Source organism: Actinomycetospora aeridis (assembly GCF_037400275.1).
GTDB classification, from domain to species: domain Bacteria; phylum Actinomycetota; class Actinomycetes; order Mycobacteriales; family Pseudonocardiaceae; genus Actinomycetospora; species Actinomycetospora aeridis.
Genome location: NZ_JBBEGL010000001.1, coordinates 169,105 through 223,351, shown reverse-complemented (window position 1 = coordinate 223,351; position 54,247 = coordinate 169,105). Strand labels below are relative to the sequence as shown.

At 74.0% G+C, this 54,247-nt stretch carries 61 protein-coding genes (2 of these 61 running past the window's edge); 30 read left to right on the top strand and 31 right to left on the bottom strand.

The annotated features are described in order from the left end of the window. The 4 genes in view from WCD41_RS01130 to WCD41_RS01115 are tightly spaced (each overlapping or abutting the next) and all read left to right on the top strand, a layout consistent with a single transcriptional unit that may run on beyond the window. Positions 1-194, top strand: the final stretch of a protein-coding gene (locus WCD41_RS01130) for an LLM class flavin-dependent oxidoreductase (RefSeq protein WP_337711532.1). 910 nt of this gene lie to the left of the window's left edge; only the last 194 of its 1,104 coding nucleotides appear in the window; its start codon lies off the left edge, out of view; it ends in the stop codon at positions 192-194. Continuing rightward, positions 191-565 (top strand): nuclear transport factor 2 family protein, encoded by a 375-nt coding sequence (locus WCD41_RS01125; RefSeq protein ID WP_337711531.1) that lies wholly within the window; start codon positions 191-193, stop codon positions 563-565. The genes WCD41_RS01130 and WCD41_RS01125 overlap by 4 nt, the downstream gene beginning before the upstream one ends. After that, complete coding sequence (locus WCD41_RS01120) at positions 562-1,560, top strand: LLM class flavin-dependent oxidoreductase (RefSeq protein ID WP_337711530.1); 999 nt, start codon at positions 562-564, stop codon at positions 1,558-1,560. The genes WCD41_RS01125 and WCD41_RS01120 overlap by 4 nt, the downstream gene beginning before the upstream one ends. Further along, entirely contained in the window at positions 1,557-2,099 is a 543-nt protein-coding gene (locus WCD41_RS01115) for a VOC family protein (protein ID WP_337711529.1), read from the top strand. Before WCD41_RS01120 ends, WCD41_RS01115 begins: the two co-directional genes overlap by 4 nt. Here WCD41_RS01115 and WCD41_RS01110 read toward each other — a convergent pair whose 3' ends face one another. After that, positions 2,100-2,297 (bottom strand): Lsr2 family DNA-binding protein, encoded by a 198-nt coding sequence (locus WCD41_RS01110; protein ID WP_337711528.1) that lies wholly within the window; start codon positions 2,295-2,297, stop codon positions 2,100-2,102. It lies immediately after the preceding gene. A gap of 137 nt (positions 2,298-2,434) precedes the next feature. On the opposite strand from WCD41_RS01110, the gene WCD41_RS01105 reads away from it, so the two are divergent. Next, complete coding sequence (locus WCD41_RS01105; protein WP_337711527.1) at positions 2,435-3,733, top strand: hemolysin family protein; 1,299 nt, start codon at positions 2,435-2,437, stop codon at positions 3,731-3,733. Here the strand turns inward: WCD41_RS01105 and WCD41_RS01100 are convergent. Together WCD41_RS01100 and WCD41_RS01095 are read right to left on the bottom strand one after the other, a co-directional pair. Then, the gene (locus WCD41_RS01100; RefSeq protein WP_337711526.1) at positions 3,730-4,428 is read right to left on the bottom strand and encodes an SDR family oxidoreductase; all 699 of its coding nucleotides are present in this window, start codon (positions 4,426-4,428) and stop codon (positions 3,730-3,732) included. The genes WCD41_RS01105 and WCD41_RS01100 overlap by 4 nt on opposite strands. Continuing rightward, positions 4,425-5,636 (bottom strand): thiolase family protein, encoded by a 1,212-nt coding sequence (locus tag WCD41_RS01095; RefSeq protein WP_337711525.1) that lies wholly within the window; start codon positions 5,634-5,636, stop codon positions 4,425-4,427. Before WCD41_RS01095 ends, WCD41_RS01100 begins: the two co-directional genes overlap by 4 nt. Before the next feature lie 128 nt (positions 5,637-5,764). Here WCD41_RS01095 and WCD41_RS01090 point away from each other — a divergent pair, with 128 nt between their 5' ends. Further along, positions 5,765-6,127, top strand: coding sequence for a GNAT family N-acetyltransferase (locus tag WCD41_RS01090; RefSeq protein WP_337711524.1), 363 nt, complete (start codon positions 5,765-5,767; stop codon positions 6,125-6,127). Then, on the top strand, positions 6,124-6,465 hold the full coding sequence (locus WCD41_RS01085; RefSeq protein WP_337711523.1) for a UBP-type zinc finger domain-containing protein: 342 nt from the start codon (positions 6,124-6,126) through the stop codon (positions 6,463-6,465). Before WCD41_RS01090 ends, WCD41_RS01085 begins: the two co-directional genes overlap by 4 nt. A gap of 17 nt (positions 6,466-6,482) precedes the next feature. On the opposite strand, the gene WCD41_RS01080 is transcribed toward WCD41_RS01085, so the two are convergent. Both WCD41_RS01080 and WCD41_RS01075 read right to left on the bottom strand, forming a co-directional pair. Continuing rightward, complete coding sequence (locus tag WCD41_RS01080) at positions 6,483-7,232, bottom strand: FAD-binding oxidoreductase (RefSeq protein ID WP_337711522.1); 750 nt, start codon at positions 7,230-7,232, stop codon at positions 6,483-6,485. Continuing rightward, complete coding sequence (locus WCD41_RS01075; protein WP_337712313.1) at positions 7,207-7,815, bottom strand: sulfite oxidase-like oxidoreductase; 609 nt, start codon at positions 7,813-7,815, stop codon at positions 7,207-7,209. The genes WCD41_RS01080 and WCD41_RS01075 overlap by 26 nt, the downstream gene beginning before the upstream one ends. Positions 7,816-8,009: 194 nt before the next feature. Between WCD41_RS01075 and WCD41_RS01070 the strand changes: the two genes are divergently transcribed. The 3 genes from WCD41_RS01070 to WCD41_RS01060 all read left to right on the top strand — a co-directional run bounded on the left by WCD41_RS01070 (position 8,010) and on the right by WCD41_RS01060 (position 11,214). Next, positions 8,010-8,420 carry a GlcG/HbpS family heme-binding protein gene (locus WCD41_RS01070; RefSeq protein ID WP_337711521.1) on the top strand — a complete coding sequence of 137 codons (411 nt, stop codon included), beginning with the start codon at positions 8,010-8,012 and terminating at the stop codon, positions 8,418-8,420. A gap of 62 nt (positions 8,421-8,482) precedes the next feature. Further along, complete coding sequence (locus tag WCD41_RS01065) at positions 8,483-9,529, top strand: LLM class flavin-dependent oxidoreductase (protein WP_337711520.1); 1,047 nt, start codon at positions 8,483-8,485, stop codon at positions 9,527-9,529. Beyond that, positions 9,526-11,214: a class I adenylate-forming enzyme family protein gene (locus WCD41_RS01060; protein ID WP_337711519.1), complete on the top strand. Its 1,689-nt coding sequence runs from the start codon at positions 9,526-9,528 to the stop codon at positions 11,212-11,214. The genes WCD41_RS01065 and WCD41_RS01060 overlap by 4 nt, the downstream gene beginning before the upstream one ends. Here the strand turns inward: WCD41_RS01060 and WCD41_RS01055 are convergent. The 9 genes from WCD41_RS01055 to WCD41_RS01015 all read right to left on the bottom strand — a co-directional run bounded on the left by WCD41_RS01055 (position 11,202) and on the right by WCD41_RS01015 (position 19,384). Continuing rightward, positions 11,202-12,338 (bottom strand): acyl-CoA dehydrogenase family protein, encoded by a 1,137-nt coding sequence (locus tag WCD41_RS01055; RefSeq protein WP_337711518.1) that lies wholly within the window; start codon positions 12,336-12,338, stop codon positions 11,202-11,204. The two genes, WCD41_RS01060 and WCD41_RS01055, sit on opposite strands and share 13 nt — an antisense overlap. A gap of 11 nt (positions 12,339-12,349) precedes the next feature. After that, on the bottom strand, positions 12,350-13,045 hold the full coding sequence (locus WCD41_RS01050; protein ID WP_337711517.1) for a GntR family transcriptional regulator: 696 nt from the start codon (positions 13,043-13,045) through the stop codon (positions 12,350-12,352). A gap of 126 nt (positions 13,046-13,171) precedes the next feature. Then, positions 13,172-14,473, bottom strand: coding sequence for an MFS transporter (locus tag WCD41_RS01045; RefSeq protein ID WP_337711516.1), 1,302 nt, complete (start codon positions 14,471-14,473; stop codon positions 13,172-13,174). 15 nt (positions 14,474-14,488) lie between these two features. Further along, on the bottom strand, positions 14,489-15,292 hold the full coding sequence (locus WCD41_RS01040; RefSeq protein WP_337711515.1) for an IclR family transcriptional regulator: 804 nt from the start codon (positions 15,290-15,292) through the stop codon (positions 14,489-14,491). A 160-nt stretch (positions 15,293-15,452) separates the two neighbouring features. Further along, the gene (locus WCD41_RS01035) at positions 15,453-16,628 is read right to left on the bottom strand and encodes a cytochrome P450 (RefSeq protein ID WP_337711514.1); all 1,176 of its coding nucleotides are present in this window, start codon (positions 16,626-16,628) and stop codon (positions 15,453-15,455) included. A 7-nt stretch (positions 16,629-16,635) separates the two neighbouring features. After that, complete coding sequence (locus WCD41_RS01030) at positions 16,636-17,838, bottom strand: PucR family transcriptional regulator (RefSeq protein WP_337711513.1); 1,203 nt, start codon at positions 17,836-17,838, stop codon at positions 16,636-16,638. A gap of 38 nt (positions 17,839-17,876) precedes the next feature. After that, positions 17,877-18,248 (bottom strand): hypothetical protein, encoded by a 372-nt coding sequence (locus tag WCD41_RS01025; protein ID WP_337711512.1) that lies wholly within the window; start codon positions 18,246-18,248, stop codon positions 17,877-17,879. Positions 18,249-18,264: 16 nt separating this feature from the next. Further along, positions 18,265-18,876, bottom strand: a complete 612-nt coding sequence (locus tag WCD41_RS01020; protein ID WP_337711511.1) for a hypothetical protein — start codon at positions 18,874-18,876, stop codon at positions 18,265-18,267. Position 18,877: 1 nt separating this feature from the next. After that, positions 18,878-19,384 (bottom strand): hypothetical protein, encoded by a 507-nt coding sequence (locus WCD41_RS01015; protein WP_337711510.1) that lies wholly within the window; start codon positions 19,382-19,384, stop codon positions 18,878-18,880. 160 nt (positions 19,385-19,544) lie between these two features. On the opposite strand from WCD41_RS01015, the gene WCD41_RS01010 reads away from it, so the two are divergent. Further along, positions 19,545-19,829, top strand: a complete 285-nt coding sequence (locus tag WCD41_RS01010; RefSeq protein ID WP_337711509.1) for a hypothetical protein — start codon at positions 19,545-19,547, stop codon at positions 19,827-19,829. A 3-nt stretch (positions 19,830-19,832) separates the two neighbouring features. Here the strand turns inward: WCD41_RS01010 and WCD41_RS01005 are convergent, their stop codons facing one another. The 5 genes from WCD41_RS01005 to WCD41_RS00985 all read right to left on the bottom strand — a co-directional run bounded on the left by WCD41_RS01005 (position 19,833) and on the right by WCD41_RS00985 (position 24,653). After that, positions 19,833-20,894, bottom strand: coding sequence for a 5-methyltetrahydropteroyltriglutamate--homocysteine methyltransferase (locus tag WCD41_RS01005; RefSeq protein ID WP_337711508.1), 1,062 nt, complete (start codon positions 20,892-20,894; stop codon positions 19,833-19,835). Then, on the bottom strand, positions 20,891-21,781 hold the full coding sequence (locus tag WCD41_RS01000) for a dioxygenase family protein (RefSeq protein WP_337711507.1): 891 nt from the start codon (positions 21,779-21,781) through the stop codon (positions 20,891-20,893). Before WCD41_RS01000 ends, WCD41_RS01005 begins: the two co-directional genes overlap by 4 nt. Positions 21,782-21,798: 17 nt before the next feature. Beyond that, on the bottom strand, positions 21,799-22,611 hold the full coding sequence (locus WCD41_RS00995) for a citryl-CoA lyase (RefSeq protein ID WP_337711506.1): 813 nt from the start codon (positions 22,609-22,611) through the stop codon (positions 21,799-21,801). Beyond that, positions 22,604-23,767, bottom strand: coding sequence for a CaiB/BaiF CoA transferase family protein (locus tag WCD41_RS00990; protein WP_337711505.1), 1,164 nt, complete (start codon positions 23,765-23,767; stop codon positions 22,604-22,606). Before WCD41_RS00990 ends, WCD41_RS00995 begins: the two co-directional genes overlap by 8 nt. A gap of 79 nt (positions 23,768-23,846) precedes the next feature. Continuing rightward, positions 23,847-24,653, bottom strand: coding sequence for an IclR family transcriptional regulator domain-containing protein (locus WCD41_RS00985; protein ID WP_337711504.1), 807 nt, complete (start codon positions 24,651-24,653; stop codon positions 23,847-23,849). A gap of 224 nt (positions 24,654-24,877) precedes the next feature. Here WCD41_RS00985 and WCD41_RS00980 point away from each other — a divergent pair, with 224 nt between their 5' ends. After that, complete coding sequence (locus WCD41_RS00980; protein WP_337711503.1) at positions 24,878-26,296, top strand: amidohydrolase family protein; 1,419 nt, start codon at positions 24,878-24,880, stop codon at positions 26,294-26,296. Positions 26,297-26,364: 68 nt separating this feature from the next. On the opposite strand, the gene WCD41_RS00975 is transcribed toward WCD41_RS00980, so the two are convergent. Then, positions 26,365-27,540, bottom strand: a complete 1,176-nt coding sequence (locus WCD41_RS00975; protein WP_337711502.1) for an FAD-dependent monooxygenase — start codon at positions 27,538-27,540, stop codon at positions 26,365-26,367. Positions 27,541-27,633: 93 nt separating this feature from the next. Beyond that, positions 27,634-29,601: an HNH endonuclease signature motif containing protein gene (locus tag WCD41_RS00970; protein WP_337711501.1), complete on the bottom strand. Its 1,968-nt coding sequence runs from the start codon at positions 29,599-29,601 to the stop codon at positions 27,634-27,636. 154 nt (positions 29,602-29,755) lie between these two features. Here WCD41_RS00970 and WCD41_RS00965 point away from each other — a divergent pair, with 154 nt between their 5' ends. Together WCD41_RS00965 and WCD41_RS00960 are read left to right on the top strand one after the other, a co-directional pair. Next, positions 29,756-30,613, top strand: a complete 858-nt coding sequence (locus tag WCD41_RS00965) for an EamA family transporter (RefSeq protein ID WP_337711500.1) — start codon at positions 29,756-29,758, stop codon at positions 30,611-30,613. A 130-nt stretch (positions 30,614-30,743) separates the two neighbouring features. After that, complete coding sequence (locus WCD41_RS00960; protein WP_337711499.1) at positions 30,744-32,036, top strand: MSMEG_0569 family flavin-dependent oxidoreductase; 1,293 nt, start codon at positions 30,744-30,746, stop codon at positions 32,034-32,036. 63 nt (positions 32,037-32,099) lie between these two features. On the opposite strand, the gene WCD41_RS00955 is transcribed toward WCD41_RS00960, so the two are convergent. Then, on the bottom strand, positions 32,100-33,326 hold the full coding sequence (locus tag WCD41_RS00955) for a fatty acid desaturase family protein (protein WP_337711498.1): 1,227 nt from the start codon (positions 33,324-33,326) through the stop codon (positions 32,100-32,102). A gap of 35 nt (positions 33,327-33,361) precedes the next feature. Further along, a complete protein-coding gene (locus tag WCD41_RS00950) occupies positions 33,362-34,480 on the bottom strand; it encodes a ferredoxin reductase (protein ID WP_337711497.1) in 1,119 nt (372 codons plus the stop codon). Between the two features lie 167 nt (positions 34,481-34,647). Here WCD41_RS00950 and WCD41_RS00945 point away from each other — a divergent pair, with 167 nt between their 5' ends. Genes WCD41_RS00945 through WCD41_RS00935 form a run of 3 tightly spaced genes read left to right on the top strand, consistent with a single transcriptional unit; the run spans position 34,648 to position 37,279 of the window. Beyond that, the gene (locus tag WCD41_RS00945) at positions 34,648-35,442 is read left to right on the top strand and encodes a MerR family transcriptional regulator (protein ID WP_337711496.1); all 795 of its coding nucleotides are present in this window, start codon (positions 34,648-34,650) and stop codon (positions 35,440-35,442) included. Then, entirely contained in the window at positions 35,439-36,461 is a 1,023-nt protein-coding gene (locus tag WCD41_RS00940; RefSeq protein WP_337711495.1) for a sigma-70 family RNA polymerase sigma factor, read from the top strand. The genes WCD41_RS00945 and WCD41_RS00940 overlap by 4 nt, the downstream gene beginning before the upstream one ends. Then, positions 36,458-37,279: a class I SAM-dependent methyltransferase gene (locus WCD41_RS00935; RefSeq protein WP_337711494.1), complete on the top strand. Its 822-nt coding sequence runs from the start codon at positions 36,458-36,460 to the stop codon at positions 37,277-37,279. The genes WCD41_RS00940 and WCD41_RS00935 overlap by 4 nt, the downstream gene beginning before the upstream one ends. 1 nt (position 37,280) lies before the next feature. Here the strand turns inward: WCD41_RS00935 and WCD41_RS00930 are convergent, their stop codons facing one another. Beyond that, positions 37,281-37,985 (bottom strand): mycothiol-dependent nitroreductase Rv2466c family protein, encoded by a 705-nt coding sequence (locus WCD41_RS00930; protein WP_337711493.1) that lies wholly within the window; start codon positions 37,983-37,985, stop codon positions 37,281-37,283. Between the two features lie 38 nt (positions 37,986-38,023). Between WCD41_RS00930 and WCD41_RS00925 the strand changes: the two genes are divergently transcribed. Then, a complete protein-coding gene (locus WCD41_RS00925; protein ID WP_337711492.1) occupies positions 38,024-38,806 on the top strand; it encodes an N-acyl homoserine lactonase family protein in 783 nt (260 codons plus the stop codon). On the opposite strand, the gene WCD41_RS00920 is transcribed toward WCD41_RS00925, so the two are convergent. Then, complete coding sequence (locus WCD41_RS00920; RefSeq protein ID WP_337711491.1) at positions 38,787-39,602, bottom strand: SDR family NAD(P)-dependent oxidoreductase; 816 nt, start codon at positions 39,600-39,602, stop codon at positions 38,787-38,789. The genes WCD41_RS00925 and WCD41_RS00920 overlap by 20 nt on opposite strands. 109 nt (positions 39,603-39,711) lie before the next feature. Between WCD41_RS00920 and WCD41_RS00915 the strand changes: the two genes are divergently transcribed. Genes WCD41_RS00915 through WCD41_RS00895 form a run of 5 tightly spaced genes read left to right on the top strand, consistent with a single transcriptional unit; the run spans position 39,712 to position 42,966 of the window. Further along, on the top strand, positions 39,712-40,620 hold the full coding sequence (locus tag WCD41_RS00915) for a VOC family protein (protein ID WP_337711490.1): 909 nt from the start codon (positions 39,712-39,714) through the stop codon (positions 40,618-40,620). After that, entirely contained in the window at positions 40,617-41,081 is a 465-nt protein-coding gene (locus tag WCD41_RS00910; RefSeq protein WP_337711489.1) for an SRPBCC family protein, read from the top strand. The genes WCD41_RS00915 and WCD41_RS00910 overlap by 4 nt, the downstream gene beginning before the upstream one ends. Before the next feature lie 17 nt (positions 41,082-41,098). After that, complete coding sequence (locus WCD41_RS00905; protein WP_337711488.1) at positions 41,099-41,491, top strand: nuclear transport factor 2 family protein; 393 nt, start codon at positions 41,099-41,101, stop codon at positions 41,489-41,491. A gap of 12 nt (positions 41,492-41,503) precedes the next feature. Next, complete coding sequence (locus WCD41_RS00900; protein ID WP_337711487.1) at positions 41,504-42,160, top strand: class II aldolase/adducin family protein; 657 nt, start codon at positions 41,504-41,506, stop codon at positions 42,158-42,160. A gap of 35 nt (positions 42,161-42,195) precedes the next feature. Continuing rightward, on the top strand, positions 42,196-42,966 hold the full coding sequence (locus WCD41_RS00895; protein ID WP_337711486.1) for a GntR family transcriptional regulator: 771 nt from the start codon (positions 42,196-42,198) through the stop codon (positions 42,964-42,966). On the opposite strand, the gene WCD41_RS00890 is transcribed toward WCD41_RS00895, so the two are convergent. The 4 genes from WCD41_RS00890 to WCD41_RS00875 form a co-directional block, all read right to left on the bottom strand. Further along, positions 42,923-43,813, bottom strand: a complete 891-nt coding sequence (locus WCD41_RS00890; RefSeq protein WP_337711485.1) for a VOC family protein — start codon at positions 43,811-43,813, stop codon at positions 42,923-42,925. The genes WCD41_RS00895 and WCD41_RS00890 overlap by 44 nt on opposite strands. After that, on the bottom strand, positions 43,810-44,718 hold the full coding sequence (locus WCD41_RS00885; protein ID WP_337711484.1) for a fumarylacetoacetate hydrolase family protein: 909 nt from the start codon (positions 44,716-44,718) through the stop codon (positions 43,810-43,812). Before WCD41_RS00885 ends, WCD41_RS00890 begins: the two co-directional genes overlap by 4 nt. 26 nt (positions 44,719-44,744) lie before the next feature. Continuing rightward, complete coding sequence (locus WCD41_RS00880) at positions 44,745-45,896, bottom strand: quinone oxidoreductase family protein (protein ID WP_337711483.1); 1,152 nt, start codon at positions 45,894-45,896, stop codon at positions 44,745-44,747. A 63-nt stretch (positions 45,897-45,959) separates the two neighbouring features. Beyond that, entirely contained in the window at positions 45,960-46,556 is a 597-nt protein-coding gene (locus WCD41_RS00875) for a dihydrofolate reductase family protein (protein WP_337711482.1), read from the bottom strand. Between the two features lie 137 nt (positions 46,557-46,693). Between WCD41_RS00875 and WCD41_RS00870 the strand changes: the two genes are divergently transcribed. Beyond that, complete coding sequence (locus WCD41_RS00870; RefSeq protein ID WP_337711481.1) at positions 46,694-47,905, top strand: pyridoxal phosphate-dependent aminotransferase; 1,212 nt, start codon at positions 46,694-46,696, stop codon at positions 47,903-47,905. Positions 47,906-47,966: 61 nt separating this feature from the next. On the opposite strand, the gene WCD41_RS00865 is transcribed toward WCD41_RS00870, so the two are convergent. Together WCD41_RS00865 and WCD41_RS00860 are read right to left on the bottom strand one after the other, a co-directional pair. Next, positions 47,967-48,740 (bottom strand): ABC transporter permease, encoded by a 774-nt coding sequence (locus WCD41_RS00865; RefSeq protein WP_337711480.1) that lies wholly within the window; start codon positions 48,738-48,740, stop codon positions 47,967-47,969. Further along, positions 48,737-49,372, bottom strand: a complete 636-nt coding sequence (locus WCD41_RS00860) for an ATP-binding cassette domain-containing protein (protein WP_337711479.1) — start codon at positions 49,370-49,372, stop codon at positions 48,737-48,739. The genes WCD41_RS00865 and WCD41_RS00860 overlap by 4 nt, the downstream gene beginning before the upstream one ends. Positions 49,373-49,460: 88 nt before the next feature. Between WCD41_RS00860 and WCD41_RS00855 the strand changes: the two genes are divergently transcribed. From WCD41_RS00855 to WCD41_RS00830, 6 genes are all read left to right on the top strand, one after another. Further along, positions 49,461-49,634, top strand: coding sequence for a hypothetical protein (locus tag WCD41_RS00855; protein WP_337711478.1), 174 nt, complete (start codon positions 49,461-49,463; stop codon positions 49,632-49,634). A gap of 125 nt (positions 49,635-49,759) precedes the next feature. Further along, a complete protein-coding gene (locus tag WCD41_RS00850; RefSeq protein ID WP_337711477.1) occupies positions 49,760-50,422 on the top strand; it encodes an HAD family hydrolase in 663 nt (220 codons plus the stop codon). Between the two features lie 79 nt (positions 50,423-50,501). Next, on the top strand, positions 50,502-51,701 hold the full coding sequence (locus WCD41_RS00845) for a sedoheptulose 7-phosphate cyclase (RefSeq protein WP_337711476.1): 1,200 nt from the start codon (positions 50,502-50,504) through the stop codon (positions 51,699-51,701). Beyond that, positions 51,698-52,501 carry an O-methyltransferase gene (locus WCD41_RS00840; protein ID WP_337711475.1) on the top strand — a complete coding sequence of 268 codons (804 nt, stop codon included), beginning with the start codon at positions 51,698-51,700 and terminating at the stop codon, positions 52,499-52,501. Before WCD41_RS00845 ends, WCD41_RS00840 begins: the two co-directional genes overlap by 4 nt. A gap of 10 nt (positions 52,502-52,511) precedes the next feature. Then, the gene (locus WCD41_RS00835; protein WP_337711474.1) at positions 52,512-53,300 is read left to right on the top strand and encodes a TauD/TfdA dioxygenase family protein; all 789 of its coding nucleotides are present in this window, start codon (positions 52,512-52,514) and stop codon (positions 53,298-53,300) included. Then, positions 53,297-54,247 carry the 5' portion of an ATP-grasp domain-containing protein gene (locus WCD41_RS00830; protein ID WP_337711473.1) on the top strand. 357 nt of this gene lie beyond the right edge of the window, so the window shows 951 of its 1,308 coding nt (coding positions 1-951); the start codon lies at positions 53,297-53,299; the stop codon falls past the right edge of the window. The genes WCD41_RS00835 and WCD41_RS00830 overlap by 4 nt, the downstream gene beginning before the upstream one ends.

Genomic DNA, 54,247 nt, shown 5'->3' with positions numbered 1-54,247 from the left:
CCATCCCGCCCGCCGTGGTGCGCCACTACGCGTTCTGCGGCACCCCCGACGAGGTCGCCGAGCAGGTCGAGGAGTACGCGGCGCAGGGCCTGCGCCACCTCGTCATGTGGAACATCACCGCGTTCGGCGACCCGTCCCTCGCGCGCTGGTCGTTCGGGGCGATGTCGGAGCTGCGCACGAGGCTCGGCCGGTGACGCCCCCGGCCGTCGAGCGCTACTTCGCCGCCGTCAACGACGAGGACTGGGCGGCGATCCGCGAGGTCTTCGCCCCCGGCGCGGTGCTGAGGACGGTCGGCGCGCCCACCCGACACGGCCGCGACGAGATCGCCGCCCACTTCCCGAAGGTCCTCGCCGCGCTGCCCGTGCACCACGACGAGGTCACCCGGGTCGCCGTCGCGGGCACCGTCGTCACCGTCGAGATCCACTTCTCCGGGCGCACGAGCTCGGGGGCCCCCGTGGAGTTCGACGCCGTCGACGTCTTCGACCTCGACGGGACCGGCACGACGATCGAGAAGCTCTCCACCTGGTACGACACGGCGGCGGTGGCCCGCCAGGTACGACCGTGACCGTCCTGAGCGGCCTCGGCGTCACCCTCCCCGTCGACGAGGGCCTCTCGGCCGGCCAGTACCTCGACCTCGCGCGGCTCGCCGAGGACGCCGGGTGCACCGACGTCCTGGTCGGCGAGGTCGCCGGGGCCGAGGTCTTCGCGATGCTCGGCATGATCGCCGCCTCGACCCGCCGCATCCGCCTGGGCAGCGGCATCGTCGGCGTCTACCCGCGCACCGCGGTGCTCACGGCGATGGGCTTCACGACGCTGGCCTCGCTCGCGCCGGGTCGGGTGCTCGCCGGGCTCGGGGCGTCGAGCCCGATCATCGTCGAAGGGTGGCACGGCCTGCCGTTCGACGCCCCCCGCGCGCGCCTCGAGGAGTACGTGGCCGCCCTGCGCACGGTGTTCCGCGGCGAGCGCACCGACGTCGACGGCACCCACGTCCGCTCGCACGGCTTCCGCGCGGGGATGGCGCCCGTCGACGTCCCGATCCTCGTGGCGGCGATGAACCCGCGGATGCTGCGGGTCGCCGGGGCCGTCGCCGACGTCGCGTTCCTGACCTGGACCCCGCCCGACGAGTACGGGCCGAAGATCGCGCTGGTCCGCGAGGGCGCGCGGGCGGCAGGTCGCGACCCGGACGAGGTCGGGATCGCGGCCTCCTTCTGGGCCTACGCGGGCGACCGGATCGACGAGGCGCAGGAGCGCCTGCGGCGCTTCGTGCTGCAGTACGCGATGGTCCCGACCCACCGGCCGTCGTTCCGCGGCAGCTTCGCCCGCCTCGACGAGGCCGCCGGCGCCTGGGAGCAGGGCGACCGGAAGGCGGCCCTGTGTGCCGTCGACGACGCCGCCGTCGACGCCATGTGCGCGCTGGGGTCGGGCGAGGACGTGGCCCGCCGCGTCGCGGCACTCCGACGGGCCGGCGTCGACCTGCCGATCGCGCTCACGCCCGGGGCCGTGCCCGGCGACGCCGAGGGGCCGGCTGCGACGATCGAGCGCATGGCGGCCCACGCGTGATCCCCGCAGAGATCCCCACAGGCATCCCCGCCGACGCCGGCGTCCTGCGCCTCGACCACGTCGCCGTGGCCGTCCGCCACGTCGGCGCGGCTGCGGCCCTGTTCGGGGGCGCGATCGGCGGGCGTTTCCTGTTCGGCGGGGACAACGACCACCAGGGCATCCGCGTCGCCCAGTTCGCCCTGCCGGGCGGCATGAAGATCGAGCTGATCTCGCCGCTGCGCGACGACGCCCCGGTCGCGCGGTTCCTGGAGCGCCGCGGCGAGGGCGTGCACCACCTGACCCTGATCGTCGAGGACGTCGAGGTGGCGGTCGCGCGCCTCACCGGCCTCGGCTACGACGTCGTCGACGTGGACCTCACCAGCCCGCACTGGCGCGAGGCGTTCGTCCGCCCGCGGTCGGCGTTCGGCACGCTGCTCCAGCTCGCGGACTCCACGGCCCGCTGGGACACGCCCGCCGCCTCGGGGATCACGCTCGACGACGTGCTCGCCGGTCGCGTGGTGTTCACCGACGACGAGCGGGCGGTCCTGCGCCCGGGGTGACTACTCCCAGGTCTGCCGGCGCTTGTACTGCGCCATGATCTCGTGCGGGAGCGGGCCGGTGGACGGCACCGCCATGCCCTTCTGGCGGGCCCACATCCGGGCGGCCTCGACGAGTCCGGAGCGGTTGCCCGCCTTCACCGGCTCGTCGGCATCGTGCCGCTCGCGAGGAGCCGTGGGTTCGCGCTTGGCGTCGGTCATGGGAGGACCTCCGATCACAGCCCGACGGTCGTCGGACCGCTGTGACCCACGTTACTCCCCCGCCGCGCACGCCTCGCGCGGAGCCGTCGTGACCCTCGCCCACGGGCCCGGTACCTCCCGGCTGGGAGGATCACCGGGTGGACGTCGTGCTCGAGCTGGGGCTGGTACTGGTCTTCGTCCTGATCGGCGGCTTCTTCGCCGCCGCCGAGATCGCCCTCGTGTCGCTGCGCTCCGGACAGGTGGGCGCCCTCGCGGAGCGCGGCGCCCGCGGCCGGGCCGTCGCGCACCTGCGCGGCGACTCCAACCGGTTCCTCTCGGCCGTGCAGATCGGCGTCACGTTCACCGGGTTCTTCGCCTCGAGCTACGGCGGCGCGACGCTCGCGGGGCGCCTCGAGCCGGGGCTGGTCGGGATCGGGCTGCCGGTGGCGCTCGCCGCCACGGTCGCCCTCGTCCTGGTCACCGCGCTCGTGTCGTACCTGTCGCTCGTCGCCGGCGAGCTCGTGCCCAAGCGGCTGGCCCTGCAGAACCCGGAGGGGGTCTCGCTGACGACCGCCCCGGTGCTCGACCGCCTCGCCTCGCTGACCCGCCCGCTGATCTGGCTGCTCTCGGTCTCCACCAACGGCGTCGTGCGCCTGCTGGGCGTCGATCCCAAGCACACCGAGGACGAGGTCAGCGAGGACGAGCTGCGCGACATGGTGCGCACCACCAGCACGCTCACCGACGACGAGCGCCGCCTGCTCACCGACGCCTTCGAGGCGACCGACCGCGTGATCAGCGAGGTCATGGTGCCGCGCACCGAGGTCGACTTCCTCGACGCCGACCTCACCGCCGCCGAGGCCGTCGCGCACCTCTCCGACCGCCCGCACTCGCGCTACCCCGTGATCGGCGAGTCGGTCGACGACGTGCTGGGCTTCGTCCACGTCCGCGACGTGCTCACCGCCCACGTCAGGGCCGGGGACGACGCGCCGCGGCTGCGCGACATCGTCCGCACGATCACCGTCCTGCCCGGCAGCAAGCCCGTCATCGACACGCTGTCGGTGCTGCGGCGCGGCGGCGGGCACCTCGCCCTCGTCATCGACGAGTACGGCGGCACCGACGGGATCGTCACCGTCGAGGACCTCGTCGAGGAGATCGTCGGCGAGATCCGCGACGAGTACGACCCGAAGACCGTCGCGACCCGACCGACCGACGGCGCCTCCGAGGTCGACGGCCTGCTGCACCGCAGCGAGGTCGCCGAGCAGACGGGCGTCGAGCTGCCCGACGGCTCGTTCGACACCCTCGGCGGCTTCGTCCTCCAGCTGCTCGGCCGCACGCCCGAGGTGGGCGACGCGGTCGAGGACGCCGACCACCGGTTCGTCGTCGCCGCCGTGGACGGGCACCGCGTGTCGCGGGTGCGGATCACGCCGCGGGCCCGCGAGGAGACCACCGAGGGCTAGATCTCCAGCCCCTTCGGCGGGCCGGCCAGCGCCTCCTTGAGCACCCGGCTGGGCTCGTCGGCCAGCACCTCCTCCGCCCCGGACGCCACGGCGTCGACGATCGACCGGGCCACGACGGGCGCGGCGATCTTCGGGACGTCGAGGTGGGCCACCATGTCGGTGTCCATGAACCCGAGGTGCACCCCGACCACCTGCGTGCCCTGGTCGCGCAGCTCGGCCCGCGCGGTGTTGGTGAACGACCACGCCGCGGCCTTGGTGGCCGAGTAGGCCCCCGCGCCCGGCATCGCCGCCCACGACAGCGCCGACAGCACGGTGACGGCCGCGCCCCCGCCGCGCCGGGCGAGCACCGGCGCGAAGGCCCGCAGCACCGCGACCGGTCCCCAGAAGTTGGTCTCCATCTCCGCGCGGGCGCGCTCGGGGTCGGCGGTGAGAAGCGAGCCCGCGCCGCCCACGCCGGCGTTGTTGACCAGGATGTCGACGTCCCCGGCCTGCTCGGCGGCGGCGCGGACGGTCGCGAGGTCGGTGACGTCGAGGCGGACGGGCACGACGCGCGGGTCCTGGTGCACCACACCGCGGGGGTGGCGGGACGCGGCGTAGACCGTGCCGGCCCCGCGGGCGAGGAACTCCTCGACGAGCGCGGCACCGAGGCCGCGGTTCGCGCCGGTCACCAGCGCGTTCCTCCCCGAGACGATCATCGGTCGAGCCTCTCCACGATGGTGGCGTTGGCGGTGCCGCCGGCCTCGCACATGGTCTGCAGTCCGTAGCGCCCGCCGGTCTGCTCGAGGACGCCGAGCAGGGTCGTCGCGAGCCGGGCGCCGCTCGCGCCCAGCGGGTGGCCGATCGCGATCGCACCACCGTGGACGTTGACGCGGGACGGGTCGGCGCCGGTCCCGGCGAGCCAGGCCAGCACGACCGACGCGAAGGCCTCGTTGACCTCGAACGCGTCGATGTCGCCCAGGCCGAGCCCCGCGCGGGCCAGCACCTTCGCCGTGGCCGGGATGATGCCGGTGAGCATGAGGACCGGGTCGTCACCGGTCACCGTGGCGGTGTGCACCCGGGCCCGCGGCGTCCAGCCGTGCGCCGCGGCGACCTCGGGCGTCGTGACGAGCAGGGCCGCGGCGCCGTCGTTGACGGGGCTCGCGTTGCCGGCGGTGACCGTCCAGTCGATCGCACCGAACCGCTCGGTCCAGTGCTCGGCGGCGAAGGCGGGACGCAGGCCGGCGAGCGCGTCGGGCGTGGTGCCGGGCCGGACCGTCTCGTCGACCTCCAGCTGGCCGACCGTGCCGTCGGCGCGCGGCGCCTTCAGTGGCGCCACCTCGGCGGCGAAGCGGCCCTCGGCCCACGCCGTCGCGGCCTTCCGGTGGCTGGCCAGCGCGAACTCGTCCAGCTGGGCCCGCGAGAACCCCCAGCGCCGGGCGATCAGCTCGGCACTGACGCCCTGCGGGACGAGGCCGGGCGCGTAGCGGGCGCCCACCGATGGCCCGGCGACGTCCTGGCGCACGCCGTCGACCAGCGTCTGGCTGCCGATCGGGACGCGCGACATCGACTCCACGCCCGACGCGATCGCGATGTCGTAGGCCCCGGCGACGACGCCCTGCGCGGCGAACGACAGCGCCTGCTGGCTCGACCCGCACTGGCGGTCGACGGTCACGCCGGGCACCGACTCCGGGAAGCCCGCCGCGAGCGCGGCGAACCGCGTCGTGTTCCCGCTCTGCTCCCCCACCTGCTCGACCGCGCCGCCGACGACGTCATCGACCTCGGCCGGGTCGAGCCCCGTCCGGTCGACGAGCGCCCGCAGCACGTGCGCGTGCAGCTCCACCGGGTGCACCCCGGAGTACGCGCCGCCCGGCTTGCCCTTGGCGAGCGGGGTCCGCACCGCGTCCACGATGACCGCGTCCCTCATGGCTCCTCCTTCTGGACCGGACAGTCCCGGACCGATCGGTCCGAATAATTCGCCGCGCCGTCGTCGGCGTCAACGCCGGGTGCTCGACCTCACGGGCGCCGACGGCGCGGCGGGAGCAGGATGAGGTCATGGACGGGACCAGCGAGATCGACATCCGGGAGGACCCCGACCGCCGGGCGTTCGTGCTCCGGGTCGACGGCGTCGAGGCCGGACGGGTCGTGCACCACCGACGGCGGGGTGGCGGCGACGTCCCGCCGGCGATCGTCCTCGTCCACACCGAGGTCGACGACGCGTACGGCGGACGCGGGCTGGCGGGGCAGCTGGTGCGCGCGGTGTTCGAGGCCGCCCGGGCCGAGGGTGTCGCCGTCGTGCCCCGCTGCCCCTACGCGCAGCAGTGGCTGGGCAAGCACCCCGAGTACCTCGGCGACGTCCCCGCACGCGACCGCCGGGAGCTCGGACTGGACGAACCGCACCCGCAGGAGGCCTCATGACCAACGAGATCGACGCGCACGCCGAGCCGTCGGGCACCGGCTGCCTCGAGTGCGACGAGAACGGCGGCTGGTGGTTCCACCTGCGCCGCTGCGCGGCCTGCGGGCACATCGGCTGCTGCGACTCGTCGCCCGGCCAGCACGCGACGCGCCACGCCCGCGACCAGGGGCACCCGATCCTCACGAGCTTCGAGCCCGGCGAGGACTGGTTCTTCGACGACCGCGACGGCTCGGTCGGGCACGGCCCGGTGCTCGCCGGCGCGCAGAACCACCCGGAGGACCAGGGCGTCCCCGGCCCGACAGCGCGGGTCCCGAAGGACTGGCAGCGCCGGCTGCACTGAGCCCCTGGCCAGAACAGCTAGCCCGTCGGCCCGAACCGCTCCACGCGGATGGTCCTCGCGGGCTGCCCGGCGTCGACGAGCAGCCTCTCCATGGCCCCGGTGAAGCGCGCCGAGCCGCAGAGGTAGACGGTCGCGTCGGGGTCGACGAGCCCGGCGATCGTGGCCGGGTCGAGGCGCCCGCCCCCGGGCTCGCGGGTCAGGGCGATCCGGGCGCCGGCGGCCTCGAGCTCGTCGGCGTAGGGCAGGCGCGCCCGGGTCGTCGCGCTGACGGCCATCCGGAGCCGCTCGGGGTGCCCGAGGTCGACGGCGTGGCGCAGCATGCCGCGCAGCGGGGCGACACCGCTGCCGCCGCCGATCGCGATCGCGGGCGTGCGCCCGCTCCACACGAACCAGCGCCCGATGGGCCCGCGGACCTCGAGGTCGTCGCCGCTCTCGACGACGTCGGCGAGGAACCCCGACACCTCGCCGTCGGAGATGCGCTCGACGAACAGCTCGACGAGGTCGTCGGACGGCGCCGAGGCGACCGAGTACGACCGCTGGGCGGTGTAACCGTCCGGGGCACGCAGGCGCACGACGTAGTGCTGCCCCGGGTGGTGCTGGACGCGCTCGGGCACGGCGAGGCGCAGCACCACGGCGTCGGCCTCCGGGTGCGCGACCTCGACCACCCGGGCGTCGCGCCACTTCGCCGCGGCCCGGCGGTCGTTGGGGCCGCCGGCGCGGTCGTCGGGGACCGCGAAGTCGTCAGTCCCCGTCGAAGCGCTGCTCACGCCAGGGGTCGCCTCGCTCGTGATAGCCGTTCACCTCCCAGAACCCGGGCTCGTCGTGGTCGAGCAGCGTGATGCGCTCGATCCACTTGGCGGACTTCCAGAAGTACAGGTGCGGCACGAGCATCCGGACCGGCCCGCCGTGGTCGCGCGTCAGCGGCTTGCCCTCGTGCTCCCACACCAGCCAGGCCTTGCCGCCGCGGACGTCGTCGAGCGGGAGGTTGGTGGTGTAGCCGGTGGTGGAGGTCTCGACGATGTACTTCGCCCCCGACTGCACGCCGACGGCGTCGAGCAGCGTGTCGAGCGAGATGCCGGTGAAGTTGGTGTCGAGCTTCGACCAGGTCGTCACGCAGTGGATGTCGCCCGCGTAGACCGACGGCGGCAGCAGGCGCAGCTCGCGCAGCGTCCACGTCGTGGGCGTGTCGACGAGCCCGTCGACGGTGACGCTCCAGCGGTCGGCGTCGACGCGCGGCGTCGCCTCGGCGGTGAGCACTGGCCAGCCCGCCCCGACGTCGTACTGCCCGGGGGGCAGGCGCGGATCGCGCTCCCGCCGCCGCCCGAGGAACCCACGCGTGGTCGCCACGATGATCACTCCGTCCTCGCGTCACTCTTGGTCGACACTAGCGGCTCGCGGCGGCCGCGACGTCCCTCCAACGGACCAGTCCGCCGTGAGCCCGGTGACGGTGCGGGGCTCGACGGGTGCCCGGCGGCACGGCCACGATGGGCGGGGCGTCGACCCGTCCGGCGTGCGAACCGCCGTCGTCGGAGAGAGGACCGCCCATGCGCACGATCGAGACCGTCACCCTGGAGGACGCCCGCCGCGTCATCGCCGCGGGCGAGCAGGAGGCGACGAACCAGGGCCAGCCGATGAACATCGCCGTCGTCGACGCCGGGGGCGTCCTCGTCGCCCACGTCCGCCAGGACGGGGCGTGGATCGGCAGCGTCGACGTGGCGATCAACAAGGCGTTCAGCGCGCGGGCGTTCGACGTCTCCACCCAGGACCTCGCCGGGAACGCCCAGCCCGGCGGGCAGTTCTTCGGCATCCAGGACTCGAACCACGGACGCGTCATGATCTTCGCGGGCGGGGTGCCGCTGATGTCCGGCGACGCCGTCGTCGGGGCCGTCGGGGTCAGCGGCGGGACGGGCGAGCAGGACCAGGCCGTGGCGACCGCGGCCGCCGCCGCGCTCTAGGGAACACTCCCGCGGCGGCTGCCGTTGACCCGGTCACCGGACCCCCGGAGAGGAGCCCCGCCGTGCCCACGCCCGACGTCCCGCTCGAGAAGCTGGGATTCCTCACGCTCGGAACCTTCGACGGCGACGACCCCGGCCCCGGCATGGAGTCGACGCTGCAGGTCGCCGAGCTCGGCGAGCAGCTCGGGTTCGACAGCGTCTACCTGCGCCACCGGCACTTCCAGACCGGCATCTCCTCGCCGATCGCGATCATGGCCGCGCTCTCCCAGCGCACCTCGCGGATCGCCATGGGCACCGCGGTCACGCCGCTGGGCTGGGAGAACCCGCTGCGGATGGCGGAAGACCTCGCCACCGTCGACATCCTCTCCGGCGGGCGGCTCGAGCCCGGGTTCAGCGTCGGCCCGCCGATCCACTGGGACGACGTCAAGGCCGCGCTCTACCCCGACACCGCCGACCGCGAGGACCTGACCTACGAGCGCGTCGCCCGGCTCCTGCGGATGATCCGTGGTGAGGCCGTGAGCACGTTCGCGGGCACCGCGGGCTTCGAGGAGTTCTCGGCCCGGGTCGAGCCGCACTCCCCCGGCCTCGGCGACCGCATCTGGTACGGCGCGGGCAGCAAGCGCTCGACGCAGTGGGCCGCCGAGCAGGGGCTGAACCTGCTGACGAGCAACATCATCAAGCCCGAGGACGGCGACCTCGAGCAGGACGGCAAGTGGGACTTCGCCGCCATCCAGCAGCGCCAGATCGCCCTGTTCAAGTCCCACCACCCCGACGGCGACGGCGCCCGCGTCTCACAGGGCCTCGTGGTCATCCCCACCGACTCGGCCACGCCCGAGCAGCGGGCGAAGTACGAGGCCTACGTCGCGAAGCGCACGCCGCGCACGTCCGCACCGATGGGCCCGCCCGGACCGGGCCTGCTCGCGGCCCCCGACGTGCTGGGCACGTCCGACGAGGTCGCCGAGAAGCTGTACGCCGACGCCGCCTTCCGCGAGGTCCGCGAGGTCGTGTTCGCGCTGCCGTTCACGTTCGAGCACGAGGACTACGTGCAGATCCTCACCGACATGGCCACCAAGCTGGGCCCGGCGCTGGGGTGGAAGCCCTCCGCGTGACCGACCACGCCGACCGGGTCGGGCTCGGCCCGGTGCTGACGGAGCTCACCGCGCCGGGCGGGGAGTTCGCGATGGTCCCGGTGAGCGTCGACGGCGTGGCGATGCGCGTCCACGAGCGCGGGCCGCACACGCTGCGCGAGCTCTACCTGACCTCGCCGGCGCCGGACGACCGCACGGCCACGGTCTACGGGGACGAGCGCTGCCCGTGGGGCGAGCACCGGCGCCGGGTGCGCGCGCTCGCCCGCTGGCTGGTCGACGACCAGGGGCTGCGCCCGGGCGAGCGCTTCGCGATCGCCATGCGCAACGTGCCCGAGTGGACCGTCGCCTTCTGGGCGGGCGTGGTCGCCGGCCTCGTCGTCGTGCCGCTCAACGCCTGGTGGACCGGCGAGCAACTGGCCGGCGCGCTCCGGCACGCGGAGGCCCGGGTGGTCGTCGCGGACCCCGAGCGGGTCGCGGCGCTGGCCGGACAGGACGACCTCCCCCCGGTCGTGGCGGTCCGGGGCGATCCGCCGCCGGGCGTGCTCGCGTGGGGCGACGTCGTGGGGGCCGGCGACCACCCGCTGCCGGACGTCACGGTGACCCCCGACGACACGGCCACGATCATCTACACGTCCGGTACCACCGGCGCGCCCAAGGGCGTCGTCACCAGCCACCGCAGCCACGTGACCAACGCGCTCAACGTCGCCTGCCTGGGACGGGCCAACCAGCTGGCGGCCGCGCGGCGCGGCGAGCCCGCGCCCACGCCCGGGCGACCCGGGACGCTGCTGGCGTACCCGATGTTCCACATCGCCGGGCTCAACGGGCTCTACGGCGCCGCGCTCTCCGGCGCCACGCTCGCACTGCTGCACCACTGGGACCCGGACGAGGCGCTGCGCCTCATTGCGACCGAGCGGCTGACGAACGCCTCGGGCGTCCCCTCGGTGCTGCGCGACGTCGTGGAGCTGGCGATCGACCACCCGGCGGAGACCGCCTCGCTCACCCGGGTCGCGATGGGCGGCGCGCCGATCCCGCCCTCGCTGGTGCGCCGCGTCGCCACCGAGCTCGCCGGGCGCGCCTCGGCGGCCAACGGCTACGGCGCGACCGAGACGACGTCGGCGGTCTGCGCCAACACCGGCGCCGACTACGCCGCCCACCCCGACAGCGTCGGCCGTCCCGTCCCCGGGACCGAGCTGCGGATCGTCGACCCCTTGACCGGGGACGAGGTGCCCGACGGCGAGGTCGGCGAGCTGTGCTTCCGCGGACCCCAGATCATGCGCGGGTACTGGCACGACCCCGACGCCACCGCCGCCGTCCTGCGCGACGGCTGGCTGCACAGTGGCGACCTCGGGCTGCGTGGCGACGGCTGGGTCCACGTCGTCGATCGCGCCAAGGACGTCGTGGTGCGCGGCGGCGAGAACGTCTACTGCGGCGAGGTCGAGGCCGCGCTGCTCGCCCAGCCGGGCGTGCTCGAGGCCGCCGTCGTCGGCGTCCCCCACCCGCGGCTCGGCGAGGACGTGGCCGCCGTCCTCGTCGCCGACCCGGGAACGACCCCCGACACCGTGGCGCTGCAGGCCGCCCTGGCCGCGACGCTGCCCGCGTTCGCCGTGCCCGCGACCGTCATCTGGCGCGACGAGCCCTTGCCCCGGACGGCCACCGGCAAGATCGTCAAGGACACGCTGCGGCGGGAGCTGGGTCAGAGCCCGTAGGACTTGCCGATGATGTCGCGCTGGATCTCGCTGGTGCCGCCGTAGACGGTGCTCACGACGCTCTGACGCAGCAGCCGCTCCATGCCGTACTCGGTGGCGTAGCCGTAGCCACCGAGCATCTGCATGCCCTCGAGCGAGAGGTGCTTGGCGATCTCGGTGGCCTTGAGCTTGGCCATCGACGCCTCGCGCGGGAACAGGGCGCCCGGGTTGGCGTCGATCGTGCGCGCGGTGTCGTGGACGAGGAGCTTCGTGGCCGCGAGGTCGGTCGCGTTGTCGGCGATGCGGTGGCGCAGCGCCTGGAAGCTGCCGACCGGCCGGCCGAACTGGTGGCGCTCCTTGACGTAGGCGACGGTGTCGTCGAACGCGCGGCGGGCCAGGCCGAGCATCAGCCCGGCGAGGATCATGCGCTCGAGGTTCAGGCCGGCCATGAGCTGGCGCCAGCCCTGCCCCTCGGTGCCGACGACCGCGTCGGCGGGCAGGTGGCAGTCGGTGAAGTAGAGGTCGTTGACCTCCTTGCCGCCCATCGTCTCGATGCCGTGGATCTCGAGGCCCTCGACGTCGGTCGGGACCATGAACATCGTCAGGCCCTCGTGCTTGCCGCCCTCGGTGGAGGTGCGCGCGACCAGCAGGATGTGCTTCGAGATGTGGGCGTTGGAGCACCACGTCTTCTGGCCGTTGACCACCCAGCCGTTCTCGGACTTCTCGGCCTTGCAGGTCAGGCCGCCGACGTCGGACCCGGCGCCGGGCTCGGACATCGAGATCGCCAGCAGCTCGCCGTTCACCACGTCGCCGAGCAGCTGCTGCTTCTGTTCCTCGGACCCGCTGCGCTCGAGGGCCGCCGCGGTGATGATCGTGGTGCCGAAGCCGCCGATGGGGATCTGGTGGTACGAGGTCTCCTCGAGGAAGACGAGCAGGTCGGTCATCGACCCGCCGGACCCCCCGTACGCCTCCGGCAGCGCGATGCCGAGCCAGCCCTGCTCGGCCATCTTGCGGTAGACCTCCATCGAGTGCGGCCCCTCGGCGGTCAGCTCGTCGCGACGCGCCTTGTCCGGCACCTCGCGGCGGGCGAACTCGCCGATGGCGTTCGCGAGGTCCTGCTGCTCCTCGGTCAGGGTGACGGGCATGGTCGGGCTCCTCAGCTCTCGGTGTCCCAGAAGCCGACCGCCTCGAGGTGGGCGACCAGCAGGTCACGCCCGTCGAGGACGTGACCCTCCATCGCCGCCCGGGCGGTGTCGGCGTCGCCCGACGCGAGCGCGTCGAGCAGCGTGCGGTGCGCCGCGACGGTGGCGGCGCGCCACGCCTCGCGGTCGGTGTAGAAGCGCGGCGGCAGGTAGTGCGCGGCGCGCCCCACCAGCCACGCGAGTTTGCGCGCGCCCGCGGCGCGGTTGAGCGCGGCGTGGAAACGGCGCTCGGCCTCGGCGAGCTCCCCGGGCTCCCCGTCCTCGATCAGCGCGTCGACCCGCGCGGCGTGCGTCCGCAGCGTCGCGAGGCCCTCGGCGTCGAGCGCCCCGGCCGCGCGGGCCGCGAGCTCACCGGTGAGCCGGGCCTGCACCGCGAACAGGTCGACGACGTCGCCGCGCTCGAGCGGGGCGACGACGTAACCGCGGCGGGGCAGCGCGCGGACCATGTCGTCGGCGCGCAGCGCCTGCAGGGCCTCGCGCACCGGGGTGGGGCTGACGCCGAGCTCGACGGCGAGACGGTCGGGGCGCAGGAACGTGCCCGGGCGCAGCCCGCCGGACAGGATCTTCTCCCGCAACTGCAGCTCGACCTGCTCGGGCAGCGCCGGGGCTCCGGCGAGCTTGCCGAGCAGGGCCGTCTCGGACCCACTCACGACGCCGGACCATATCCTATGGGATTTGTCGCGGCCAGCCGTGCCGTGCATGATCAGCAGGTCGAAAAGCACCTCGAGGGGTGCCTGCGAGGTGCCTTTCGGCCTGGTGATCTCCGCGGGGTCGGGTCAGGCGACGGCCGGCTCCCGCGTCCCCGACCGGCGCACGATCCGGTCGGCGGCCAGGGCACCGAGGCCCGAGAGCAGGGTGATGAGGATCAGGTAGCCCGAGGCCCCGGCGATGCCGAGCGGCGAGGCGAGCAGCAGCGTCGTGAAGATCGGGGCGAGCGCGCCGCCGACGATCGAGCCGAGCTGGTAGCCGACCGACGCGCCGCTGTAGCGGATCTCGGTCGGGTAGCACTCCGCGGCGAGCGCGGCGGACGGTCCCCACATCGGCGCCGACGCCCAGCGTGCCGCGGCCACCGCCACCGCGATGAGCAGCAGCGACCCGGACGCGAGCAGGGGCAGGAAGACCGCGGCGACGACGGCGGTGGCGATGCTGCCGCCGACGATCGTGCGGGACAGGCCCCAGCGGTCCGCGCCGGCCGAGACCCACAGGATGAGCGGCACCTCGAGGACCGCGACGACCAGCACGATGGCGATCAGCGGTGCCCGCGGCAGGTCGAGGGCGTTCGTGCCGTACTGGATGGTGTACGTCGCGGCCATGTAGCCGATGCCCGTGATCCCGGTGAACATCGCGATGCCGCACAGCACCTGCGGGAAGCGGTGGCGCAGCACCGAGGCGAGCGGCAGCGTCATGGAGCCGGCCCGCCGCACGGCCACGAACTCCGAGCTCTCCTCGATCCGCAGCCGCACCCACAGCCCGACGAGCACGAGCACGGCGCTGAGCAGGAACGGGATGCGCCAGCCCCACGTCGCGAACGCCTCGGCGGGCATCGCGGCGGCGAGCACGAGGAAGATCGCGTTCGAGGCGATGAGCCCGATCGGCACCCCGAGCTGCGGGAAGCTGCCGTAGAAGGCGCGCCGCGACTCCGGCGCGTGCTCCACCGAGATCAGCACCGCGCCGCCCCACTCGCCGCCGACCGCGAAGCCCTGCACGAGGCGCAGCAGCACGAGCAGCACCGGGGCGAGCGCGCCGATGGCGGCGTAGGTGGGCAGCAGGCCGATCAGCGTCGTCGCGACACCCATCGTCACCAGGGTCGTGACGAGCGTGGCCTTGCGCCCGATCCGGTCGCCGAGGTGCCCGAACACGACGCCACCGATGGGTCGCGCCACGAACCCGACCGCGAACGTCGCGAACGCGGCGAGCGTGCCCGTCAGGGAGCTGACCTGGGGGAAGAACTGCGGCGCGAACACCGTCACGGCGGCGAGGCCGTAGATGTAGAAGTCGTACCACTCGATCGACGTGCCGACGAGGCTCGCGAGGGCGACCTTGCGGACCTCGCGGCCGGAGCGTGTCTCCTCGGTCATGGGATCTCCGGTTCGTCAGTGGGTCCGGCGCCGGCGCCCGGCGGCCAGGGCGTGCGAGACGCCGGCCGCGCTGGTGCGCACGAGCGGCGCGAGCACGGAGACCGGCGGGCTGTCGTGGTGGGCGACGACCGAGAGCGCGGCCACGACCTCGCCCGACGCGTCGTGGATCGGGGCGGCGACGGAGGTGGCGTCGTCGGTGATCTGTCGCTCGCTGACGGCGTAGCCGCGGGTCCGGACGGCGGCGAGCACCGCGCGGATCCGGGTGGGGTCGGTGAGCGTCCAGGGCGTGTGGCGCGTGAACGGCCCCTCGAGGACCCGTCCGACGACGTCCGCCGGGGCGTGGGCCAGGAGCACGAGCCCGACGCCGGTCGCGGTCATCGCCCAGCGGCCGCCGACGCGGGTGAGCACGCCGACGGCGCGGGTGCCGGCGAGGCGCTCGACGAAGACGATCTCGTCGTCCTCGCGCACGGCGAGCTGGACGTTCTCGCGGGTCACCGCGCAGAGGTCCTCGAGGTAGGGCAGGGCCCGCTCGCGCAGGCCCGGGCCGCGCGGGGCCAGCGCGCCGACCTCCCAGAGGCGCAGCCCGACCTGGTAGCGGCCGTGGGCGTCGCGCTCGACGGCGCCCCAGGTCTCGAGCTCGGCGATGAGGCGGTGCGCCGTGGACAGCGGCACCCCGGAGCGTCGGGAGATCTCGCTGAGGGTCAGCTTCGGGCGGTCGTCGGAGAACGCCTCGAGCAGGCGCAGGGCCCGGGCGACGACCGGCCCGGTGGAGGCGCGGGGTGCCCTGTCGGGGAGATCGAGCGGGTGCACGGCCGTCATGAGCCCTCCGGTGGCGTCGGCGGCACGGATCGGCAGAGTGTGCGGCTCGTCACGCCTCGTGCCCAACGCCGGTTTCCGGATACCGGAAGCCGGGCCGGGATCCACGGAGTGGAGATACGGACACTCAACGTCCGTGGAGCCACTCCGCTGACACGAGCGGTCAGGCGGGGACCAGGCGGACGGGGACCGACGAGAAGCCGCGCAGCCAGTTGGAGAGCCGTGGCGTCGACTCGCCCGCGGGTTCGAGCCGCGCCACCCGGCGGGCGAGGGCGCCCAGCAGCGCCTCGGCCTCCATCCGCGCGATCACCTGGCCGACGCAGTTGTGCACGCCCGCGCCGAAGCTGGTGTGGCCCGCGGCGCGGCGGTGGAGGTCGAAGGTGTCGGGGGCGTCCCAGCGGCGCGGGTCGCGGTTGGCCGCGCCCAGCATGAGGAGCAGTTTCTGGTCGGCACCGACCTCGGCCTCACCGATCACCACGCGACGCGTCGCCGTCCGCCCGATCACCGGGCTCGGGGTGTGCAGGCGCAGGCCCTCCTCGAAGGCGGCGCGGGCGAGGCCGGGGTCGGCGTGGAGGGCCGCCCACTGGTCGGGGCGGCGGGCGAGCTCGTGCACCACCGAGCCCAGCGCCAGGATCGTCGTGTCGATCCCGGCGGAGAGGAACGAGCGCACGAGCAGCGCGGCGTCCGCCTCGGTGATGTCGCCGGCGTCGGCGAACGCGTAGATCGCCGCGCCGATCCCGTCGTCGGTGAGCGCCTCGCGGCGGACCTGCCGGGCGACGTACTCCCGCGCCCCGCCCGCGCGGCGCTCCGCCTCGGCGCGCAGCGCGTTGTGGGGCCCCATCGACTCGAAGTTCAGGGCCGCGTACGGCAGGAGGTGCTCGCGGCCCTCGACGGCCAGGCCGACCGCGTCGGGCAGCACGGTCATCGGGAAGCGCTCGCCCAGGGCGACCGCGGCGTCGACCTCGCGCGCCACGACCGCGTCGTCGACCACCGCGGCGGCGACCTCCGCGAACCGCGCCTCCAGGTCGGCGAGGGCCCGCGGGGCCAGCACGCGGTTCATCACCCGGCGCGCGGCGGTGTGGGCGGGCGGGTCGGCGTCGAGCAGCACGCTCGGCGGGCGCCAGCCCTCGCCGCGGCGGATGTCGGCGAGCCCCGTCCCCGCGGTCGACGTCCACGTCCCCCAGTCCCGGAAGACCGCCGACACCTCCTCGTGGCGCCCGGTGGCCCACACCCCGTGCGCGGGCAGCCACACCGCCGGCGCGGCCTCCCGGATCGCGGTGTCCGCGGGGACGGGGTCGGCGAGGACGTCGAGGGCGAAAGGATCGACATCGAGCTCCACGGGCGGCTCAGTCCTCGTCCGGGGCGACGAGCGCCAGCCCGAGGAGCAGGCGGTCGCGGGCGTCGGCGAGGCGGCGCCCGGTGAGCGCCTCGAGCCGGGCGAGCCGGTACATCACGGTGTTGCGGTGGCAGTAGAGCGCGGTCGCGGCGTGCGACGGGGACCCGTCGGCGTCGAGCACCGCGCGCAGGGTGGTGAGCAGCGTGCCCCGCTCCGCGGCGGGCAGGTCGAGCAGGTCGCCGAGCGCGGCGCGGCGCAGGCGGGGCACGACGTCGGCCGCCTCGGCGAGCAGCGCCTCGGGCAGCCGGTCGTCGAGGTCCGCGACCACCCCGGCCGGCACCGTCCGCGCCGCCAGGCGGGCCCAGCGGTAGGCGACGTCGAGCTGCCCGAGGCCCTCGACGGTCGGCGACACCCCCACCGGCCCCGTGGCGTGCGGGCGCAGCGCCGCGACGACCTCGCCGACCCGGGCGCCGATCACGACCCCGACGACCTCCGCCGACCGCACGTGCCAGATCGCGCCGGGCATCTCCACGGCCGGGAGCGGGTCGTCGTCCCCCGCCCCTCGGGTCGAGCTCCGCTGCGCTCCGTCTCCCGCCGCGGGCGCGACCACGCACAGCACGGCCGCCTCGGGGTCGACGTCGAGCAGGCGGGCGGCGTCGCGGGCCCAGGCCGGCTCGTGGCCACGCCCGGCGAGCAGACCCTCGAGCACCGCCCAGCGCCGGCCGATCTCGGCACCGCGCAGCCGGGTCTCCTCGCGCCGGTAGGCGTCGACGAGACGGTCGGAGCTCGCGTCGAGGATGCGCCACACGTCGTCGGCGACGACGAGCAACGACGCGTCGTGCCCGCCGGCGAACCGCTCCTGTGACACCGCCCGCATCCGTTCCCAGACGAGCCGGCCGCACTGGCGGTAGGCGCGCAGCACGACCTCGAGCGGCACGCCCTGGCGGGCGCGGCGCCGGCCGGTGTCGACGGTCAGCGCGCCCGCGTCGACGTCGGGCGGCAGGTCGCCGGCGAGCTGGGTGAGCAGCCGCTCGAGGCTCGCGCGGCACGTCGTGCGCAGGTCGTCGTGCACCGGGACGCCGAGCAGGCCGTAGACGTCCTCGCGCTCGACGATCCGTGCCGTGAGCCGGTCGGCGAGCTCGTCGACCTCCTCGAGCAGCGCCCGGCACAGCACGGTCAGGGAGTCCCGGGCCGTCCGGGCGGGCGCCGCCATCGACGCAGCATGCCGTGCGCCGAGCTGTGCGGTCCACGTCACATCCTGTGCTCGCAGCCCGTTCCACCCGCGCACCGGCCCGGCTCACGCTTCGGAGCCTTCCCCCGCCACGCGAGCGACCGCGCGTCGAGCGCGCGGACGAGCGGGTCGCCCTCGGCGAGCATCCGCTCCCCCTGGGCGACCGCGTGGGCGAGGCGGTCGTCGTCGAGCTGCCGGTGGGCGGCCCCGGCCCGCCGGTCGAGGACGTCGTACCAGCACGCCCCGACGGCGTCGTCGAGCAGCACGCGCCCGAAGCAGTGGTCGTTGCGGATCACCCAGCGCCCGCGGGCGGCCGCCGCCGGGAGCTCGTGGTCGACGAGCTCCCGGTAGCGGGCCACCAGGGCCTGGCGGTCGGCCTCTCGGTCGTCCACGGGTCGCGGCCGTCCGTCAGCGACTCTTCGCCGCCCGGTCGGCCGCCTCGGCCAGCTCGAGGGCCTCGGCCTTCTTCTCCGCGGCCTCACGCTCCGCCGCGACCGCCTCGGTCTCCTCGGCGACCCGCGTCCGGTGCGCCTCGCGGGCGTCGGCGTCGATCTTCTCCTCGGCCTTCGCCCGGTCGCGCTCGGCCTGCTCCTTGCGCTGCTGCTCGCGCTCCTCGGCCTTCTTCTCCCGCTGGCGGCGCTCCTCGTCGAGGCGCTGCTTCTGGGTGGCCGTCTGCTCGCGGACCTGCTCGCGCTGCTGCTGGTCGGCCTCGCGGCGCTGCTGCAGCCGGTCGTCGGCCACCTCGCGCCGCGCGTCGGCGGCCTGCTCGCGCTCCGCGGCCTCCGTGCGCCGCGCGACGCGCGCGTCCTGGATCCGGCCCTGCTGCGCCAGCTCCGGGTCGCCGAGCACCGAGCCCAGGACTCCGCGCACGGTGGCCTCGACGCTGTCGAACGCCAGGGTCGGTCCCCACTCGCGGTTGCCGGTGTTGCCGGTCACCTGCGCGAGCACGTCGACGGGCAGCCGGGCCACCCCGAACCCCAGCGACACGATCGTCCGTGGCACTCCTGCCAGCGGCGCCATCTCAGTCCTCCTCCAGCTTCTCGATGGTCTCGGCGTCGCGGCGTGCCCGCTCCGCCCGGACCTCCTCGTCCTGCGCGCGGCCCTCGGCGGCGGCACGCTCGCGCACCGCGTCCACCTCGTCGCGACGCAGCTCCTGCTCGCGCGCCTGCGCCACGTTCTCGGTGGCCTGCTGACGCACGGCCGTGTCCTGTGCGGCCCGCTGCTGCTCCGCGCGGCGGTCCTGCTCGGCGCGCTCCTCGCGGGCGGCGGCGGCGTCCTCGTTCGCCAGCCGCTCGCGCTCGACGGCCAGCTCCTCCTCCTTGGCGCGGGCCTCGGCCTCCTCGCGCTTCTGCTCGGCGAACTCGTCGGCGCGCTTGGCCTCCTTGGCGGCGTCGGCCTTCTCCTGCTGCAGCTCGCCCTCGGCACGCAGGTGCTGGTTGTCGGTGACGGCACCGGCCGCCTGCTTCACCGCACCGGCGATGCGCTGGCCCGCACGGGCCGTCTTGGTCGACTCGCTCGGATCGGCCATGGACTCCTCCTGCTCGATCGGGTCTCCGGCCGCGCTGGTACCCGATCCACGCCGCGCTCGATCACCCGCACGGGCGCCCGTCCTCGCCCGTGCGGCCGCCCGCCGCCGTCGGGCGCGTAGGGCAACGGGCGGCCGGGCACGCTCCGGGATGACCGCGACGATGACGACCACGCCGATGCCCGAGCTCTCCCCGACCGAGGAGGCCCCGCGTGCCGAGCGCGTCCGGCAGGCCGGGCCGGCCGGGGTCAGCCTGCCGATCCCGTGGCTGGGCACCATCGAGCTGTCGCGGCCCGAGCTCGCGTTCGTCGGCGGCATCGCCGGGCTCACGGCGCTGGGCCTGCTCGAGTGGCCGATCGCGCTCGTCATGGCCGGCGGCCACGTGCTCGCCGCCGACCGCTCCAGCAGGACGGTGCGTGACCTCGGTGACGCGATGACGGAGGCGTGAGCCTCAGCGCGGCGTCGGCACGCCCTCCCCGCCCGACCGGATCTCCGCCCGCAGGCGCTTCGCCGCGTCGGCCAGCGACCGCATCTTCCCGAACGCCGACTCGCGCGGCAGGTACTTCAGCCCGCAGTCGGGGGCGAGCACGAGCTGCTCGGGCGGAATGCGATCGAACGCGCGCCGGGCGCGGCCCGCGACCACGCCCGGGCTCTCCACCGCCGGGTCGGAGAGGTCGAGGACACCGAGGATGATCGTCTTGTCGGTGAGGTCGGACAGCACGCCGAGGTCGAGACCGGACTGCGCAGTCTCGATCGAGATCTGCTTCACCGGCGAGCCGGCCAGCTCCGGCAGGAACGAGTAGCCCTCCGGACGCTCGTGGATGATCGCCGCGTAGCCGAAGCAGATGTGCACCGCGGTGGTGCCGGTGACGCCGTCGAGCGCCGCGTTCAGCGCGTCGAGCCCGTAGGCGCGGGCGGCGTCGGGGCGGGCCTGCATGTACGGCTCGTCGATCTGCACGACGTCGGCGCCCGCGGCGAACAGGTCGCGGATCTCGGCGTTCACCGCCGCCGCGTAGGCCATGGCCGCCGCGCCCGGGTCGCCGTAGTGGTCGTCCTGGGCCTGCTGGGACATCGTGAACGGGCCCGGGACGGTCATCTTGATCGTGCGATCGGTCGCCGCGCGCAGGAAGTGCAGGTCGTCGACCTCGATCGGCGCCGGCCTGCTGATCGGACCGGTGATGCGCGGGACCGGGTTGGGGTGCCCGCTGCGGTCCAGCGCGGTGCCGGGGTTGTCGACGTCGACCCCCTCGAGCGCGGTGGCGAAGTGGTTCGAGTAGCTCTCGCGCCGGATCTCCCCGTCGGTGAGGATGTCGAGCCCGGCGCGTTCCTGGGCGCGCACCGCGAGCAGCGTCGCGTCGTCCTGTGCCTGCGCGAGGAGCTCCGGCGCGACCCGCCACAGCTCCTTGGCGCGCACCCGGGGCGGGAACCGGTCGGCGAGCCGGGCGCGGTCGATCAGCCAGTCCGGCTGGGCGTAGCTGCCGACGAGCGAGGTCGGCAGGACGGGCGCGCTCATGCGGGCTGCAGGACGAAGTCGTAGGCGGCCTCGCACCACGGGACGTCGCTGTGGCCACCGTCGGGCGTCGGGCCCGGCTCGCGCTCGGTGAACGTCACGACCAGCTCGCGCTTCACGCCGAACACGACGTCGCTGTCGAGGTACTGCGCGCCCTCGCGGAAGAGGTGCGTGATCAGCGGCTCGAAGCCGGGCACGTTGAACAGGAAGTGCACGTGCGCCGGCCGGTAGTGGCTGATGTCGGTCTGCCGGATGAGGCGCCCGACCGGGCCGTCCATGGGGATCGCGTAGCCGAGCGGGGCGATGGTGCGCACGCAGTAGGTGCCGTCCTCGCGCGCCGTGTACTTCGCGCGCAGGCGGGCCTCGTCGACCTCGAGCTGCGACTCGTAGGCGCCGTCGTCGTCGGCCTGCCACACGTCGAGCACCGCCCCGCCGATCGGGTCGCCGTCGAGCGAGCGGACGGTGCCGTGGACGTAGAGCGGCGTGCCGGGCAGGCCCTCGGACATGTCCGCGCCGTACGCCAGCTCCGGCGAGCCCTCGATGTGGAACGGGCCGAGCACCGTCGCGGGCGTCGCACCCTCGGCGAACCGGTGGTTCTGCTGCACGACCAGCATCGACAGCCCGAGGACGTCGGAGGTGAGGATGAACTCCTCGCGCTTCTCGTCGCTGATCTGCCCGACCTCGGTGAGCCAGCGGATCGCCGCCATCCACTCCGCCTCGGACAGGCGGGTCTCGCGCGCGAAGGCGTGGAGGTGGCGGACGAGCGCGGTGAGCAGCTCCGCGGTCCGCGGGTCGTGCGCCGTGCCCCACCGCTCGGCCGCGACGTCGGTGATCGTGTCCTCGGTGACTGTCAGAGGAGTGACTGGGGCGGGGGTGACGGGGTGCGCCATCGCGACCCTCCTGTGGCTTAGAGGCTGTCCGGGACGTACGGGTCAGGATCGACCGGTCGGTTGTTCAGATCCACCGACAGGAAGATGTCGTTCGCGACGGGGTGACGCAGCTCCTCGGCGAGCTGGCCGATCAGCCCCGCCGTGCGGGCGAGCAGGGCGAACGCCCGCAGCAGCTCGAGCGGCAGCCCCAGGTCGGCCAGCGCCGCCCCGCAGACGCCGGCGCCGTTGAGCGGGAGCGTCTTCCCGAGCACCTCGGGGTGCACGCGCCCGATCGCGGCGAACAGCGCCAGGTGCGGGCCGGTGATCCCCTCCTCGGCGGCGATCGCCATGAGCCGCGGCGTCCGGGGATCGCCGTCCTTGTGGACGTGGTGGCCCAGGCCGGGGACGAACTTCTTCGCCTCGCGCTGCTGCGCCACCGTCGTGCGGGCGAGGTCGTCCCAGCCGGCGTCGTCGGTCGGTAGCTGGTCCTGCGCGACGAGGACGTCGTGCAGGAACCGCCCGCAGTCCTCGGTGACGCCGAGGAAGCGCGACCCGCCGGCGAGCAGGCCCGCCGCGAGGGCGCCCTGCACGGAGTCGGGCGCGGACAGGAGGCTCAGCCGGCTGATGATCGCCGTCGGCGTGTAGCCGTGGTCGGCCAGCGCAGCGAGGACGGCCTCGAACACCCGGGTCTCCCCCGGCGACGGGCGACGCTGGGTGGCGAGCCAGAACGCGAGCTCGCCGAAGGAGACCTCGCCCATGACGTCGTTCGCCAGGTCGTGGCCGAGGAGGGTGATCGTGTCCTTGGAGGACGCCCCGAGGGCTGTTGTGTACTCAGGCGTGTACTCAGGCATCGGTGCTCAGCCACTTCCGGATCTCGGCGCCGTGCTCGTCGAGCTCGGGCGGCGGCAGCTCGTAGCTCACCGGGGTGTCGGAGAAGCGGATCGGGTTGCGCGTGGTCGGCACCTCGCGGTCGCCCTCGCCGACGGGCACCACCGGGTCGAGCCCGAAGCGCTCGGCGATGGCGAAGCCGCCGGCGACGTCGTTGATCGGCCCGGCCGGGACGCCGGCGTCGACCAGCAGGTCGAACCACTCGTCGGCGCCCCTGGTGGAGAGCGCCTCGATCAGGATCGGTCTGAGCTCGTCGCGGTGCTCGGTGCGGTCCGCGTTGCGGACGAAGCGCGGGTCGTCCGCGAGCTCGGGCAGGCCGAGGACACCGCACAGCTTGCGGAACTGGCCGTCGTTGGCGGCCGCGACGATGAGGTCGTTGTCGGCGGTCGGCAGCGGCTCGTAGGGGACGACGCTCGGGTGGGCGTTGCCCATCCGGGAGGGGACGACGCCGCCCGCGGCGTACGCCGAGCTCTGGTTGACCATCCCCGACATCGCCGAGGCGAGCAGGGAGAGCTCGACGTGCTGGCCGCGGCCCGTGGCGTCGCGGTGGCGCAGCGCGGCGAGGATGCCGATGAGCGCGTCCTTGCCGGCCATGACGTCGAAGATCGAGATACCGGCGCGGAACGGCGGCCCGTCGGGGGCGCCGGTGAGGCTCATCAGCCCGGAGACCGCCTGGACCATGAGGTCGTAGCCCGGCACGTGGCCGCCGCCGGTGGACCCGAAGCCGGAGATCGACGCGTAGACCAGGCCGGGGTTGTCGGCGGAGACCGACGCGTAGTCGAGCCCGTACTTGGCCATGCCGCCGGGCCGGAGGTTCTCGATGAGGATGTCGGCGCGCCGCGCGAGCTCCTTCGCGACCGCGATGTCCTCGTCGGTGCGCAGGTCGAGCACGATCGACCGCTTCCCGCGGTTGATCCCGAGGTAGTAGGTCGACGTCTCGCCGCGGGTGGGCGGCATCCAGGTGCGGGTCTCGTCGCCCTGCGGCGACTCGACCTTGATCACCTCGGCGCCCAGGTCCGCCAGCAGCATCGTGGCGTAGGGCCCGGCGAGCACGCGGGAGAAGTCGGCGACGAGCAGCCCGCTCAGCGGACCACCCGAGCCCTCCGCGACGTCGACCATCCAGCCTCCTTGTCCGTCTGACGGACATTCGTCCGTCAGAACGATCGAATCCCTCACGCGGCCCGGTGTCAACCCGTGATCAGGACGCGGGCGCCGTCACGCGCGGCAGGGCCTCCCGGCGCGCGAAGTCGGCGGAGATGTCGCCCGCGGCCTGCAGCAGCAGGGGCAGGTGGTGCTCCAGGAGGTGCTCCACCGACGTCTCGGCCGCGTGGCAGTTGACGTTCACGCCCGCGATCACGCGGCCCTCGCCGTCGCGGAGCGGGGCGGCGACCGACCGGATCCCCGGAGCCAGCTGCTCGTCGGTGAGCGCCCAGCCGCGGGCGCGCACCTCGCGCAGCGCGGCGTCGCGCTCGTCGACGTCCGGGCGCCACCGCGGGGTCAGGCCCGAGCGCGTGGGCTCCGCGAGCACCCGCTCGAGCTCGCCGGGCGGCAGGGCGGCGAGCTGGACCTTGCCCAGCGACGTCGGCAGCGCGGGGAAGCGCGTCCCGATCTGCACGGTCAGCGCGACGATCTTCGGCACCGCGACCCTGGCCACGTAGACGATGTCGGAGCCGTCGAGCTGCGCGATCGAGCACGACTCGCCGGTCCGCGCGACCAGGCGTTCGAGGTGCGGGCGCGCCACCTCCCACAGGCCCATGGCGTCGACGTACGCGACCCCGAGGTCGAGCACCCGGGGCGTGAGCACGTAGCCGCGCTCGCCGGCGCGGACGTAGCCGAGCTCGGCGAGGGTGAGCAGGATGCGCCGTGCGGTCGGCCGGGCGAGCCCGGTCGCCGCGGCCACCTCGGCCAGCGTCATGACCGGGCGCTCCGCCCCGAACGCGGTGATCACGTCGAGCCCGCGGGCGAGGGCCTCGATGAAGTCGGGACCGGCTCCGTCACGCGGCATGGGCGCCCCACCTCTCCGGTCCGTCACGAGCCCTGACGGCGGGAGCGTAACCGCAGCGACCGCCAGACGGACAGCACCGGCCGCTGGCGGTCACGCCCCCGGCTCCGCGCGGTCGTTGACAACTCCACTACCCCTGCACAACAGTGACCCGGGTCATCCGACCGCTGGTCGGACAACCGTCCGTAGCTGATCCACCACTCATCCTGCAGCGAGGGAGCCTCTCCATGAGCCAGCCCGTCGTCCTGCGCGGGGGCACGGTCGTCACCGTCGACGACGCCCACACCGTGCTCGAAGGGCACGACGTGCTCGTCGTCGACGACCGCATCGCGGCCATCGGTGTCGACCTCGAGGTGCCGGCGGGCACCGACGAGATCGACGCCCGCGGCGGCGTCGTCATGCCGGGCATGATCGACACCCACCGGCACATGTGGCAGACGGCGATGCGCGGCTACGGCGCCGACTGGACGCTCACGCAGTACTTCGTCTGGAACTACCTGGACCACGGGAAGAAGTTCCGGCCGGAGGACATCCACGCCGGTGACCTGCTCGCGGCCCTCGAGGCGATCGAGGCCGGCGTCACCACGTGCGTGGACTGGTCGCACAACCTGCAGACCCCCCAGCACGCCGACGCCGCGGTCGACGCCCTCGCCGCCGTGCCCGGCCGCTTCGTCCTCGCCTACGGCAACATCCAGGACGCGCCCGCCAACTGGACGGCGAACCCCGGGTTCCGCGACGTCCTCGAGCGGCGCCGCGGCGACGTCGAGGGCTTCCAGCTCGCGTTCGACGTCACCGGCGACCCGAGCTTCCCGGAGAAGCCCGCGTTCGAGGTCGCCCGTGACCTCGGCCTGCCGGTGACCACCCACGCCGGCGTGTGGGGCGCGACGAACGACGACGGCATCCGCCTCATGCACGAGCACGGCTTCATGGGCCCGGAGACCGTCTACGTGCACGCCGCGACCCTGTCGGCCGACTCGTACCACCGGATGGCCGCGACCGGCGGCTCGGTGTCGGTGTCCACGGAGAGCGAGCAGAGCGCCGGCCAGGGCTACCCGCCCTCCTGGGTGCTGCGGACCCACGCCATCCCGATGTCGCTGTCGATGGACACGTCGATGTGGTGGAGCGGCGACCTGTTCTCCGCGATGCGCTCCACGCTGTCCGCCGACCGGTCCCGCGAGCACCTCGAGGCGCACGCCAAGGGCGAGACCGTCACCCACCACGCGCTGCGCGCCGAGCACGTCGTGGACATGGCGACGATGGGCGGCGCCCGCGCGCTCGGCCGCGCGTCGGACCTCGGCAGCGTCGAGGTCGGCAAGAAGGCCGACCTGGTGCTGATCCGCAACGAGCACTCGCCCGTCGGGTTCCCGATCCTCAGCCCCTACGGCCACATCGTGTTCCAGGCCCAGCGCGGTGACGTCGAGGCCGTCCTCGTCGACGGCCGCATCGTCAAGCGCGACCACCGCCTCGTCGGCGTCGACCTCGCCGCGGCCCGCCGCACCGTCGAGCAGACCGTCGACCACCTGCGCGGCGAGCTCGGCGAGGACGCCTGGCAGCAGGGGATGAACCCCGACATCCCGGAGACCAAGGTCCTCGACAACCCGTACACCTACACCGACTACCGGTCGGCCACGACGCACGGCGCCTGAATCCCCCCGAGGGCGCCGAGGCGCACCGGTCCCCGTCCCGGGTCCTCCGGGCCGGGGGCCGCCGTGCGTCACTCCTCGGGGTCGACCCCGGCGTAGGCGTGGGCGAACCAGCGCCGGAGCAGCGGATCGCGCTGCAGCGAGGACACCCAGCCCTCGCGCAGCCCGAGCCCGAAGCCGTCGCGCTCGTCGCCCGCGCCCGGCGGGGCGGTCATGATCCGCAGGAACCAGTCGGAGAACGCCTGGGTCCGCCAGATCGCGGGGAGGCGGGTCGCGCTGTAGCGCTCGGCGCGGGCGGGGTCGCCCTGCGGCCCGAACCGCTCGACGAGGCCGTGGGCGAGCTCGACGGCGTCGAAGATCGCGAGGTTCATGCCCTTCCCGCCGGCCGGCGTGATCAGGTGCGCGGCGTCGCCCACGAGGAAGACCCGGCCGTGCTGCATCGGCGTCGTCACCCGGGTCCGCAGGTCGAGGACGTCGACCTCGGGCAGCTCGACGCCGTCCAGGTCGGCCCCGAGCCGCCGGCCGACCTCGGCGCGGATGTCGCCGTGCGGCCAGTCGGCGGGTGACTGGTCGCCGGGGATCTCCAGATAGAGCCGCGTGACGTCCGGGAGCCGCCGCATGTGCGCGGCGTAGCCCCGCGGGTGGGCGGCGTAGATCGTGTGGTCGACCAGCGGCGGCATCGCGGCGCTGATCACGAGGAAGCGCTGCGGATGGCGGCGGTCGTGCTGGGTGACGACGCCGGCCAGGGAGCGCGCCACCGCGCTGCCCGCGCCGTCGCACCCGACGACGACCTCCGCCTCCAGCTCGCACGCGCCGTCCGGACCGTCGGCCGTCACCCGCGCGCCGTCGGCGTCCTGCTCGACGCCCGTGACGCGGTGCGAGAACAGCACCTCGCCGCCCGTGTCGAGCAGCGACGTCGCGACCCGGTCGACGAGCTGGTGCTGCGGGAAGACGTAGTGGGGGCGGCCGCCGGTCAGTGCGCCGTAGTCGATCAGCGCCGACTCGTCGGCGGTCCGGAACTCACACCGGTGGTTCTCGGCCGAGAACGGCAGGACGGCACCGCCCAGTCCCTCGGCGGTCAGCAGCTGCACGGTGCGGTACTCGACGATGCCCGCCTTCGGCAGCGTCCCGAGCTCGTCGCGGGGCTGGCTCTCGATCACCGTGGTCGCCACACCCGCCCGCTGCAGCAACCACGCGAGGATCAACCCCGCCGGCCCGGCACCCACGACGACCAAGTCCGTCCGCACCCCGCCACCCTCGTGGCTGGTGGGCCGGATGCGCAGCGCGACTCCCGGCGAACGGGAAGGAGATCGCTCCCCGGGGTGTGTCGCTATTGCTGTTCAGACCGCGCGGCGTCGCCAGGGGTCGCCCGGTGGTGGTTGTGCTTCGCGGCGTCGCCAGGAGTCGAGGTTCCAGGGCCAGGGAGAGCCCGCTGCGCTGGTGTGTCGGGGCTGGAGGCTCTCGCTCGTGGCGCCTGGCGGGTCGCTGTCACCGGTGTCGTGGTCTCGGGGTGGGTCGAGTTCGGGTAGGCGCACGCTCCAGCGGTGCCCGGACGGCGAGGTCCAGATGATCACCTGGGTGTCGCTGCCGTCGGGGTCGGGTTCCAGGGTCGCCGACCACCCGCCGTGGGTCTTGATGCGGTGATGGCGCCGGCAGGCGGGTCGCAGGTTGTCGGGGTGGGTGGGTCCGGCGCCGCCGCCGGGGCGCCGGTGCTCGTAGGGGGTGACGTGGTCGAGGTCGCAGCGCGCGGCCGGGACCCGGCATCCGGGGGCGGCGCAGGTCAGGTCCCGGGCCCCGACGAACTCGCGCATCGCCGCGGGTGGTCGGTAGCGGCGCGCGTCGAGGTGGGCGGCGGTGCCGGTGACCGGGTCGGTGAACAGCCGCCGCCACCACGTGTCCGGGCCGCCGCCGGCCAGGCGGCGGGCCAGCTCGGCGGGGATCGGGCCGTGGCCCTCGAGCTCGCCGGGGCGGTCGGAGAACCCGGCCAGCACGTCCCACCCGATCAGCACCCGCACCTCGGTCCGCACCGGCGAGCGCGCCCCGGCGCGCAGACCGGTCACCGGATCCCGCCCGTCCACCGGCCCACCCCGCCCCGACGAGTCCACGCCGGGCACGTCGTGGACAGTCGCGTCCTCGTCGGCCACGTCTGCAGCGGTCGCGTCGTCACCGGTCGCGTCCTCACTGGAGGTCTCCTCGGCCGCGTCCTCGCCGGCCGCGTCCTCGCCGGTCGCGGCCTCGCCGGTCGCGTCGTCATCGGCCCGGTCGTCGCCGGCTCCCTCGTCAGCAGCGTCAGCGTCAGCGTCCGCGCCGTGGGTGGTGTCGTCGGTGGTGTTCTCCTGCTGGTTCTCTGCCGGGCAGCAGGTGCAGTGGCCAGCGGCGTCACGGGCGTCACGGGTGTCGCGGGCGGTGGCGCCGTCGAGGATGAGGTCGCGGGTGGTGTCGCCGCGTTTCTGGGTCAGGTCCCGCCCGGGACCCTCGGGGTCGTCACCGGCGCGGCGGGCGTGGGCGTCGATGACCGCGAACACCCCGCGGGCCTCGTCGGCGGGCAGCCGCAGCTGCAGCACCCCGGTAGCGCCGTGGTCGTCCGACCAGTACCGCATCCCCCGCGCCTTGGCCGCGGTCTCGGCGCGGCGGCGCAGACTCCCCGCGTCCAGGCGCATGATGATGCGCCGCACCACCTCTCGCAGCTGGGTGGGGGTGCGGTCCCGGCCGGGCCGCGACCACAGCTCGGCGTCGACCGCCCGCGCCGTGGCGGGGTCACAGTTCTCGGTCTGCTCGAGCAGCACCCGCGCGTGCCCCAACGCGATCCGGCCCGCCTCCAGCGCGGCCAGGGTGCCCGGCAGGCACTCCAGCAGCCGCTCGGCCTGCGCCACCCGGATCTCCCCGGTGCGCGGCGCCACCCGGCCCAGGGTGGCGACCTCCATGGCCACCGACTCCGCGGCCAGCTCCGCGCGCCCCGCGCCCCGCTCCCGGGCCTGAAAGGCCTGCAGGTACTCCGCGGTCTCCCGGTGCAGTCGCCCGGTCGCCCAGCTGACCAGCGCCTCCCACCCCGCCAGGCGCTCCACCGCGTCGTAGCCCTCGTCGACCACGAGATCCAGCGGCTGCGACCCCGCCAACCCCGCCGCGAGCTCCGGGCCCGGCGCCCACTGCGACCAGGACGGCGAGTCGGACGAGTCGGACGAGTCGGACGAGTCGGACGAGTCGGACGAGTCGGACGAGTCGGACGAGTCGGACGAGTCGGAGGAGTCGGAGGAGTCGGAGGAGTCGGAGTGGTCGTCGACCACCACCGCCCACCCGCTATCGAACATGTGTTCGATCCTACCACCTCCACCGGGAACGACAGGGGGCGCAACCCGACATTCGGCCACCCGATCGCCGAACCGCCCGAGGCCGTGCGTCCCGCACGCGAGCGGAGCTAGGGTCCGACCCGACACGTGGTTGCGACACCCAGGAGCCTCCCCGGTGACGACAGCGACCACCGCCGGCCCCTCCGCCGGCATCGTCGCCCTCACCCTGCTGGCCGCGCTGCTGCACGCGACGTGGAACGCCGTCGCCCACGGCGTCCCCGACCGCCTGGCCGGGTTCGCCCTGCTCGGCACGACGTACGTCGTGGTGGGCGGGGCCGCGGCGATCGTGCTCGGCCCGCCCCCGGCCGCGGCGTGGCCGCCGATCCTCGCCTCGGCCGGTATCCACGTGGTCTACGTGCTGCTGCTCTGGTGGAGCTACCAGCTCGGTGAGTTCAGCCAGGTCTATCCCGTGGCGCGGGGGACGGCGCCGTGGGTGGTGGCGGTGGTGGAGATCGCCCGCGGCGAGGACCTGCCCACCCTGCAGCTGGTCGGGATCGGTGTGATCTCGCTCGGGCTGCTCAGCCTCGCGCTCGACGGTGGGCGGCTCTCGTGGTCGTCGCTGCCGGCGCTGGGCGCGGCGCTGGCCACGGGCGTCAGCATCGCCGCGTACACGGTGGTCGACGCGACGGCGGTGAGCACCACCCCCGTGGCCGTCTACGCGGCGTGGCTGTTCCTGCTCCAGGGCCCGGTGATGCCGCTGATCGCGCTCGCGCGCCGGGGCCGTGCGCTGCGCGGGCTCGGCCGACCCGTCGTCCTCGCCGGCCTCGCCGGCGGGCTCGTCTCCCTCGCGGCGTACGGCCTGGTGCTCGTCGCCCAGACCAGCGGGGCCACCGCCGCGATCGCGGCCCTCCGCGAGACGAGCATCGTCTTCGGCGCCCTCATCGGCACCGTCTTCCTCGGCGAGCGCCTCGGGCCCGGACGGGCGGTCTCGGCCGCCGTGGTCGCGGTGGGGATCGTCCTGGTCGACCTCTGACGGCCGGCGAGGTGCTCTGCCGGGTCCGAGCACCCGTTACACGCGGCAACACCGGCGCAGTCCGGAGGCAATCACCCGGCAACCGGGCCCGCGCATCGTGAGCCGCAGTCGAGCGACGCGGGGAGCGATCATGGAGTTGTCGGGCGGGCACTGGCCGGTCGTCGTCGTGGGCGGCGGGCAGGCGGGGCTGTCGATGAGCCGGTGTCTGGGCCGGCGCGGGATCGACCACGTCGTGCTCGAGCGCGCCGAGGTCGCGCACTCCTGGAAGACCTACCGCTGGGACACGTTCAGCCTGGTCACGCCCAACTGGCAGTGCCAGCTCCCCGACTTCCCCTACGCGGGCGACGACCCGCACGGCTTCATGGTCCGCGACCAGATCGTCGACTACCTGGAGGCCTACCGGGCGTTCGTCGACCCGCCGGTCGTCGAGGGCGTCGAGGTCACCCGCGTGACGCGCGACGAGCGCGGGACGTACCGGTTGGCGACCAGCGCGGGCGAGCTCACCGCCGACCAGGTCGTCGTCGCCACCGGCGGCTACCACACCCCGATCACCCCGCCGCTGTCCCAGGCCCTGCCCGAGACGATCACGCAGGTCCAGTCGCAGGACTACCGCTCCGGCGCGCAGCTGCCGCCCGGCGAGGTGCTCGTCGTCGGGTCGGGGCAGTCCGGCGCCCAGATCGCCGAGGACCTGCACCTCGAGGGCCGGAAGGTCCACCTCGTGGTCGGCGACGCCCCGCGGGTGGCGCGGTTCTACCGCGGCCGCGACGTCACCGACTGGCTCGCCGAGATGGGCTACTACGACATGCCCGTCACCGAGCACCCGCGCCGCGAGGCCGTGCGGGCGCAGGCCAACCACTACGTCACCGGGCGCGACGGGGGCCGCGACATCGACCTGCGCGCGCACGCGAAGGCCGGGATGTCGCTCTACGGCCTGCTCACCGACCACCGCGACGGCGTCCTGCACTTCAAGCCCGACCTCACCGAGCGGCTCGACCACGCCGACGAGGTCTCCGAGTCGATCAAGGACACGATCGACGCGTACATCGCCCGCAGCGGTGTCGACGCCCCCGTCGAGGAGCGCTATACCCCGGTGTGGCGTCCCGACGGCGAGACCCTCGAGCTGCGCCTGGCCGACACCGCCATCACCTCGGTGGTGTGGTGCATCGGCTTCCGCCAGGACTTCCGGTGGGTCGACGTCCCGGTGTTCACCGGCCGTGGTGCGCCTTCACACTCCCGTGGCGTGACGAGCTCGCCCGGGCTCTACTTCCTCGGCCTGCCGTGGCTCTGGACGTGGGGGTCGGGACGGTTCTCCGGCGTGGGGCGCGACGCCGAGTACCTCGCCGAGCGTATCCGTTCCCAGCGCGGGCTCACCGGCACGGGCCCGCGCGGGGACGTCTGCAACGTCCTGGCGCTCGGTTCCTGACCGGACGGGTCGTCGACGACGTGCCGGGGCGGCCCCGGCACGTCGTCGACCCGCCGGGGAGCCTCAGGACTCGTTCGGGCCGGGGTGCTTCGGGGTGTTCGCGGGCGCCGGGGCCGTCTGGGGGGTCGACGGCGCGTGGTCGCCCTCGGCCCGCACGACGCCCGCACTGCGCGGCAGGCCGCGGGCCTGCCGGCGCTCCGAGGCCTCGCGGAGCTTCTTCGCCGGCAGCGAGAGCCGCCAGATCGAGCGCGTGGCCTGCCAGAACTGCCGGGGGAACGACCCGGTGGTGTAGGGCAGGTCGTACTTCTCGCACAGCGCGAGCACGCGCTCCTGGATCTCCGGGTACCGGTTGCACGGCAGGTCCGGGTACAGGTGGTGCTCGATCTGGTAGCCGAGCGAGCCGGACATGATGTGCATCAGCCGGTTGCCGGTGAAGTTGGCCGAGCCGAGCAGCTGGCGCAGGTACCACTCGCCCTGCGTCTCGTTCTCCAGCTCCTCCTCGGTGAACACCTCGGCGCCGTCCGGGAAGTGCCCGCAGAAGATGATCGCGTACGACCAGATGTTGCGGATGATGTTGGCCGAGAAGTTGGCCGTGGCCGTCGGGACGAAGTTCTTGCCCGTCAGCGCCGGGAAGAGGATGTAGTCCTTGCCGATCTGGCGGGCCTGCTTGCGCGCGATGCCCTCGAGCTTGCGCCGGAACTCCTCCGGGTCCTCGAGCTGCAGCTTCACCAGGCCGTCGATGTCCAGGTCGTGCAGGGACACCCCGTACTCGAACGCCAGCATCAGCAGCGTGTTCACCACGGGCTGGGTGAGGTAGTACGGGTGCCACGGCTGGTCGGACCGGACGCGCAGGATCTCGTACCCGACGTCCTTGTCCTTGCCGATCACGTTCGTATAGGTGTGGTGCAGGTAGTTGTGGGAGTGCTTCCACTGGTCGGCCGGGCAGACGTTGTCCCACTCCCAGGTCGCCGAATGGATCTCCGGGTCGTTCATCCAGTCGAACTGGCCGTGCATGACGTTGTGGCCGATCTCCATGTTCTCGAGGATCTTGGCCACGGACAGCGTCAGCGCGCCGGCCCACCACAATTCGCGGCGGTGGCTCCCGAACAGCATCGCGCGCCCCGCCACGTTCAGCCGGCGCTGGATGGTGATCAGACGACGGATGTAGGCGGCGTCCTCGTCACCGCGCTTCTCCTCGAAGTCGGCGCGGATCTGGTCGAACTCGCGTCCGAGGGCCTCCACGTCCGCCTCGGTGAGGTGGGCGAACTCCTTGACGTCGGCGATGGCCATACGGATGTTCCTCCGACTTCGCAGTGGGGGGTGGATCAGATGTCGAGGACGACGTCCCCGGCGGCGGCACCGATGCAGGTCTGGACCTTCACGGCGTCCCAGTCCGCGCCGCCGGTGCCGTCGGCGCGGTGCTCGGTGCCGTCACGCAGGTCGCGCACGACGCCCTGGCGCAGGGGGACGACGCAGGTGTGGCAGATGCCCATGCGGCACCCGAACGGCAGTTGCAGGCCGGCCTGCTCCCCCGCTTCCAGCAGGGTCGTGGCGCCGTCGATCTCGACCTCCGCGCCGGACTGCTTGAACGTGACCGTGCCGCCCTCGGCCTCGCCGCCCGCCAGGTCGACCGAGAACCGCTCGACGTGCAGCTGCTCGTCGAGCCCGGCGTCGGCCCACACGCGCTCGGCGTCGTCGAGCAGCGCGTTCGGTCCGCACACCCAGGTCTGGCGCTCGCGCCAGTCCGGGCAGAGGTCGGTGAGGTTGTCGAGATCGAGGTGACCGTCGGTGCGGGTGTACTGCTTGTGCACCCGCAGGTTGTCGTGCTTCTCCGCGAGCCGGTCGAGCTCGTCGGAGAAGATCAGGCTGTCGGCGTCGGGCGCCGAGTGCGCGACGAGGACGTCGGGCATCGTGCCGCGGCGGTCGAGCGTCCGGAGCATCGCGATGATCGGCGTGACGCCGCTGCCGCCGGTGAGGAACAGGATCTTCTTGGGCGGCGGGTCGGGCAGCACGAACTCACCGCTCGGCGGCGCGAGCCGCACGATGGTACCGGGCTCCAGACCCTCCACGAGGTGGCGGGACAGGAAGCCCTCCGGCATCGCCTTGACCGTCACCGACAGGTGGCCCTGGTCCTTCCGGGGCGGCGAGGTCAGCGAGTAGGACCGCCAGTGGAACCGGCCCTCCACCGACACGGCGATGCCCACGTACTGCCCGGCCTGGTGGTCGAACGACCAGCCCCAGCCCGGCTTGATGACGAGGGTGACGGCGTCCTCGGTCTCCGGCACGACCTTGACGACCTTGCCGCGCAGCTCGCGGGCCGACCACAGCGGATTGATCAGCGAGAGGTAGTCGTCCGGGAGCAGCGGGGTGGTGAAACGGGACGCCACCTTCCGCAGACGCCGCACACCGCGGGGGAGTCGGCCGGGGGTCTGCCCATCGCTCACGTCGCTCACCTCCGCCACGCTACAGGGTACCGGCGGTACCCGGAACCTGCCGTCACAGTTACTCGACCGTTGCCCTGGTATGACCCGTGACGCGCGTCATGAAACACGATCACGTGTCATATGTCGTCTGGAGGTGTCACGAAGGGCGATCAGTAGCGTGGAGGGTGGTGGACACGGGGGACGCGGGAGCCGGCGGGCAGGGCATGACCGTCGACGTGCTCGCCCATCGCGCGGGGATGACGGTGCGCAACGTCCGTGCGCACGCCGCCCGTGGCCTGCTCCCGCCGCCACGGCTGCAGGGCCGCACCGGGTACTACGGACCCGAGCACCTCGCCCGCCTCGAGCTCATCACCCAGCTCCAGGAGCAGGGGTTCGCCCTCTCGGCCATCGAGCGTCTCGTGTCGTCGACCCCACGCCAGTCGGCGGAGGAGGCGCTCGTCCAGTACCTCCACATGCTCGCCCCGTGGGCGCCGGAGCCCGCGCTGGAGATGGACGGCGCGGAGCTCGCCCAGTGGCTCGGCGTGGACGTCAGCCCCGACACCTGGGAGGCCCTCGCCGACGCGGGCCTCCTCGCCCACCTCGACGGCGGGCGGGTGCGCGTCCCCAACCCCGGTCTGGTGCGCGCCGGCGCGGAAGCGGTGCGCCTGGGCATGCCGGCGGCCGACCTCATCGTCATGCGCGAAGAGCTGACCACCCATGTCGGTGCGGTCACCGCGCGGTTCGTCGACCTGTTCCGCCGCACGGTCTGGGCGGAGTACGTCGGTGACGGGCTGCCCGCCGACCGGACCCAGCAGGTCCGCGACGTCGTCGGCGCCCTCCAGCCGGTGGCGGCGCAGGCCCTCCTGGCGACCTTCCGGGAGTCGATGCCCGCCGCGATCTCGCTCTTCCTCGACGAGGTCTCCGACGCCTTCGAGCGGGGCTCCACCACCGAGGGGCCCGCTGGGGCAGACTCGGGCGGGTGAGCGAGACCAGCCTCACCGACGCGGTCGCCGACCCGGATCTCCCCCGCGCCCGCGACGGGGACGACGCCGCCTTCGGCCGGCTCGTCGCGCCGCTGCGCCGCGAGCTGCACGCGCACTGCTACCGGATGCTCGGCTCTGCCCACGACGCCGACGACGCGCTCCAGGACACCCTGGTGAAGGCCTGGCGCGGGCTCGGGCGCTTCGAGGGCCGCAGCTCGCTGCGCACCTGGCTGTACACGGTCGCGACGCGCGTGTGCCTCGACGTCGTCGACGCCCGCGGACGCCGGGCGCTGCCGATGGACCTCGGCCCCGCGAGCGACCGCGTCGTCACCCAGGACGTCCCGCTCACCGAGGTCGCGTGGCTCGGCCCCTACCCGGACGAGCCCGGCGCCCGGGCCGAGGAGCGCGAGGCCGTCGAGCTCGCGTTCGTCGCCGCCCTGCAGCACCTTCCGGGCAACCAGCGGGCGGCGCTCGTGCTGTTCGAGGTGCTCGGCTTCTCGGCCGCCGAGATCGCCACGACGATGGACACCTCCACCGCCTCGGTGAACTCCGCGCTGCAGCGGGCCCGCAAGCTGGTCGCCGAGAAGGTGCCGGCCACCGACCAGCAGCGCACCCTGCGCGAGATCGACGACGCCCGCCTGCGCGCGATCGTCACCGGCTACTCCACGGCGCTGGAGCGCGGCGACGCCGATGCGCTCGTCGCGCTGCTCACCGAGGACGTCACCTGGTCCATGCCGCCGCTCGGGCGCTGGTACGCAGGCGTCGAGGCCGTCGGGAGGTTCCTGCGCGCCGTGCCGGCGAGCGGCGACTGCGGCTCGTGGCGCCATCTCGAGGTCGTGGCCAACGGGCAGGTCGCGCTCGCGTCCTACCTCCGCCCGCCCGACGCCCCCGCCGCCGCCCCGCACCGGCCGTGGTCGATCGACGTGCTCACGCTGCGCGGCGACCGGATCGCGGCGGTCACCTCCTTCATCGGCGCCGCACACTTCGCGTCGTTCGGGCTGCCGCCGGAGCTGCCGTGAGCGCGAACGCCGCCCAGCACGAGGCCTGGAACGGCCCCACGGGCACGATCTGGACGGCCTGGGCCGACCGTTTCGACGCGGGCGTCGCCGCCCACCACGCCTCGTTCATGGAGGCCGCCGCGATCGCGCCGGCCGAGGCCGTCCTCGACGTCGGCTGCGGGGCCGGGCGGACGTCCCTCGACGCGGCGCGCGACGCCGTGAACGGCCCGGTCACCGGCGTGGACATCGCCGCGGGCCTGCTGGCGATCGCGCGCCACCGCGCCGTCGAGGCCGGGGTGGGCAACGTCGTGTTCCGCGAGGCCGACGCCCAGACCCACCCGTTCCCGCCCGCCGAGTACGACGTGGTCGTCAGCCGGCACGGCAGCATGTTCTTCGCCGACCCCGTCGCCGCCTTCACCAACCTCGCCACCGGCGTGCGCCACGGCGGACGGGTCGTGCTGCTGACCTGGCGGGGCATCGAGCACCAGGAGTGGATGCGCTCGTTCTTCGCGGTCGCGGGCGTCCGCAACGCCCCACCGACCGACGCCCCGAGCCCGCTGTCGCTCTCCGAGCCCGACCGCGTCCACCGCATCCTGGGTGCCGCGGGCCTCGCCGACGTCACGGTCACCGCCCACCGGGCGCCGATGTACTACGGCGCGGACGCCGACGACGCGTTCGCCTTCGTCGCGGACCTGCAGTCGGGGCTGATGGGTGACCTGCGCCCGGAGGACCGGGACCGCATCCTCGCCGCCCTGCGCGACGACCTGGCCGCCCACGAGGGCCCCGACGGCGTCACCTACGACTCGGCGACGTGGATCGTGCAGGCCCGCCGGCCCTGACCTACCGGACCGTCGTCTCCGTGCGCGCGAGCTTCGCCGACATCGGGGTGTCCGGGAACGAGCGCAGCGTGCGCTTGAGCTCGGCGAACCCCCGCCACTGCGCGAGCGTCTGCACGGCGTCCCACAGACGCAGGGCCTCCTTACCCTCCGGCGGGGCGTCGATGACGGGCCCGAAGAGCGCCGGGCCGTCCGGGGGGTCGAACGACAGGATCGGGGTGCCGACCCCGCCGCCGCACCGATCGGCGGCCTCCTGGGTCTCGGTGCGCAGGGCGTCGTCGCGGGACGTGTCGTCGGCGGCGTCGGCGAGGTCGGCCGGCAGGCCCACGCGCTCCAGCGCCGGGCGCAGGTCGCGCCGGCGGGCCATCTCGCCCATGACGGCCCGGAAGTCGTCGCCCTCGGGCGGGTCGGCCGCCCAGACGAGCTCGCCCAGCGCGGTGTAGAGGTCGCCGACGACGCCGGGGCCGTGCTGCTCCCGGGCGGCGTGCACCACCCGCAGCATCTCCAGGCCGCGCACGTGGCTGTCGGGGTAGTCGGGCGAGGCCTTCCTCCGCTCGTCGTAGCTGATCTCCTCGTTGAGGATCGCGAGGGAGACCGGGCGCCACGTGACCTCGAGGGGACGCTGCCGCGCGACCTCGACGACCCACCGCGAGGTCACCCAGCAGAACGGGCAGATGGGGTCGAAGAAGAACTCGAGACGGTCGGACATGCGGTCGGCTACCCGGTCGCGGCGGGTATGCCCCCGTCGTGACGACCGGGACCGCCCGCCGCCTCGTCCCGCTCGACGGGGCGCGGTTGAGCCTCGACCGCGCCGACATGCTCGACGGCGCCGCGCCCGGGCCCGTCGAGCTGGTGGTGCCGACATTCCTCGTCGAGCACGACGACGGGCTCGTGCTCGTCGACACCGGCCTCGCGCCGGAGGCCGCCGAGGACCCCGTCGCGGTCTACGGGGAGGAGCTGGGCGGGAAGGTGCGGATGACCCCGGAGCAGCGTCTCGACCGGCAACTGGAGCGCGCCGGGGTCGCGCCCGGCGACGTCACGCACGTCGTGGTGTCGCACGTGCACTTCGACCACACCGGTGGGCTGCGCCACGTCCCGCACGCGCGGTTCCTGCTCGGCGCGGGCGACCGGGGCGCGGTCGACGGCAGCGACGCCGACGTGGCCGCCCTCGCGCGGACCCGGGACATCGACCCCGTGCGCGGCGGCGACTGGGCGTTCCTCGACGGCGACCACGACGTGTTCGGCGACGGGGCGGTGGTCGTGCTCGCGATGCCGGGGCACACGCCGGGGAACAGCAGCGTGCTGGTGCGGCTGCCGCACGGGCCCCTGCTGCTCTCCTGCGACACCGCGCATCTCCACGAGGCCCTCGAGCGCCCCGCACCGATGGCCGCCGACATGGTCCGCGCCGACGCGCTGGCCTCGCTGCACCGGCTCATCGGCCTCGCGGCGACCCTCGACGCGCCGGTGTGGGTCACGCACGACCCGGCCGACTGGGAACGCCGGGAGCGCTTCAGCGGAAGCCGGCCGTGACCCCGCCGTCGATCGAGATGTTCTGCCCGGTGACCCACACCGACTCGTCGGAGGCCAGGTAGACCGCGAGCGCGGCCACGTCGATCCCCGTGCCGGGGCGGCGGATGAGGTGCATCCCCATCTGGAAGTTCCGCAGCTCCTCACCGACGAACTTGTCGGTGGCCGGCGACGTCACAAAGCCCGGCGAGATCGCGTTGGCCCGCACGCCGCGCTCGGCGCCCTCGGCCGCGAGCGAGCGCGTCATGGCGATGACCCCGCCCTTCGCCGCCGAGTGCGCGACCTGGCCCAGCGGGGCGATGCCGCGCAGCCCGGACATCGAGGCGGTGTTGATGATCGACGCGTTGCCGCTCGCGAGCAGGTGCGGCCACGCGGGCGAGGTGGTGTGGAAGACGATGTCGAGCTCGACGTGGAGCACGTGGCGCCACAGGTCGAGCGTCAGGTCGTCGAACGGGGCGAACCCGGCGCCGGCGGCGTTGTTGTAGAGCACGTCGATGCCGCCGAGGGCCTCGGCGCTCTCCTCGACCCAGCGGGCTGCGGCGGCCGGGTCGGCGAGGTCGACGGTGGTCCCGACGACGTCGAACCCCTCCGACGCGAGCACGGCCGCGGTGCCCTCGGCGGCCCCGTCCTGCACGTCGCACCCGACGACACGGGCCCCCTCGCGGACGAACGCCGCCTGCGCGGCCTCGCCCTGCCCGCCCGCGGTGCCCGTGATGAGCACCCGTTTACCGGCGAGTCGTCCCCCCGCCGCGGACGTCGGGGCGGGGGCGCGGGCGGCATCGACCGGGAGGGTGCTCATGCGTCCAGAGTGTGCACACCTTGGTGAGCGCGTCAATGCGTCCCGATGCCCACCCAGCTGCTCCGTCGGCGTGGTTGACATCACTAGAAACTGTATCCACTCTGAAGGTGTGATCGAGCTGGTCGACATCGCCTACGTCCGCTCCGGCGCGGCCGATCTCGCCGGTGCCGTCCGCTTCGCGACCGAGGTGGTCGGGCTGGAGCACGTGGACGGTGGCGAGCCGGGGGTGGCGCACCTGCGCGCCGACGGCCGCCACCACTGCCTGGCGTTCGTCGAGGGCGCGAGCGGCGTCATCGCCTCGGCGTTCACCGTGGCCGACCCCGGCGCGCTCGCCCTGGCGGAGACCGAGCTGGAGACGCGCGGCTTCGCCGTGCGCCGCGGCGATCCCGACGAGGCGCGGTCCCGGCGGGTCGGCGAGTTCGTCGCCTTCGACGACCCCTTCGGCAACCGCATCGAGCTCGTCGTCGGGCAGCAGACGCTCGCGCGCCCGGTGCGGTACGGGCGGGGCGCCGGGATCACCGAGTTCGGCCACCTCTGCCTCGACGCGCCCGACGTGGCCGAGGCGCACCGCTTCTGGTCGACGACGTTCAACGCCCGCGCCTCGGACTGGATCGGCGACGCCGCCTGCCTCATGCGCATCGACGAGGTGCACCACAAGCTCGCGGTGTTCCGCGGCGACCGGCCGGGGCTGTGCCACGTGAACTTCCAGGTCGCCGAGCTCGACGACGTCTTCCGCAACTGGCACCACCTGCAGGAGCACGACGTCGTCATCGAGATGGGGCCGGGGCGCCACCCGCAGTCGGGTGCCGTCTTCCTCTACTTCCTCGGGCCCGAGGGCCTGACCTACGAGTACTCCTACGGCGTCCGGCGGATCACCGACGAGGCCGCCTGGCGTCCCCGGTACTTCGACCCGGCCGAGCGCGGCTCGATCGACATGTGGCTCGGGCCGACCCAGAAGCCCGTCACGCAACCCCAGATCTCCAGCCCACAGCTGGTCCCGGAGGGGATCCACCCATGATCTTCGTGTCCCACGCGCTCCCGGTGAACGAGCCCGGCGAGCCGCTGATCAGCCGCGACGCCCTGTGGGACGGGCTCGTGCGCAAGGCCGAGAACGCGCTGCCGTTCGTCCCCGCGATCACCGACTGCACCGTGACCGCCCGGTACGGCGAGACGGTGTTCGACCGCGACATCGTGCTCCAGGGCGAGGCGTTCACCGAGCGGATCACGCTCGAGCACCCGCACCGCGTCGTGTTCACCCGCATCGCGGGTCCGGTGCTGGGCACGATCGCCAACGAGATCGAGGGCGAGACGCCCGACCAGCTCACGCTGCGCTTCAGCTTCGCGCTGGTGGTCGCGGGCGAGCCGGGCGGGTCGGCGGGCGAGCAGGCCCACGCCGACCGGATGACCGGCATGTACCGCGCCGCGGTCGCCGCAACGCTCGACGCCGTGCGCAGGATCGCCGCCGGCGCGACCGTCTGACGATCAGAGGAGATCGCATGTCCGACTGGGTCACCGACTACTACGCCGACGTCGACGCGCTACGCCTGGAGCCGTTCGTCGCGCGGCACGCCGAGGACGCGGTGGTCGTCTTCGGCAACCAGCCGCCGACGGTCGGGATCGCCGCGATCCACGACGCCTTCGAGGGCTTCTGGGCGATGATCGGCGGGATGCGCCACGAGGTGCACCACCGCTGGGACGAGAACGACGGGGCGACCGCGATCCTCGAGGTCACCACCCACTACACGACGAAGGGCGGCGCTCACGTCCCGCTGCCGTGCGTGTCGATCCTCGACCGGAACGCCGAGGGCAAGGTGACCTCGCTGCGCATCCACATCGACCTGGCGCCGCTGTTCGCCGCGATGGAGCAGGAGGCCCAGCCCGTCCCGTGACGGACCTCCCCGATGTCCCCGGTGCCCCCGAGGTGGCCGAGCAGGTCGCGCTCGCCGCGCGCGTCCTGGCCCGCCACGGGGCTGGTCACCGCGTTCGGGCACGTGTCGGCGCGCGTCGGGGACCTCGTGGTGATCACCCCGCCGACCGCGCCGGGCGACGTCACCGCCGACACGCTCGTGACGGTCGGGGTCGCGGCCGACGAGCTGCCGGCCGACGCCGCGCCCGAGACCTGGGCGCACCTGGCGGTCTACCGCGCCCGCCCCGACGTCGCCGCGGTCGCGCGGGCCCAGCCCGAGGCCGCGTTCGCCGCCGCCGCGGTCGCCCGCGAGCTCGCGCCGCTGCACGGTCAGGCCGCCTGGCTGGGCCGCCGGGTGCCGGTGCACGAGCTCGCGCGCCTGCTGCGCGACCCGGACCGCGCCGCGGCGGCCGCCCGGACCCTCGGCGACGAGGACGCGGTGCTGCTGCGCGGCAACGGGGCACTGACCGTCGGCGACACCCCCGGCGCGGCGGTGGCCCGGATGTGGCTGCTCGACGCGGCGTGCCGGGTGCACCTCGCCGCCGCGGGCCACCAGGCTCGGGCCCTCGACGACGAGGACGTCGCCGCCTGGCGCCAGGCCGCCCCGCCCCTGCTCGACCGGCTGTGGCGTCACCTGGCGGGCTCGTCGTGACGCGATCACTCCCGCCGCCTGCATACACTCCCTCGGTGTCGATCGGTGAGCTCATCGGGGGCCGGGACGGGCTGCGCATCCCCGACCCGCGCCAGACGAGCGTCAGCGTGCACACCTACCTGCGCGACCTGATCATCAGCGGCGACCTCCCGCCGGGGACCCAGCTCAAGCAGGCCGAGCTCGCCCGTGTCCTTGCGGTGTCGCGGACGCCGCTGCGCGAGGCGTTCCGGATGCTGCAGGAGGAAGGGCTCATCTCCGCGGAGCCCAACCAGCGCAGCCGGGTCGTCGGCCTGGACGCCCAGGAGCTCGACTCGCTCTACGCCGCCCGGATCACCCTCGAGTCGCTCGGGGCGCGCCTGACCGCCGGGAAGCTCAGCCGCGAGGAGACCCGCAGCGCGACCGCCGCGTTCCGCGAGATGGAGCGCACCTACCGCGCCGGCGACATGGCGAGCTGGACCGTCGCCCACCGCGGCTTCCACCGCCTGCTCGTGGGGCGGTGCGGGACGACGGTGCTGCGCACCATCACCTCCTACGCCCAGCAGAGCGAGCGCTACGTCCGCATCGACCAGTCGCAGCACGGCAACGACTTCTCCGCCCGCCAGCAGGAACACCAGGCGATCTTCGACGCCGTGCGCGGGGGCGACGGCTCCGCGGCGGTCGCCGCGATGGCGTGCCACCTCGCCGGCACCGCCCGGCGCGTGGTCGACGGCCACGCGCCCGGCCACGGCACGCCGTGCGTGGACGCGGCGATGTCCCTGCTGCTCAGTGGTCCAGACTCGGCGGGTCCACCGGCCCCCACTGGTTGACGGTCGCCATGTCGACCTCCCACGTCCGCGGGCCCATCGGGAACTCCTCGTGCCAGGGGCGCGGCTCCCAGTAGCCCTTGGCCTCGTCGTGCACGACGTCGATCTGGGTGAACAGCTCGATCACGTTGCCGTCGGGGTCGCGGTGGTAGGTGAACAGGTTGTGGCCCGGCCCGTGCCGCCCGGGGCCCCAGTGCAGCCGGTAGGAGTGCTGGGCGAGGTGGTCGAGCATCGAGATCAGGTGGTTCGGGTCGCGCATCTCGTAGGCGACGTGGTGCATGCCGGAGTACTTCCGGCTCGCCATGAAGTTCGCGGCGTGGTGGTCGGCGTTGCAGCGCAGGAAGACGAAGAAGTCGCCGACGGTGTCCGACCACCGGAACCCGAGCAGGTCCTGGTAGAAGGCCTGCATGCTCGCGAGCTCGGGCGTGTAGGCCGCGACGTGGCCCAGCTTGGTCGGGCGCAGCGGGGTGAAGCCCTGCACGCCGCTGGGGTCCTGCGCGGTGACGAGGTGCAGCGGGACGCCGGTGTTCGGCTCCTCGAGGACCAGCACGTCCGGCGTGCCGGGGCCGATGTCGGTGCGCCGCTCGGTGACGTAGCCGGCGTCCTTGAGCCGCTCGGCGGCCGCGTCGAGGTCCTCCCGGATCTCGTAGCCGACGACCTGACGGGCGCACGCGGCGCCCTGCGTCACGACCACGCAGTGGTGATCGGTGCCGGTCGTCAGGAACGCGCCGCGGGAGTCTCCCTCGACGAGCACGAAGTCCAGGACCTTCGTGTAGTACTCGACGAGCCGCTCGACGTCCGGGGTCTCGAAGCCGACGTAGCCGAGCTTCGAGACGGTCACCGCGGTCATGAGACGTCCTCTCTCTCCGTGACGGGATTGCGCAGCGCGCCCAGCCCGTCGATCTCGGCGACCGTCTCGTCGCCGGGGGCCAGGAAGTCACCGCGCGGGAAGCCGACGCCGGCCGGGGTCCCGGTGGCGATCACATCGCCCGGCTCGAGGGTCACCGCCGCGCTGGCGGCGGCGATGAGCCGGTCGATCGGGGTGACCATGTCGGTGGTGCTCGAGTCCTGCTTCACCACGCCGTTCACCGACAGCCGCAGCGCCACCGCCTGCGGCTCGGTGATCATCCAGGAGGGCACGATCCCCGGCCCCAGCGGGCAGAAGGTGTCGCCCGCCTTGGCGAGGACCCAGTCGTGCCCGAACGGTGGCGCGACCGCGTCGGGGCGCTCGAGCAGGTCGCGCGAGGAGACGTCGTTGACGATCGTCCACCCGGCGACGACCTCGTACGCCCGCTCGACGGGGACGTCGGCGCACCGGCGGCCGATGACCGCCCCCAGCTCCACCTCCCAGTCGATCTTCCGGCCGGCACGGGCGGGCAGCACGATCGCCTCGTCGGGCCCGATCACCGAGGTGGTCGGGGGCTTGAAGAAGAAGTAGGGCTCGACGGACCCCTCGGGGCGCGCGACGCCCATCTCGGCGAGGTGGGCGTAGTAGTTCGCGCCCGCGCAGAGCACCTTGCGGGGGTAGAGCAGCGGGGCGGCCAGCGCCGCGCCGGGCACCGGATCGAGCCGCTCGGGGTCGAGGGCGCGCAGCGTGGGGGCGAGGGTGTCCCACTCCCCCAGCACCTCGAGCATCGTGCGCCCGGCGATCTCGTCGGGGGCGCGGCGGATGACGCCCGCGGCCCGGACGCCGACCTCGGCCTTCGACACGTCCCCCTGGTGGTGGGTGACGAGCATCCACGGCGCCTCGCGCACGTGTCCTCCCCTTCGTCCGTGGTCGGTCAGGTGACGTCGGCGGCCGCGGTCGTCAGCACGATCCGGCCCATGTTGTCGTCGGCCTCGAGGAAGCGGTGCGCGTCGGCCGCCGCCTCCAGCGGGAAGGAGCGGTCGACGACGGGACGGAAGCCGCGTCCGACCTCGGCCCACAGCGCCCGGGCGCTCGCGGCGTTGCCGGTGCGCACGCCGAGGATCCGCTGGTTGAGCGTGTAGAGCCGGGCCAGGTCCAGCGGCACGGTGCCCCCGAGGAAGGCGCCGGAGGAGACCAGGACGCCCCGCGGGGCGAGGACGTCGGTGAGGCGGGCGAAGATGTCGGGCTCGCCCAGGTCGTCGACGGCGACGGCGACCCCCGCCCCGCCGGTCACCGCGCGGACGTCGTCGACGAAGGACGCCGCCGTCGGGTCGAGCGCCGCCTCGAGACCCAGCCCGCGCAGCCGCTCGCGCTTCCAGGCGGCGCGCGACGTCCCGATGACCCGCGCGCCGAGGTGGCGGGCGAGCTCCGCGGTGGTCGCGCCGAGCGCGGAGGCGGCGCCCGCGACGAGCACCCAGTCACCGGCGCGCAGGCCGGCCTGCTGCAGCTGGTTCATCGCGACGGGGCCGGCGAGGGCGACCCCGGCGGCGGTCGCGGGGTCGAGGTCGTCGGGGATGGCCCACACCGCGGCCTCCGGGACCACCGTGTACTCGGCGTAGGCGCCCGGGCCGTGCACCCCGGCGATGTGCAGGCGCGGGCAGGCCTCCGTGCTGCCCGCCGCGCAGGCCGTGCAGTCGCCGCAGCCGAGCACCGGCCAGACGGCGACGTGCTGGCCGACCGCGACGCCGCGCACCTCGTCGCCGGTCTCCACGGTCGAGCTCCGCTGCGCTGCGTCTCCGACGGCCACCACCGTGCCCGCGTGCTCCACCCCGAGCACGTGCGGCAGCGCGGGCTTCACCGGATGGCGCCCGGCGCGCAGGGAGACGTCGAGGAAGCGTCCGACGCACACCGCGGCGACCCGGACGAGCACCTCACCGGGACCGGGCGCGGGCGTGGGCACCGCGTCGAGGCGCAGCACGTCGGGCGGGCCGAAGCGGTCGAACACGACCGCCGCCATCGTGCCGGGGATCTCGGGCGGGACGGCGGGCCACACGGCGGGCACGGGACTCGCGGAGAGGGTCGGCATCGACGGGGCTCCCTTCGTCAGCGTCGCCATAGTGCACACACTTTGACGGCCCACGCAATGCGCTCAGCCGCCGCGGCGCACCCGGTACCGGAAGTGCGTGACGCGCCGCCCCGGCACGACCAGGTAGGGGTCCTCGAGCACGAGCTCCGGGGCGTCCGCGCCGAAGAACCGCTTGCCGCGGCCGAGCACCACCGGCGCCAGGTCGATCTCCACCTCGTCGATCAGCCCGGCCGCGAGCGCCTGGCCGCCGACGTCGCCGGCCGTCACGGTGACGTCGCCGTCCCCGGCGAGCTCCGTCGCCGCCGCGACCGCGGCCTCGACGCCCTCGGTGACGAACGTGAACGGCGCCGTGCCGTAGTGCGGCCAGTCGGTCGGGACGGTGTGCGTTAGCACCACGACGTGCTCGCCGGCCGGCGGGCGCCCCTCCCAGCCGTTCGTGTGGTCGAACAGGTGGCGGCCGATCACCCCCGCCCGGGCGCGGCCCCACTGCTCGCGCATCCAGTCCGCACTCTCCTTCCCCGTGCGGAAGGGGCGCTGCTCGTCGCCGGCGTGGACGTCGACCTCGCCCGCAGTGAACCAGTCGAAGATCGGGCCCACCGAGTCGTCGGGACGGGCGATGAAGCCGTCGAGGGACATGGTCGCCACCAGGATCACGCTCATGAGACCGGACGGTATCGCTCTAGGACTCTTTATTCAACCAACTAGTTGAGCAACCAGGGGTCCCGGTCACACGTCCTCGTTTGGTAGACCGGGACGCGGTCCAGTGCTCGACGACGAGTGTGCGAGAGGTAGTGCCCGTGGAGTTCCGCCAGTCGAACAAGCTGCGCGACGTCTGTTACGAGATCCGCGGACCCGTGGTGGAGCAGGCCAACCTGCTGGAGGAGGCGGGCCACAGCGTCCTGCGCCTCAACACCGGCAACCCCGCGCTGTTCGACTTCGAGGCGCCCGAGGAGATCGTCCAGGACATGATCCGGATGCTCCCCCGGGCGCACGGCTACACCGACTCGCGGGGCGTGCTGCCCGCGCGGCGCGCGGTCGCCCAGCGCTACCAGGCGCGGGGGCTCGAGGTGGACGTCGACGACGTCTTCCTCGGCAACGGGGTCTCCGAGCTGATCTCGATGGCCGTGCAGGCGCTGGTGGAGGACGGCGACGAGGTGCTCGTCCCCGCGCCCGACTACCCGCTCTGGACCGCCGTCGCGACCCTCGCCGGCGGGAACGCCGTGCACTACCGCTGCGACGAGCAGGCGGACTGGGCGCCCGACCTCGACGACGTCGCGAAGAAGATCACCGACCGCACCAAGGCGCTCGTGATCATCAACCCCAACAACCCCACCGGCGCGGTGTACTCGAAGGAGGTCCTCGAGGGCCTGCTCGACCTCGCCCGCCGGCACGGGCTGATGGTGATGGCGGACGAGATCTACGACCAGGTGCTCTACGACGACGCCGTGCACCACGACGTCGCCTCGCTCGCTCCCGACCTCGTCGTGCTCACGTTCTCCGGGCTCTCGAAGACCCACCGCGTCGCCGGCTTCCGCTCCGGCTGGCTCGTCGTCACCGGCCCCCGCCAGCACGCGCGCGACTACCTCGAGGGCCTGGCCATGCTCGCCTCGATGCGCCTGTGCGCGAACACCCCCGCGCAGTACGCGATCCAGGCCGCGCTCGGCGGGCGGCAGACGATCGGCGAGCTCTGCGCCCCGGGCGGGCGGCTGCGCGAACAGCGCGACAAGGCGTACGAGAAGCTCAACGCCATCCCCGGCGTCTCGTGCGTCAAGCCCCGCGGCGCGCTCTACGCCTTCCCGCGTCTCGACCCGGACGTCTACCCGATCAAGGACGACGAGCAGTTCGTGCTCGACCTCCTGCGCGAGGAGAAGATCCAGGTGGTGCAGGGCACGGGGTTCAACTGGCCCACGACCGACCACTTCCGCATCCTGACCCTCCCCCACGCCGCCACCCTCGACGACGCGATCACCCGCATCGGCTCGTTCCTGGAGACCTACCGCCAGGACTGACCGGTGGGCGAGACACGGCGTGTGTCGGCGTGGCTGGAACACCCACCCGGGCGAGCGAGCGTCAGGACGCCGTGCGGGAGGGCACGACGAGGCGGTGGTCCGGGGTGAAGAGGTTCCGCACGACGCCCAGGGCCACGACGGTCGTGGTCGTGGCCGCCGCGGCGAGCACGAGGAACATCACCACCGCCTGCACGAGCACCGCCGAGACCGGGTCGACGCCGGCGAGGATCAGCCCGGTCATGGCGCCCGGCAGGAAGACCAGTCCCGTGGCCTTGGTCGTCTCGATCTGGGGCGTCAGGGCCGAGCGCAGCGCCGCCCGCAGGTAGGGCCGCGACGCCTGGGACGAGGGCTGCCCGAGCGCCAGGCGCGCCTCGACCTCGTCGCGCTTGTCCCGCAGCTCCTCCAGGAGGCGCCGCCCGACGAGGACGGTCGCGGTCATGGCGTTGCCGATGATCAGCCCGGCGATCGGCACGAGGGTCTTGGAGCTCAGCGGCAGCACGCCCAGGCCGAAGATCACGGCCATCGTCACCGCGCTCGCCGCGAGGAACGCCGTCGCCGCGATCGGCAGGAGCCGCGGCACCTCGGGAGCGCGCTGCCGGGCCGTCCACCCGGCGTAGCCGACCATGAGCGCCACCCACAGCCACGACCACCACAGCGAGCGCTCGGGCGCGAGCAGCAGCACGAGGACGCCGCCGACGATGAGCAGCTGGACCAGGGCGCGCGCCGCGGCCCAGAGGATCGAGAGCTCGAGGCCCAGCCGCCAGACCAGGGAGACGCCGGCGGCGACCGCCACGAGCAGCAGGGAGACGGCGAGCCCGGCGATGCTGACGGTCACGTCGTCACCCGGCCCTCGCCGACGTGCAGGACGCGGTCGCCGACGCGGCGCACCTGCTCCTCGTCGTGTCCCACCCACACGACCGTCAGGCCGTCGCGGGCGAGCTCGAGCACCGAGCGCTCGAACGCCCGCCGCGGGCCCTCGTCGAGCGCGGAGGTCGGCTCGTCGAGCAGCAGCGCCTCCGGCTCGGTGATCAGCGTCCGGGCCAGGCACATCGGCTGGAGCTCGCCGCCGGAGAGGGTGTCCGCGCCGCGGTCGAGCAGGTCGGCGTCGAGCGAGACCCGGCCGAGCACCCGCCGGACCGCCTCGCCGTCGGCGTCGGGCGCGGCGACGGCGAGGTTGTCGCGCACGGTCCCGGCGAACGGCGTCGCGCGCTGGAAGACCATGCCCACCCGCCGGCGCAGGGCGAGCACGTCGAGCTCGTCGAGCGGCGTGCCGCGGTAGGAGACGGTGCCCGACTCCGGGACGTCGAGGCGGTCGAGCAGCCGCAGCAGCGTCGTCTTGCCGGCGCCCGACGGGCCCCAGAGCACCGTGATCCCGTCGGCCGGGATGTCGGCGTCGATCCCGTCGAGCACGGCGCGCCCGCCGCGGCGGACGACGACGTCGCGCAGCGCGAATCCCTCATCGGTCACGTGCCCCCGGGTGCCCGGTGTGCGGCGAGGGTGCACCTGCCGGGATATCAGGTACCGTCGGTACCGCCTATCTGAGGGAGGAACCACCATGCTGGGCGACATCGCCGGCACCGCGCCCCTGCGCGAGGCCCTGGAGACCACCAACAGCCTGCTCGAGCAGGTCCTCGACGAGCTGCGCCGCGTCAACGCCGACGGGCTCGCGACCGTGGCGCAGGAGCTGCGCGCCATCCAGGACGCGCTGCCCGCCTCCGAGAGGGCCTGACGGAGGTCGGTGACGGGCCCGCCGGTTGCCCGTCACCGAACTCTCCGCCGGCACGTTTCGACCCCTCCTGCTCGGGGACCCGCGTCGGGGCGCGACAGCCGCGCCGTGACCTGAAGGGACCCGCGGTGAGCGCACTCCTGTTCGGCTCGATCAGCAGCATCGCCGACACCTCCGAGATCCAGCGCGCGGCCTTCAACGAGGCCTTCGCCGAGCACGGCCTCGACTGGAACTGGGACCGCGACGACTACCGCTCCCGTCTCGACCGGGCGGGCGGTGCCCAGCGGATCGCCGAGGAGGCGCGCCGCCGCGGCGAGGACGTCGACGCCGACGCCGTGCACGCCACCAAGTCGCGGATCTTCCGCGAGAAGCTGCGCACCGAGGGCGCGGCGCCGCGCGACGGGGTCCTCGACACCCTCGGCGCGGCCAAGAGCAACGGCTGGAAGATCGGGTTCGTCACGACCACCTCGCGCGACAACGTCCTCGCGGTGATCGACGCCCTCGGCCCCGCCGTCGGCCCCGACGACTTCGACGTCGTCGTCGCCAGCGACCAGGTCGACGCCGTCAAGCCCGACCCGGCCGCGTACGCGTTCGCGCTGCAGGCGCTCGGCGAGGACGCCGGTGCCGCCGTCGCGATCGAGGACAACCCCGACGGCGTGCGCGCCGCCGAGGCGGCCGGCGTCACCTGCCTCGCGTTCCCCAACGAGAACACCGCCGCCGTCGACTTCCCCGGCGCCGCCCGCCGCGTCGACCGCCTCGCCGCCGACGACGTCACCGCGCTCGCCGCCTGACCTCCGGGCGTCCGCCCCCACCTCCACCTGCAGGCCGCCGCGCCCGGCGGTCCGATTCCTCACGCCCGGACGGAGTCAGATGACCGCCGAACCGACCCTCACCGCCACCGACACCGCCTTCCACGTCGAGGGCTATCAGAAGATCGACTACTCGCTCGTGATCACCGACGGGGTGTTCGCGCCGCACAACACCGGTCTCGCGGACGCCTACCGTCCGTACGGCCGCTGCCTGGCGGTCGTCGACGCGACCGTCGCCGAGCTGCACGGCGACGCCATGCGCGTCTATTTCGACCACCACGGGATCGACCTGACGCTCTTCCCGATCGCGATCGACGAGGCCGACAAGACGCTGCGCACCGCAGAGCGGATCGTCGACGCCTTCGGCGACTTCGGTCTCGTGCGCACCGAGCCCGTCCTCGTCGTCGGCGGTGGCCTGACCACCGACGTCGCCGGGTTCGCGTGCTCGATCTTCCGGCGCGCGACGAACTACATCCGCATCCCGACCACGCTCATCGGGCTCGTCGACGCCAGCGTCGCGATCAAGGTCGCGGTCAACCACGGCAAGGCGAAGAACCGCCTCGGCGCCTTCCACGCGAGCCAGCAGGTGTTCCTCGACTTCTCGTTCCTCGCGACCCTGCCCACCGAGCAGGTGCGCAACGGGATGGCGGAGCTCATCAAGATCGCCGTCGTCGGCAACGAGGGCATCTTCGAGCTGCTCGAGAAGTACGGGGAGGACCTGCTGGCGACGCGGTTCGGGCACCTCGACGGCTCCCCGGAGCTGCGCGAGGTGACCGACCGCCTCACGTGGAACGCGATCGAGACGATGCTGCGCCTCGAGGTGCCGAACCTGCAGGAGCTCGACCTCGACCGCGTCATCGCCTTCGGGCACACCTGGAGCCCGACCCTCGAGCTCGCGGGCGACGAGCCGTTCTTCCACGGCCACGCGATCAGCGTCGACATGGCGCTCTCGACGACGCTCGCGCAGCGCCGCGGCTACATCACCGAGGCCGCCCGCGACCGCGTGCTCGGGCTGATGAACCGCCTCGGGCTCTCGCTCGACAGCCCGCACCTGACCGCGGAGCTGCTCGCGGACGCGACCGAGAAGATCCTGCAGACCCGCGACGGCCTGCTGCGTGCCGCGGTGCCGCGCCCGATCGGGACGTGCCACTTCGTCAACGACCTCGACGCCGGGGAGCTGACCGAGGCGCTCGCCGCGCACCGCGAGGTCTGCGCCGGGCTCCCGCGCGCCGGCCTCGGCGTCGAGGTGTTCCGGCGGTGAGCGCGCCGCCCCGTCCGGTCACGCCGGTCGGCATCCTCGCGGCGGCGCTCGAGCGGGTCGCCGAGGGGCTCGACGGCGTCGCGGACGTGCCCGGCGCCGTCCGCGACGACCTGGACCGCGCCCGCGCCCTGGCCGGCGGGCTCGACCCCTACCTGGAGCGCTGCACGACGCCGGAGTCGCCGGCGCTCGCCCGGCTCGCCGCCGCGACCCACGAGCGCGACTGGTCGGCGCGCGACGACGCCGCGGTGTTCCTCGAGCAGGAGATGCTGTCGGGGCACGTCGAGGGGCAGGCGCTCAAGATGCTCGTCGCGGCGACACGGGCCCGGCGGGTGCTCGAGATCGGGCTCTTCACCGGCTACTCCGCGCTGGCCATGGCCGAGGCGCTGCCCGAGGGCGGGCGGCTCGTCGCGTGCGAGCTCGACGCCGAGGTCGCCACCGCCGCCATCCGCTCGTTCGCGGGCTCGCCGGCGGGCGGGCGCATCACCGTCGAGGTCGGGCCGGCCGCGCAGACCCTCGCCTGGCTGGCCGCGGCGGGCGAGCAGTTCGACCTCGTCTTCGTCGACGCCGACAAGGCCGGGTACGCCGGCTACCTGACGACGCTGATCGACGGCGGGCTGCTCGCGCCCCACGGCCTGGTCTGCGTGGACAACACGCTGATGCAGGGCGAGCCGTACCTGGGCACGACCGGCGCCAACGGCAAGGCCATCGCCGACTTCAACGACACCGTCGCCGCCGACCCGCGCGTCGAGCAGGTCCTCCTGCCCCTGCGCGACGGCCTGACCCTCATCCGTCGGGCCTGAGGAGGACCGCGTGCAGACCACCCCCCAGGACCCGATCGGCGTCGAGGTGATCGGGCTCGACCTCGCGGCCGGGCTGGACGACGACCAGGTCACCAGCCTGCGCACGCTGCTCGGCGAGCACGGCGTCGCCGTCATCCCCGGCCAGGGCGGCCTCGACGACGACGGCTTCGCGGCGTTCCTCGCCCGCTTCGGCGAGATCACGTTCACGACCGGCGAGACCCCGGTGGAGGGCCGCGACGACCTCAACGTCGTCAGCAACGTCGGGCGCACGACGCCGCCGCGCAGCGTCTTCCACGTCGACACGAGCTACGTCGCCCGGCCGCCCACGTACACGGCGCTGCGGGCCGTGACGATCCCGGAGTCGGGCGGCGAGACGCTGTTCACCAACCAGTACCGGGCCTACGAGACCCTGCCCGGCGACATCCGCTCCCACCTCGCCGGGCGCACCGTCACCCACGTCGTCAGCGGCCTGGCCCCCGAGGACGCCGGGCCCGAGACCAGCGCCGAGCACCCCGTGTTCCGGCGCCACCCCGTCTCCGGGCGCACGTCGCTCTACCTGTCGACGCCCGAGCGCTGCGTGGAGATCAGCGGCATGGACCGCGGCGCGTCGCGGACGACGATCGGCTACCTCTACGAGCACTCCACCGCCGAGGAGAACACCTTCCGGCACGCCTGGTCGCCCGGGGACGTCGTCATCTGGGACAACGGTTGCGTCCTGCACCGCGCCGACCACGCCGACGTCTCGGGCGACCGTGTGATGCACCGGGGGATGGTCACGGCGCCGGAACCCGTCCCGTGAACCGCCTGAAGTCCCTCGGCGCGCTGGCGCTGCTCACCGTCCCGCTGCCCGTCACGCTCGCCGTCACCGCCGCGGCCCTCGTGCGCTCGCTGGTCGTGCCCGCCCACCGCGCCGAGGCCGTCGCGCCACGCACCGTCCTGCTCACCGGCGGCAAGATGACCAAGGCGCTGGCGCTGGCGCGGGCGTTCCACGCCGCCGGGCACCGGGTGGTGCTCGCCGAGTCGGCCAAGTACCGCCTCACCGGGCACCGGTTCTCCCGCGCCGTCGACACCTTCCGCGTGATCCCCGAGCCGGGGGCGGCGGGCTACGTCGAGGCGCTGCGCGACGTGGTGGTCGCCGAGGGCGTCGACGTGTGGGTGCCGGTGTGCAGCCCGGCCGCCAGCCGGTACGACGCGCTGGCCAAGCCGGTGATCGCCGAGTTCTGCGAGGTCCTGCACCCGGATCCCCAGGTCCTGCGCATCCTCGACGACAAGGACCGGTTCGCCGAGGCCGCCGACACGCTGGGGCTGCCCGTCCCCGAGACCCACCGCGTCACCGATCCCGCCCAGGTCGAGGGGTTCGACTTCGACGCCCGCCCCGGCCCGTGGATCCTCAAGAGCGTCCCGTACGACCCCGTCGCCCGCCTCGACCTCACGACGCTGCCGCGGCCCACCCGCGAGCAGACCGCCCGGCTGGCCCGCACAAAGCCCATGTCGGACGACGCGCCGTGGATCCTGCAGGCCTTCACCCCCGGGCAGGAGTACTGCACCCACGCCACCGTGCGCGAGGGCCGTGTGCAGGTCTGGGCCTGCTGCGAGTCGTCGGCGTTCCAGCTCAACTACGCGATGGTCGACAAGCCCGAGATCGAGGAGTGGGTGCGCCGCTTCGTCGGCGCCCTGCGCGTCACGGGGCAGGTGTCGTTCGACTTCATCGAGACCGACGACGGGCGCCTCGTCGCGCTCGAGTGC

Coding starts and splice junctions, on each gene's coding strand:
- WCD41_RS01110 (WP_337711528.1), bottom strand. CDS start 2,297: ATGACCGACGCCAAGCGCGAACCCACGGCTCCTCGCGAGCGGCACGAT.
- WCD41_RS01100 (WP_337711526.1), bottom strand. CDS start 4,428: ATGATCGTCTCGGGGAGGAACGCGCTGGTGACCGGCGCGAACCGCGGC.
- WCD41_RS01095 (WP_337711525.1), bottom strand. CDS start 5,636: ATGAGGGACGCGGTCATCGTGGACGCGGTGCGGACCCCGCTCGCCAAG.
- WCD41_RS01090 (WP_337711524.1), top strand. CDS start 5,765: ATGGACGGGACCAGCGAGATCGACATCCGGGAGGACCCCGACCGCCGG.
- WCD41_RS01085 (WP_337711523.1), top strand. CDS start 6,124: ATGACCAACGAGATCGACGCGCACGCCGAGCCGTCGGGCACCGGCTGC.
- WCD41_RS01070 (WP_337711521.1), top strand. CDS start 8,010: ATGCGCACGATCGAGACCGTCACCCTGGAGGACGCCCGCCGCGTCATC.
- WCD41_RS01055 (WP_337711518.1), bottom strand. CDS start 12,338: ATGCCCGTCACCCTGACCGAGGAGCAGCAGGACCTCGCGAACGCCATC.
- WCD41_RS01045 (WP_337711516.1), bottom strand. CDS start 14,473: ATGACCGAGGAGACACGCTCCGGCCGCGAGGTCCGCAAGGTCGCCCTC.
- WCD41_RS01040 (WP_337711515.1), bottom strand. CDS start 15,292: ATGACGGCCGTGCACCCGCTCGATCTCCCCGACAGGGCACCCCGCGCC.
- WCD41_RS01030 (WP_337711513.1), bottom strand. CDS start 17,838: ATGGCGGCGCCCGCCCGGACGGCCCGGGACTCCCTGACCGTGCTGTGC.
- WCD41_RS01020 (WP_337711511.1), bottom strand. CDS start 18,876: ATGGCGCCGCTGGCAGGAGTGCCACGGACGATCGTGTCGCTGGGGTTC.
- WCD41_RS01015 (WP_337711510.1), bottom strand. CDS start 19,384: ATGGCCGATCCGAGCGAGTCGACCAAGACGGCCCGTGCGGGCCAGCGC.
- WCD41_RS01010 (WP_337711509.1), top strand. CDS start 19,545: ATGACGACCACGCCGATGCCCGAGCTCTCCCCGACCGAGGAGGCCCCG.
- WCD41_RS01005 (WP_337711508.1), bottom strand. CDS start 20,894: ATGAGCGCGCCCGTCCTGCCGACCTCGCTCGTCGGCAGCTACGCCCAG.
- WCD41_RS01000 (WP_337711507.1), bottom strand. CDS start 21,781: ATGGCGCACCCCGTCACCCCCGCCCCAGTCACTCCTCTGACAGTCACC.
- WCD41_RS00995 (WP_337711506.1), bottom strand. CDS start 22,611: ATGCCTGAGTACACGCCTGAGTACACAACAGCCCTCGGGGCGTCCTCC.
- WCD41_RS00990 (WP_337711505.1), bottom strand. CDS start 23,767: ATGGTCGACGTCGCGGAGGGCTCGGGTGGTCCGCTGAGCGGGCTGCTC.
- WCD41_RS00985 (WP_337711504.1), bottom strand. CDS start 24,653: ATGCCGCGTGACGGAGCCGGTCCCGACTTCATCGAGGCCCTCGCCCGC.
- WCD41_RS00980 (WP_337711503.1), top strand. CDS start 24,878: ATGAGCCAGCCCGTCGTCCTGCGCGGGGGCACGGTCGTCACCGTCGAC.
- WCD41_RS00970 (WP_337711501.1), bottom strand. CDS start 29,601: ATGTTCGATAGCGGGTGGGCGGTGGTGGTCGACGACCACTCCGACTCC.
- WCD41_RS00960 (WP_337711499.1), top strand. CDS start 30,744: ATGGAGTTGTCGGGCGGGCACTGGCCGGTCGTCGTCGTGGGCGGCGGG.
- WCD41_RS00955 (WP_337711498.1), bottom strand. CDS start 33,326: ATGGCCATCGCCGACGTCAAGGAGTTCGCCCACCTCACCGAGGCGGAC.
- WCD41_RS00930 (WP_337711493.1), bottom strand. CDS start 37,985: ATGTCCGACCGTCTCGAGTTCTTCTTCGACCCCATCTGCCCGTTCTGC.
- WCD41_RS00920 (WP_337711491.1), bottom strand. CDS start 39,602: ATGAGCACCCTCCCGGTCGATGCCGCCCGCGCCCCCGCCCCGACGTCC.
- WCD41_RS00910 (WP_337711489.1), top strand. CDS start 40,617: ATGATCTTCGTGTCCCACGCGCTCCCGGTGAACGAGCCCGGCGAGCCG.
- WCD41_RS00905 (WP_337711488.1), top strand. CDS start 41,099: ATGTCCGACTGGGTCACCGACTACTACGCCGACGTCGACGCGCTACGC.
- WCD41_RS00900 (WP_337711487.1), top strand. CDS start 41,504: ATGTCCCCGGTGCCCCCGAGGTGGCCGAGCAGGTCGCGCTCGCCGCGC.
- WCD41_RS00890 (WP_337711485.1), bottom strand. CDS start 43,813: ATGACCGCGGTGACCGTCTCGAAGCTCGGCTACGTCGGCTTCGAGACC.
- WCD41_RS00880 (WP_337711483.1), bottom strand. CDS start 45,896: ATGCCGACCCTCTCCGCGAGTCCCGTGCCCGCCGTGTGGCCCGCCGTC.
- WCD41_RS00875 (WP_337711482.1), bottom strand. CDS start 46,556: ATGAGCGTGATCCTGGTGGCGACCATGTCCCTCGACGGCTTCATCGCC.
- WCD41_RS00855 (WP_337711478.1), top strand. CDS start 49,461: ATGCTGGGCGACATCGCCGGCACCGCGCCCCTGCGCGAGGCCCTGGAG.
- WCD41_RS00845 (WP_337711476.1), top strand. CDS start 50,502: ATGACCGCCGAACCGACCCTCACCGCCACCGACACCGCCTTCCACGTC.